Genomic DNA, 57,671 nt, shown 5'->3' with positions numbered 1-57,671 from the left:
CGACGCTGATACTCGGCTTCCGAGATCGTGCCGGCCTTGCGCTGTGCGCCGAGGGCCGTCAGCTTCTTCTGAAGCCCGCCGGCCTCGTCGTCACCCATCTGAACGTTTGCGGCTGTCAGCGGCGCACCGAATCCCGGGTAGCCGTCCTTGTAGTGTGACAGGCCGCTTTCCGTCGCCGCCTCGCCCTTCGTTGCGTTCATGACAACAGGCGTCGGCGCTGCCTGCCTGGCCCGGAAGGCGGCCTTTTCCTCGGGCGTTTCCAGGCATCCGGCAAGCGTCATGGCCGCGGCGGCGCTAATGAGCGCGATGCGGGTCACGTTTGCGATAGTGCGGATGCCGTTTTTCGTCATGTGCCAGAGGTCCCAAATCCTGAGGTGCTTCGACTGTTAAATTCGTCGCCGCCACAAAGCAATAGCACGAGCGTGCATCAGCGGAACTTGTTTTATCGATCTTTCCAGATGTACAACTCGATTTGCAGGATATGCTGCCGCCGGAGGAGACGCGTGACCGACAGCAAGCAGGACAACGGCAACAAGGCAAAAGGCCCGGGCTTCGATGCAAAGGACCTCGATCCCTACCTGTTGAAAGATCCCGAGGCGATGGCGATCAATTTCGCCCGGGCGCTCGAAAATCTCGGCAAGGCGGCTACAGCCTGGCTCGCGCCTCGCGAACGTGGCGAAATCGCGGAAAATGCCGCAGAACCGGTGACCGACATGGTGAAGACGCTCTCCAAGGTCACCGAGTACTGGATCTCCGATCCGCGCCGGACCTTTGAAGCGCAGACGCAGCTGATGAGCAGCTACTTCGGCATCTGGATGCGCTCGATGCAGCGCATGCAGGGCGAGACACCGACGGAAGAGCCGGACCGCAAGGACAAGCGCTTTGCCGATGAGGACTGGCAAAAGAACCCGTTCTTCGAATTCCTGAAGCAGGTTTACCTGATCACCGCCGATTGGGCCGAGAAGATGGTGGCCGACACCGACGGGCTCGACGAACACACGAAGCACAAGGCCGGTTTCTATGTGAAGCAGATCACGGCCGCGCTCTCGCCAACCAATTTCGTCGCCACCAACCCCCAGCTTTACCGCGAAACGATCGCCACCAGCGGCGAAAATCTTGTGCGCGGCATGAAAATGCTTGCCGAGGATATCGCGGCGGGCCAAGGCGACCTCAGGCTTCGCCAAACCGACATGACCAAGTTCGCCGTCGGCCGCGACATGGCGCTGACTGCAGGCAAGGTGATCGCGCAGAACGAGATCTGCCAGATCATCCAGTACGAGCCGACGACCGAGACGGTGCTGAAGCGCCCGCTTCTCATCTGTCCGCCGTGGATCAACAAGTTCTACATCCTCGATCTCAACCCGCAGAAATCATTCATCAAATGGTGCGTCGACCAGGGGCAGACCGTTTTCGTGATTTCCTGGGTCAATCCGGACGCGCGCCATGCGCAAAAGGATTGGGCCGCCTATGCGCGCGAAGGCATCGACTTTGCCCTCGATACCATCGAGAAGGCGACGGGCGAGAAGGAGGCAAACGCTGTTGGCTACTGCGTGGGCGGCACACTGCTCGCCGCAACGCTGGCACTGCACGCCAAGGAGAAGAACAAGCGGATCAAGACCGCCACCCTCTTCACGACGCAGGTGGATTTTACCCATGCCGGCGATCTCAAGGTCTTCGTTGACGAGGAGCAATTGGGACGGCTTGAAGCCCATATGGAGGAGATTGGCTATCTCGACGGGTCGAAGATGGCGACCGCTTTTAACATGCTGCGGGCCTCGGAGCTGATCTGGCCCTATTTCGTCAACAACTACCTGAAGGGCCAGGATCCGATGCCCTTCGACCTGCTCTTCTGGAACGCTGATTCCACGCGCATGGCGGCGGCGAACCACGCTTTCTACCTGCGCAATTGCTACCTCAGGAACGCATTGACTGCGAACGAGATGATCCTCGACGGGCAAAAGCTGTCCCTGAAGGACGTCAAGATTCCGATCTACAATCTCGCAACCCGCGAAGACCACATCGCGCCGGCAAAGTCGGTGTTCCTTGGCAGCCAGTTCTTCGGTGGTAAGGTCGATTTCGTGCTCGCAGGCTCCGGCCATATCGCTGGCGTCGTCAACCCGCCGGACAAGAAGAAGTACCAATACTGGACCGGCGGCGCAGCGAAAGGCGACTACGAGACATGGCTTACCGAAGCCGCCGAAAATGCCGGCTCGTGGTGGCCACACTGGCAGGCATGGATCGAGGCGAAAGACAGCAAGCGCGTGCCCGCCCGCAAGCCGGGCGGTGCTGCGCTCAACGCCATCGAAGAAGCGCCGGGAAGCTATGTCATGGAGCGAGCCTGAGGCTTGCTGGAAACCGCAGCGGCTCTGTTACTCCAGGAAGATCAGGCTGGCCGGTGACGGCGAAAGCGGCTTCGTCGCGACGACGCGAAAACCGGCCGATTTGGCCATCTCGGCAAGCTCCCGCCCGGTATAGGCATCGCCATTCGGCGTCGTAGCCAGCATGACCATGGCAAACGCCGCCGGGAACTCGGGCGACACGCGATCCTCGTTCGGAACGAACTCGACCACCGCCACGCGGCCTTCAGGCACGAGGCTCGCACGCGCTTTCTTCAACAGCGTAACGCAGCCCTCTCGATCGAAGTGATGGAGAAAGTTCGGCAGCAGGATAAGGTCATAGCCACTGCCCCAATCGACTTCGAAGGCGCTGCCGGGGCGGAACGTGAAGCGCTCGGCAACGCCTGCTTTCGTCGCATTCTCTTCCGTCACCGCAAGAACCGGCTTCCAGTCGATAGCGACCACACTGGCCGATGGCGCCACCTTGGCGATCTCTATGCCGAAGGCGCCGGGACCGGCCGCGATATCCAGCACCCTGCTCGGCAGCTTTGGCCACGTCGCCACCTCAGACGCCAAGGCCATTGCGCTTGCACCGGTAAAGGAACCCATTGCCCGGGCAAACTTGACCCAAATGGGATTGTCCGGCGCTACGTTGGCCAAGCCGACGGAGCCGCCGTTGCGAACAAAGGCAGCCGGGTTTTCGAGGAACAAGGACATCATTTGCGGCGAAGCCAGGAAATCGATCGCCGCTCCCATATAGGCCGGGGAGCGCCTGTCGAGAAAGGCCTGGCTCGACGGCGTCAGCGCATAACTCTCGCCGCTCTTCGTCAAAAAACCCGAAACCACCAGAAAGTCGCAGAGAATGCGCACTCCGCGCTCGGCGCAATCCAGGTCCGACGCAAGCATCTTCGCGGTGCGCGCCTGGCCGCCAAACTTCGTGAAAAGATCGAATTCGATTGCGGCCTTCATTGCCGCCGTTTTTCGAAAAGCAAACATCGCATCGACCAGCGACGCTGGCGAGATTTCTTCATGAACCACTTGTGTCGAAGACATCGTTTTCCCTCCCAAGGTAGAGACACGCGACGGCAGGCATTCATAGCAGAATCCGCGTTCTTCGGCACGTCATGACAAAGAAGGAGGCGGGTAAAATCGAGCCTCGGGGCCATGCCGAAAGCTCTGCATTCAAATTCGTACGGTGCAAGCGATCACGTAAAGGAATTGGTTACCATAATTCGCCATTCTGTCAGGCAACCGGACATATTAGCAAAGCCGCAATTTGGCCCTGATGCTCCTATACCGGCCCCGGCGAAGAAAATTATCAATCTGTCAGTACCGCCGGCCTTGTAACGAGTTGTGAAAGACAAGTGTTATGGCGTTTGCGGTCGATGTGTTTGCCAATACCAGGCCCATAGGTACGTCCATTTCTCGCTTCGGTCGCTCTTTCCATTTTCTCTCAGGTGCAACTCTTATCGGTGCGGGGTTTGCCGCTTCGGCGTGGATCGTCGCCACAGTCGCGACCATGCACATGGCTGCGCCAGCTCCGCATCCGAGCACCGGTCGCTTTGCCGACATCGCGCTGGCCCCTGCAGCCATTGCTAGAACCGAGCCCATGCAGCGCCTCGTTCATGTCAAGAAATTCTCGCGCCTACGAATGAGCTCGGAAAGCGAGCTGGCGGAGGCCACGGGTATTCGCGTGGCCGCTCCATCCGCGGCGCTGGCAGCTGCATTCGTCGGGCAATCCGAACCTCTTGCTATTTCTGAAGGCTCTCCGAACAAGCAGCCGGCAATGGTTGCCGCAACGACAGCACCTGCCCTGCCAAGCCGCGAGACCAAGGACGACGCCGTCACGGCGACACCGGTCGCTGTTGCCTCGGCTGATCGCATCATCATTCCGTCGAAAGAAGAAATTGCAGTTGCCGAAGGACCTGCCCTGCTGGCGCTCGCCGCAAGACCTGCTGACCCCATCAAGGGACAGGTTCCACCCGCGGCGGCCAAGCCAGGAGGTCCGGTCGAGGTTGCAAGTCTTGCTTCTGCCGCGCCGACCGAGCAACCTGCGTCGTCCACCCAGCCGTTTGATCTCGTATTGAGCGGCAGCGACACGTCGATCCCCTTGCCGATGGCCCGGCCCGATGGCCTGACCAAGCGGGCGACGCTCAGCGATCGTAGTGCTCCGGCAGAACCCGTGCTGGCCTATGCCCGGCCGGATGCGGGCGCTTCGGATGATGACGAAGACGCAATGCCGACCGTGAAGAAGGGACTATCTGCGCCCGTCGCGCGTAGTGGCGTCGCGGTCTACGACATTTCCGCCAACATAGTCTACCTTCCGAACGGTGAGCGCCTGGAAGCCCATTCCGGTCTCGGCAAGATGCGTGACAACCCGCGCTATGTGAATGCCAAGAACCGCGGACCGACCCCGCCGCATACCTACAATCTGACAATGCGCGAAAGCCTGTTCCACGGCGTCGAGGCTATTCGCCTCAATCCTGTTGGCGGCGCAGGTTATGTCTACAACCGCGTTGGCCTGCTAGCGCATACCTACATGCTCGGCGCTCGCGGCGATTCCAACGGCTGCGTGTCCTTCAGGGATTACAAGCGCTTTCTCGCCGCCTTCAAACGCGGCCAGATCCGTCAACTGGTGGTGGTCACGAGCATGCCGAACAAGCCGACGTCCACCTTCGCTTCGTTGTTCTCGTCGCGCTCCTAATCAATAGTCATCAAGAACGACGTGCTCGATTTGCCCAGCGGCACGCGGAAATGCCATCATCGTTGCGTCGGATACAAGCCACAGATGACACCCGCCGCGTGAAGGCAAGCCCTCGCGCCGTCACCCAGCCGTTCACCTCCTCGTCCCCCCCCCAACTGGATCCAGAGCCAGCGCGCTCAAGTCCTGGGCGAGAAAGACGCCTTTGCGCCGTAGACGCGGGGCTACTGGATGCCGGGTCGAGCCCGGCATGACGGGAGCTAACGGTGAACGACGAAGTGCAAGACAGGCCGGCCCGGGCAACTGCTCTCCTCCCGTCATCCCGGACCTGATCCGGGATTCCGCCACCTCGCATCCGCGCGGTGAATCAAGCGGCTCCTGCGCAATCAGCAATTGCTTTGATGTTGAGGTGCCGCATTCGTAGTAGGTCTCGACAGCTCACCATATGAACGTAATCTGCGACTGTTCCCACAAAAACAACCACATAGCCCCCGTTCCATCCCCACCCCTCGCCCCCATGCCATCATCCCCTCGTCCCGTCATGGATACACCGCAAGGCGTTGCGGCGAGGCGGGACCGGCGCGCCGGGTGCGGAGGAAGGACGTGAGCTTCCGCATCAGGGGCCCGCAGAAAATGGCCTCCCTCCGGGGACGGCGGCGTCCGCGCGAATGCGGCGTCGAGTTGAGCCCCGGACGTGCCTGTGTGGCACACATGGCCCCCAGGGGAAGCAAGAGCTTCCTCGGGCAGGCCGCAGAGGGACCGGAGTTGCGGGCACAAACCGCCGAACGGGGCGCTGGGAAGCGCCATATTGTTTTACTCAGCGAGGCACTTTCCAGCGCCGCGTCCGAGTGACAATGCAGGTCAAGCCACGGGCCAAAAGGATCGCGTGAAGGCGAAGCTGCGCGCGGCTCGCAGAAGAGCTGCCGGTGCCGGTTCAACGCGACCGCAAGGCCATAAATCACATCCACCCCATTGATCGCGATGGACGAACCCTGCATAGCTGCATTATGTACCAGAATGACAATCCTAAAGGCCTGCAATGGTGAATTATATCGAAGCCTCTTCCGCGCCATCGAAAAATACGGGCGCAATCAGGCTCTACGGTCCTGAAGCTTTCGAGGGAATGCGGAAGGCTTGCCAGCTGACGGCGCGCTGCCTCGACGAGCTGGCCGCTGTCGTGAAGCCGGGCCTTCCGACCGACGCCATTGACCGCTTCGTTTTCGAATTCGGCATGGACAACGGTGCGATTCCGGCGACGCTCAATTATCGCGGATACACGAAATCAACCTGCACCTCGATCAACCATGTTGTCTGCCATGGTATTCCTGATGCCAAGCCTCTGCGCGAGGGCGACATCGTCAACATCGATGTAACCTACGTGGTCGATGGCTGGCACGGCGACTCAAGCCGCATGTATCCGGTCGGGACCATCAAACGTGCAGCGGAGCGGTTGCTTGAAGTGACCTACGAATCCCTTCTGCGTGGCATATCGGCCGTTCGGCCCGGTGCTCGCACCGGCGCGATTGGAGAGGCCATTCAGACCTATGCCGAAGCCGAACGCTGTTCCGTTGTGCGCGATTTCTGCGGTCACGGCGTCGGTGCGTTGTTCCACGACTCCCCGAACATTCTGCACTACGGCCGCGCGAACGAAGGGCCGGAACTGCGCGAAGGCATGATCTTCACGATTGAACCGATGATTAACCTGGGTCGGCCGCATGTGAAGGTGCTGGCGGACGGCTGGACTGCCGTTACGCGCGATCGCTCGCTTTCGGCGCAATACGAACACACGGTCGGCGTCACCGCCGACGGCTGCGAGATATTCACGCTTTCGCCTGGCGGCCTCGACCGACCCGGCCTTCCGCCCTTGAACCGATGAGCGCTTGATGACGAAGGGTCCTGTTTCGCAATCCAACGACGCCGAACTGCCCTTCGCCACCAGCGATGCAAGCGACGAACGCTCCTTCTTTGCGGAATAGGCCGCCAAGCCGGCATCGCTCACGAAGCAGGCCAACCTCCCGGCATCGCTCGGCAAGGAAGAGCACTATCACGGACACCGGGAGCGGCTACGCGACCGATTTCGTCAGCATGGCGACACGGCGCTCGCCGATTACGAGTTGCTCGAACTGCTGCTGTTCAGGCTGATCCCGCGGCGCGATACCAAGCCAATCGCAAAGGCGTTGCTCGAGCGCTTCGGTTCACTTGCCGCCGTCTTCGGCGCACCACTGCCTTTGTTGCAGTAGGTGAAGGGCATCGGCGAGGCCGTGGCGCTCGATCTGAAGCTGGTCTCGACAGTCCGCACACAGGACCCTGAAGAGCGAGCTTCGCGGCAAGCAGGTGCTATCATCATGGTCGTCAGTGATTCAATACTGCACGCCGCCATGGCCCATGAGACACGCGAGCAATTCCGCATTCTCTTTCTCGACAAGCGCAACGCGTTAATGGCCGACGAGGTTCAGGGACGCGGGACGGTTGACCATACGCCGGTCTAGCCGCGCGAGGTTGTGCGGCGCGCGCTGGAGCTTTCGGCGACGGCGCTGATCCTCGTCCACAACCATCCCTCGGGCGATCCGACGCCGTCGAGGGCCGATATCGACATGACGAGGATGATTGTCGATACGGCAAAGCCGCTCGGCATCACCGTCCACGATCACATCATCATCGGTAAGGACGGTCACGCGAGTCTTAAGGGTCTACGTCTGATTTAGAGACCAAACCTGCTTCAGGTGTCCGTCAGGTTTGGGTGGCAAGGCAAGCATGCTGCAACCGTTCTGCTTCGAGACCTTTATGACGACGACCTTTGTTTCTCGCCAATTCCCTCGTTCCAGGATGGCAGCGGCATTTCTGCTCACCCTGCTCCTTGCCATCGTTGGCGGCTACGCTTTCTATTTGGAGGCGACGAGCAACTTTCATGCTGTCGTTGCCGGCGAAGTCTACCGTTCGTCGCAGCCATCCCCACAGGAAATTGCCGACTTCTCGAAGCGCTATGGGATAAAGACCATTATCAATCTGCGCGGCGGGATCAACAGCCCGACATGGAGCGCCGAGGTCGAACAAGCCAAGACACTTGGCATCGAGCACATCGATTTCCCGATGTCGGCTTACAAGGAGCTTTCCCCGGAGCGGGCGAAGGAATTGATCCAAGTCATGAAGGACGCTCCGAAGCCGCTGTTGATCCACTGCCTCTCAGGTGCAGATAGAACCGGGCTCGCATCCGCGCTTTATCTGGCGGCGATCAGCAAGACGAACGAGAAAGTGGCTGAAGGGCAGATGTCGATCTTTTACGGCCATATCGCACTGCCGATCAGCCGGGCTTTCGCCATGGATCGCACCTTCGAGAAGTTGGAACCCCTACTTGGCCTCAATGAATCCTGATATCCGCTCATAAAATAATCTGCAACATTGACCTGCTACCGGTGGACGCGCGAGATATTGCGTCGCAAAAATGATTCCAGCTTTTCAATCGGGGCCAGCTTAATGTTCGAGTACGATCTTGTTGTTGTGGGTAGTGGTCCCGCAGGCCGCCGCGGCGCTATTCAGGCCGCCAAGCTTGGCAAGAAAGTTCTGGTCATCGAACAGGGCAAACGCGTTGGCGGCGTTTCGGTGCACACCGGCACCATCCCCTCCAAGACGCTGCGCGAAACGGCGCTCAATCTCTCCGGCTGGCGCGAGCGCGGCTTTTACGGCCGGTCTTATCGCGTGAAGGAAGAAATCAGCGCGGAAGACCTTCGGCGGCGCCTGCTGATCACCCTCGATCACGAAGTCGAGGTGCTGGAGCACCAGTTCGCCCGAAACCGCGTGCAGCATATCAGAGGCAAGGCAAGCTTTGTCGACCCGTCGACGCTCGAAGTCGTCAAGGACGACGGCGAAATCCTCAGGGTCACAGGCGCCAGCATCCTTCTTGCGGTCGGCACGAAGCCGTTCCGCCCCGATGACATCCCATTCGACAACAAGACGGTGCTCGACAGTGACGAGCTGCTCGACATCGAAGAGCTGCCGCGCTCGATGGCCGTGATCGGCGCGGGCGTCATTGGCATCGAGTATGCGACGATCTTCAGCGCACTCGATACCGCGGTGACCGTGGTCGACCCTAAGCCGACGATGCTCGATTTCATCGACCGGGAAATCGTCGAGGACTTCACCTACCAGCTGCGCGATCGCAACATGAAGATCCTGCTTGGCACCAAGGCCGACAAGGTGACGCGCCTGGATAACGGCAAGGTCGAACTGAAACTCGACAATGGTCGCCATCTGGTGACCGACATGGTTCTCTTCGCCGCCGGCCGTATGGGCGCGACCGATACGCTCAACCTGGAAGTGGCGGGACTCGAAGCCGATAGCCGTGGCCGCCTCAAGGTCAATCCGGAGACCTTCCAGACCTCTGTCCCGAACATCTACGCCGCGGGCGACGTTGTCGGCTTTCCGAGCCTCGCATCCACCTCCATGGAACAGGGCCGCATCGCCGCCCGCGTTGCCATCGGTGCGGTCGCGAAGGAGCCGCCGAAATACTTTCCCTACGGCATCTACGCCGTTCCGGAGATCTCTACCTGCGGCTTGACGGAGGAAGAGATGAAGGAGCGCGGTATTCCCTATGAATGCGGCATCGCGCGTTTCCGCGAGACCTCGCGCGGACATATCATGGGTCTCGATACCGGGCTTCTGAAGCTCATTTTCTCGTTGAAGACGCGCCGACTGCTTGGCGTGCACATCGTCGGTGAAGGGGCAACCGAGCTGGTTCACATTGGCCAGGCCGTGCTGAACCTCAAGGGAACGGTGGAATACTTCGTCGAAAACACGTTCAACTATCCGACGCTCGCCGAGGCCTACAAGATCGCCGGTCTTGATGCGTGGAACCGGATGGGCGACATCAAATCGGAGCTGTGATCCCCTAACCAGGCTGCAGGCTTTGACAATTTAGTAAACGAAAACAAAAATCTAAGATCCGGCCAAAATACGGTCGACCTGACTTATTTGTGTCGAATAGCGCCGGTAAAACCTTCGCTTGTATAATCCGCCGCGTCTGGTAGCGTCCATTTTCGGGGATTCCTCTTACCAGCGAGTGACCGTGCAAGATCTGTCCAAGACCGCCAAACGGAGTTTCCAGCTCATCCTGATCAAGCCGTCGCATTATGACGATGATGGCTATGTGATCCGGTGGTGGCGGGCAATGATCCCCTCAAATTCCTTGGCTGCGATCTATGGAATCGCGTCCGATTGCGCTGAGCGCAAGGTCCTCGGCCCCAATGTCGAAATCGACATTACGGTCATCGACGAGACCAACACGCGGGTCAACATCCCGGCTCTGCTCAAACAACTTGGACAACACGCCAATTTCGGGATGGTCGCCCTGGTCGGCGTTCAGTCGAATCAGTATCCACGGGCACTGGATATCGCGCGCCCCTTCCGCGCCGCCGGCATTCCAGTTTCGATGGGCGGCTTTCACGTGTCGGGGTGCCTGGCCATGCTCGACGGCAAGGCGGTCGGCCTGGACGCGTGTCGCGAGATGGGTATCTCGATGTTCGCCGGCGAGGCCGAAGGCCGGCTGGAGCGCGTTCTGCAGGATGCCGCCAGCAGCCAGCTTGAGCCGCTCTACAATTTCATGAACGACTTGCCGAGCATCGAAGGTGCGGCCGTCCCGTTCCTGCCGAAAGCCAATGTGGCGCAGACGCTTGGCCTCAGCACGAGTTTCGACGCCGGCCGCGGTTGTCCGTATCAATGCTCGTTTTGCACCATCATCAATGTGCAGGGGCGTAAATCGCGCTTTCGATCGGCCGATGATGTCGAAAAACTGGTGCGGATGAACTGGGCACAAGGCATCCACAAGTTCTTCATCACCGACGACAACTTCGCGCGTAACAGGGATTGGGAAGCAATCTTCGACCGCTTGATCGAGCTCCGAGAGAAGGACGGCATCCCACTTGGATTGATGATCCAGGTCGACACGCTCTGCCACAAGATCCCGAACTTCATCGAAAAATCCAAACGCGCCGGCGTCACCCGCGTGTTCATCGGGCTTGAGAACGTAAACCCCGACAATCTGACTGCGGCCAAAAAGAACCAGAACAAGATCACCGAATACCGGAAGATGCTGCTCGCCTGGAAGGCACAGGGCATCATGACGCTCGCCGGCTACATTCTCGGCTTCCCTGCAGACACGCCGGAGTCGATCCGGCGCGACATCGCGATCATCCAGCACGAATTGCCCCTTGATGTCATCGAGTTCTTCGTGCTGACCCCGCTGCCGGGCTCGGAGGATCATCAGACCCTGTGGAAGAAAGGCGTCGAGATGGACGCCGATCTCAACATTTACGACGTCGAGCACGTCTGCACTGCGCATCCGAAGATGAGCAAGCAGGAATGGGAAGACATCTATCAGGAGGCCTGGTCGCTCTACTACTCGCCAGAGCATATGAAGACGCTGCTGCGCCGGGCTGTTGCCACGGGCGTACCGCTCGCCAGCCTTGTCAAGATGCTCGTGTCGTTTGCGACGACGGTGCCGCTGGAGAACGTTCATCCGCTGCAGAGCGGACTGCTTCGTCTCAAGCATCCATCCGAACGCCGCCCCGGCCTGCCACGAGAAAGCGCCGTGACGTTCTGGCCACGTTTCATCTGGGAAACCGTTCGCAAGCACCTGTCGCTAGGCGCCACCATTGCCAGCCTCGCAACGAGCGCCTTCTTCATCGCACGCGACAAGAAATCGAAGACGTATATGGATCAGGCACTGACACCGGTCGGTGACCACGAGGATGAAACGCTTGAACTGTTCACCAAGACAGCAGGCGGACGAGCCGCCGTCTCTCATATTCACAAGGTCGCGGAACTGACCCACGCACACAAGGCTCGGCCCGCGGTCTGAACGCAGTAGGACGCCGGCTTACAGAAGACGGGCAAACTAGCCGTTGAGTCGCCGGGATCGTCGCGATGTCAGTGGTAATGTGGCCTGAAGCGTGTCGATAATTCCACGCATTCAACAACCACGTCGTTGTCGAATGTCATCTTGTCCATGACCTCTGTCTCGAACCTCGCCGTGCCGTGACGCATTTTCCCTGCGATGCATAAGTGCGACGTCGCCCTCGGCACGAAGGGCTTTCATCTCCAAGTGTCGATCCATGCAGCACCGTCGCGCGAAGCGCAGTGCTCCCGACAACAGGATCCGTGAGCGGTGCCGACGGCGGCTTCCACGGGCCGAACGGCAGTCGCTGGCTCCGAAAACAAAAAGCCCCGCACGAGGCGGGGCTTTCGTAAATCCGATTGGCCAAAAGATTACTCGGCGCCTTCCTCGGAAGCCTTCTTCTTCGGAGCGGCCTTCTTCTTCGGAGCAGCGGCTTCTTCGCCTTCAGCCGCTTCTGCCTTGGCAGCAGCCTTCTTCTTCGGGGCAGCCTTCTTGGTTTCCTTTTCGGACACTTCGCCTTCTTCGTCGGCGAGCAGTTCTTCCTTAGTCACCTTCTTGTCCGTGACGTCGATCTCGGTCAGCAGATGGTCGATGACCTTTTCTTCGAAGATCGGTGCGCGGATCGAGGCGGCGGCACCCGGCTGGCTGCGGAAGAAGTCAAGGATCTGCTTCTCCTGGCCCGGATACTGACGCAGCTGCTCGTAGATGGCGCGCTGCATTTCGTCTTCGCTCACTTCAACGCCAGCCTTTTCGCCGATTTCGGAGAGAACGAGGCCGAGGCGAACGCGACGCTCAGCGAGCTTCTTGTACTCTTCGCGAGCCTTCTCTTCCGTCGTGTCTTCGTCTTCGAAGGTCTTGCCGGACTGAGCGAGGTCGTTGGCAACCTGGTTCCAGATGCCGTTGTACTCGGCTTCGACGAGCGAGGCAGGCGTCTCGAACTTGTACATTTCGTCAAGCTGGTCGAGGATCTGGCGCTTGACCTTCTGGCGGGTCATCGAGCCGTACTGCGACTCAATCTGGCCGCGGACGATTTCCTTGAGGCGGTCAGCCGATTCAAGGCCGAGCTTCTTTGCCAGTTCGTCGTTGATTTCAACGTCGGCCGGGGCAGCAACGTCCTTGACCGACACGTCGAAAGTGGCTTCTTGGCCGGCCAAGTTCTTGGCCGGGTAGTCAGCCGGGAACGTAACGGTGATGGTCTTCTCGTCACCAGCCTTCGTGCCGACCAACTGGTCTTCGAAGCCTGGGATGAAACGGCCGGAGCCGAGAACGAGTTCGGCGCCCTGGTCGGTGCCGCCGTCGAATGCTACGCCATCGACCTTGCCGACGTAGTCCATCGTGATGCGGTCGCCGTCAGCAGCCTTGCCCTTCTTGGTTTCGTACGAACGGGCGCTTTCAGCAACCTTCAGTACCTGTTCGTTGACTTCTTCGTCGGAGATGTCGACGACTTCGCGCGTGATCTTGATGCCCTTGTTGGACTTCAGTTCGATCGGCGGCAGAACTTCGTAGGAGAGTGTGAACTCGAAGTCCTTCTGAGCGGCGAGGATCTGTTCTGCCTCGTCCTTGTCTTCCGTCATCGCGATTTCCGGCTGCGTCGCGGACTTTTCGCCGCGCTCGGCGAGAATTGCGGTCGGCTGCTCGCGAACGATCTCGTTGACGAGATCGGCCATGATGGACTTGCCGTAGACCTTCTTGAGGTGAGCGGCCGGAACCTTGCCTGGACGGAAGCCGTTGATGCGAACCTTGTCCTTCACGTCGGCAAGACGCTCGTTCAACTTGACTTCCATGTCCTTGGCCGGGACTACGACCTTGATTTCGCGCTTCAGCCCTTCAGCGAGCGTTTCGATAACCTGCATGTCTTCCTACCTTCATTTCGTGGCGGCCGTGCCCAGACGCCGTTCGTTTCGATGAGCACGACGCCGGAAAATTGCCGGGCGTGGCTTGTTCTCAATTCTTCTTCATTCCACCCTTGGCGGAACGGCGCTTTGCTGCCGGGTAATCGAGGGACACCGGTTCCGATCCCCCCGCCTGCAAGCCAGCTTTTGGTGCGGGTAGAGAGACTTGAACTCCCACGCCTTGCGGCACCAGAACCTAAATCTGGCGTGTCTACCAATTTCACCATACCCGCGTTCTCAAAAACCGCATGCATATGCCTGCACATGAGGCCTTCCGGAGCGCGGCGTCTCTATATCACCCGATTTGGTAGAGGCAAAGGAAAAATGAAGGGCAAATGACAGTGTTTTCGCCCGCACTCGTAGGCCTCCACACCCATTCGGTGTCAATTTAATAAAGAGGCTCGTCGTAAGCGGGCTTACCATCGACGAGCAGGCTCCTTATCTGCGCCGTCCCATCCGAACCGACGCGAATAGCAATGGAGACGTCACCGCCCTGCCGAGCCTTCTCCAGGGCCGTCCCTTGCCCTTCGGGAACATAGTAACGCTCGATGCCGTACTCGACGCGGATATGGTCGGCGGAATTGGGGCCGTAACTATAGAAGGGTCTACTGTGCAGAACCACAGTACCCGGCTGCTCCGGAAGGCGTTCGAAAGATGATTCGACAATGCCGGAGAAGCCGCCCTCGCCGGGCTTCAGCCGCACCCAGAGGCTCTTCTTGCCCTGATCCTGCGGCACACCCCCGACAATCGACCCCACCGGGACCGAGGAGATGTCGTAGTTCAGCACAACATAGTCTCCGCGTAAAAAGTCGCGCGGATCTACGGGTGCAGTCTTCAGCAAAGCGTCGGCGCCACTGCGCAGAATCGACGCACGGCTCTCAATGACATAACCGAGAACGGCCGTCTGCAGGGCTGCCACAATGATTGCGGCGACAACATAACGACGCCCGGAGTTCTGCCTCGTGAAAATGCTCATCGGGTTGCCTCCGGGTTTCTCATGGCAAATCGCCGCTCGAGGCGAATGACGATCCACGCAACGGCAGCGACGAAAAGCCCGGAGAACAAGAAGAGGCTCGAGGTGCCGAGAATCGATCCGACCGTCACCGACGCAAGGTAGAGCATCTCGACGGCAAAGGCCGTGTAAGCCAGATAGCGCACCGCACCGTTGTCGCGCCCCTGAAGCGCAATGGCAAGCACCGCGGCCCCCAGCGTCACGAGCGCCAACGTTATGAACTGCCAGCCGTGCTCCAGTTCAACATGCAGGAGAAACAGACCAATCATGGCGACGAGGAAAGTGTAGAAGGCAGGAGCGGAGCCGGCGGTTCTGATGAGCGTCGAACGTCGTGACAGCGGCAAACTGACAAGCACGAACGCAAGCATGCCACCGACGGCATAGCCGAGCGCGAGCCAGAAATTCTCGTTCACGGCATAGAGCCACGCAAGCCAACCGACCAACAGCAGATACGCAAGGTGACGCACGCGGTCTGCTCCGGTGAAGCGCACGAGACCAATGACCACCGCTGCCATGAGCGGTACAATCCAAGGCTCGAGCCCGACCCATCGCGTGTCATAGGTGTTGAGATAGGCGGCGAAGCTACCCCAGGACAGAAAGCCCGCCACCGCGGCAACGACACCGGACCGGAACAGAACCGCCGACACCGCCGCGATGGCAAACCAGAGATACATCACTGTCAATTCGTCGCCCGACAGCTGGTACATCTGCCCGACCAGCGAAATGGCCCCGCCGAAGGACAAGGTGCCTATAACGAGCAGTCCGCTCGCGGCAGCGATCGCGCCGCGCCTCAGCATGGCCGCTGCACCGAGATGCACGGTCCAGATAGCCGCAAGAATGACGGCGAGGCGCACAAGCCGCGGGATGGCCTCCCAGTTCGAAGCGATAACCAGCAGGATAGCCGCCCCAAGCAGGATTGCCGCAAGGATCATCAGCACCTTGCCGAGGCTGAAGCTTGCCGGGCGGGCATCATATTCACTCAGCAGCGCTCCAGCGGTTGCTTCCGGCAAAAGCCCCTTCTCGACCCAAACCGAAAGGTCTCGCTCCAATCGACCGCGGTACATGCCCTACTCCGTGCAAACGCGCGATGATGCGCTTCTCCCCGCCTTATAGCTGCTAGTCGAGCATCAGGGAAATATTCCCATACAAATTCCTAGACGAAGTCGGGGCACACATTAACCGATCAACAACATCAAATCTCTAATATAAAGTCATTCACCGAAAGCCATGCATCCAGCGCATGGTCACCATGTATATATTGCACTGCAAAATCCACGCGGAGCGATTTATATTACTTTTCGGAGAGCAGGGGATGGCGTCCCTGCCCGGACCTTCCGGAAGCCTTCGAAGATGATCTTCGTAACGAAATTCGGAGCAGCGCACTCCTCCTCCCAGCGCCCTCCGATGGACTGACAACACTCCTCCTCCCAGTTGTCAGTCGCCTTAATGCGCCCACCGGATCCTCCCCCGGTGGGCGTTTGGTTTTTGGGACCTGCAGAACTACAAACCTGTTTCTTCAATGCAATCAGGGCATCGACCGCAACTAGCTCGCGCAGAAGCGCGCGCATGAGAGGCTGACAACAGTCTTTCCATGATAGACGCCGATCGACGACCTCGACAGCAGTCAAGCCTCCTTCATGCCGACGCCGCAGTGTACCTGGTCGAACTGACTGCACGAAGCAAACATCAATTGGGCTCGCCTCAGCGCCATTCTGCCTAATGATTGATCATATGTTGGCCAAATCGTGCAATCGACGACGACAGACTTGCATTCCGCGCATAGGTGCTCTGAAATCTTGTCTCTGTTACGACTTCGCAGTGCAACATATATTCGGGTCATCAAATAGAGGTCAGCGCCGATCGGCGGCAGCTGGCAGATCGCAAGCCCTAGGAAAGGGGATTAAAATGAACCTCACACGCTCTTTCAACAACTGGCGCAAGTACCGTCAAACCGTTACCGAACTCGGCCGCATGACCAACCGCGAATTGCACGACCTCGGCATCGACCGCTCTGACATCCATCGCGTTGCTCGCGAGGCTTCTGCCCGCTAATCCAAGCGGTCCGCTATCCTCCCGAGCAGATCGCCTTGCCAAAACGCCCGCTGCCCATGGCAACGGGCGTTTTCTTTTGTCTGGCTACCAGCTTCCGCAATAGTTGCGATTGCATCCGCTCCCTTTTGGTAGCGCTCAGAAAGTAATCACTGCATCGGGAATGAGCATCGCATGCACAATTGCATAGCAGATGCCTTTTCTTTGCACTGCACAATGTGACAGGGAACGCCTATATGAATGTCAACGATGAGACGGCGATGGCGCTGCTCTCGACGATCATTCTGAGGAAGACGAACATGAACCCGATCCGCATTGCAAAGAGCTGGATTAGCTACCGCCGTACGCTCAGCGAACTTGGCAGCCTTTCCAACCAGACCCTCGCCGACATTGGCGTTAGCCGTTACGACATTCGCACCATCGCTTCCCGCTCGTTCCGCTAATAGCGGCGAGCGTGAAGCTTCCAAGACGGCGCCTTTGGCGCCGTTTTTGATTCCAGGCCTTTCGCCGCGAACAGGCGCCGTCAAAGCGATACGATCGCGAACCAAATCCCCGAGAACCGAATAGCGGCAGCAGCGCGAACACGCGACATGGCGAGATCCACTCTGGGCTGTCCTGTTGATACCGGGGTTGCCTCCATTCTTTAGGGTGGACTAATATTAACCATTGTGAAACTATCCGGCCGCTGCCTAAGGAGAGATACGCGATGTGCCGATATAATCTTCGCATGGAAGATGGTTTGTGGACGGTTGTCGATGCAACGACACAGAACCCGGCTGAATTGAACGGCGTTCGGATGGCTCGGATGACGTGGCGCGAAGCATGCGACATGGTCGACATCCTGAACAACCTCGATCGAATAAGCTTCCTGTCAAAACGCTACGAAGCCTCGGCCAGGACAATGGCCTGAGGACGGATGCGGCCGCCGCGGTATGGCCCGAGCGGCTTCGAGGCTGAAACCGCCTCGGCATCGAGACAACTCCGGCCACTAGAGGCCGAGGGCCTTTATCTTCTGAACGGCGAAATCCACGAACGCACGCGTCTTGGCCGAGACGTGCCTGCCCTCGACGTGAACGACGTGGATCGGCAAGGGCTCTTCTTCATACTCACCAAGTACTGTTTTCAGCCGACCGGCAGCAATATGTTCCGCCACCTGGTAGGACAACGTACGCGTCAGGCCCCAGCCGGTCACGACTGCGGAGATGGAGGCATCGACAGTATTGCAATACATCCGCGGGCGCAGCTTGACGGGCATATGGTTCGGCGCAAAGTGCCAGTCCAACGGCGCCGATGACCCTGTATTCACGATGGTTACGTGCCGGGCGAGGTCGGCCGGGGTTGCCGGTTCGCCATGGCGCTCGAAGTAAGCTGGCGCCCCGCAGACGACGCGGCGCACGCTACCAACCTTTATCGCCTGCTGGTCCGAATCCTGAAGATGGCCAATACGGATGGCGACATCGATGCCCTCCTCTACCAGGTTGACCATCCGATCGAAGAAGAGGACGCGTCCGGTGACGGCCGAGTGCATCGTTAGAAACTCGGTCACGATCGGGACGATATGAATCTGACCGAACAGCACCGGTGCCGTGATGGTCAAGACTCCCGATGCCGTTGAATGAGATCCACCGGCAGAGGCTTCCGCCTCGTCGATATCGCTGAGGATTCGTCTGCAGTCATCGGCATACCGACTTCCCGAGGGCGTCAGCTTCACCGAGCGCGTTGAGCGCACGAACAGCCTCGCCCCTGTAGCCTCTTCCAGAAAGGCAACCGCGCGCGTGACAGCCGGAGGGCTCATGTGAAGTTGGCGCGCCGCCTGTGCAAAGCTCGCCGTCTCGGCGACCTTGACCAAAACCCTCATGCATTGAAGCCGATCCATCGTTTTATTCCGCGTTCAGAAATAGTATCTTTCTTATTATCATCATTCATCGCCTCATCTGAAACAATTATCGTCTGATCACCAACACGGAGATCAGCCTGATGAAACTCTATTCGCATCCTCTCTCGGGCCACGCCCATCGCGCCTGTCTCTTCCTCTCTCTTATCGGCGCCAAGGCCGATGTCGTGGACGTCGACCTAGCGGCGCGTGAACACAAGAGCCCCGGTTTCCTGGCGCTCAACCCATTCGGACAGCTGCCGGTGCTTCAGGACGGCGACGTCGTCGTCAGCGATTCCAACGCCATCCTCGTCTATCTTGCCAAGAAGTATGCGCCAGAGGGATGGCTCCCGGAGGAGCCGGCAACTGCGGCGGCGGTTCAACGATGGCTGTCGGTCGCGGCGGGCGAAATCGCCTATGGTCCATGCGCGGCACGTCTTGTGACCTTATTCGGAGCGAAATTCGACACCGAAGAAGTGATCGCGAGAGCTCATCGCATTCTTGGCCTTATCGATACGCATCTGGCCGGTCGCGAATGGCTCGCCACGACGAGACCGACGATCGCCGACGTCGCCCTTTACAGCTACATCGCCCGCGCCCCTGAGGGAAACGTTGACCGATCTGCCTACCGAAGCGTAACGGCCTGGCTCGAGCGGATAGAAGCGCTTCCCGGCTTTCAACCCTTCCAGAAATCACCCGTCGGCATCATCGAGGCGGCTTGACGCGTTTCATCGCGCCGCGCCCAAACCAAAGCCGTCAAGGAGCCGTTATGCCTACCGAGGCACAGAGCACCACATCCTCTCCCTGGCATGCCGGAGAGATAGCACTGCAGGAAAAGGTCGGGGTCGCGAAGCGAATGGACGAAGTGGGCCGCCGCGTGCTGCGAGATTACCTGATCGAGCAGCACTGCCAGTTCTACCCGCAGCTGCCCTTCATCGTCCTGGGAACGGTGGACGCGGGCGGCAACGCATGGGCGACACTCCGTGCCAATCGTCCGGGTTTTCTTGAGAGCCCGGACGTCCATACGCTGAGCGTCCGCCTTGCGCGTGAGCAGCTCGACCCGGCCGACCTGGGAATAGACGACGGCAAGGCCATCGGCATGCTGGGCATCGAACTTCACACGCGCCGCCGCAACCGGCTGAACGGCACCATCCATAGAACCGGGCAGAACGGCTTCGATGTGCGCGTGGGGCAGTCCTATGGTAACTGTCCGCAATATATCCAGCTGCGCGATTTCGAATTTGCACGCGATCCGATACAGCCTTCGGGGTACGACCCGGTCAGCTTTGGCAATCTCGACGGTCGGCCCGCCGAAATGATCGCCAAGGCGGACACGTTCTTCGTTGCCTCGTATGTCGACCGCGACAATGAAGGGCGCCAAATCGACGTTTCGCATCGTGGCGGCAGGCCCGGCTTTGTCCGGATTGGTCAGGACGGCGTTCTGACCATTCCGGACTTTGCCGGCAACCTCTTCTTCAACACGCTCGGCAACATTCTCGCCAACCCGAAGGCGGGGTTGGTCTTCGCGGATTTTGAGAGCGGCGATTTGCTGCAATTATCAGGCGACGCCGAGGTCGTTCTGGAATCGCCTGAGATAGCGGCGTTCCAGGGTGCGGAGCGACTATGGCGCTTTCGCCCGACGCAGATCGTCTACAGGCAGGAAGCGTTGCCGCTTCGTTGGCGGTCGCGTGCCGATGGTCGCTCTCCCAACTCCTTGATGACCGGCAGCTGGGACGAGGCCGCCGCGCGGCTTCGCGCGAAAGCCCTCGCGAGGAGCTGAGCTGTGAGCGAGACAGCGGCTCGGCTGGCGCTGGATATCTGAAGACATCCGCGCCGACATCGAATAGTCGCCAATTCTTTGGTTCCCTGCGCTGGCCCGGCGTGGTAATCAGCCGCGCATGAACAAGACCTCTTCCCATTCCCCCATCCATGTGGTCGGCGGCGGGCTCGCCGGCTCCGAGGCGGCCTGGCAGATCGCCAATGCCGGCGTACCTGTCATCCTGCACGAGATGCGCGGCGTGCGCGGCACCGACGCCCACAAGACCGATGGCCTGGCCGAACTGGTGTGCTCCAACTCCTTCCGCTCAGACGACGCGACCAGCAATGCGGTCGGCGTCATCCATGCCGAGATGCGCATGGCGGGATCGCTGATCATGGCGTGCGCCGACAAGCACCAGGTCCCCGCCGGTGGCGCACTGGCCGTCGACCGCGACGGATTTTCCGACGCCGTTACCAAGGCCATTCAAGAGCATCCCTTGATTACGGTCGTTCGTGAAGAAGTAGCCGGTCTGCCGCCGAAAGAATGGGATCTCGCCATCGTTGCTACCGGCCCGTTGACGGCGCCTTCGCTTGCAGGCGCTATCCAGGCCGAGACGGGTGCGGACGCGCTTGCCTTCTTCGATGCGATCGCGCCGATCGTTCATCGCGACAGCATCGACATGGATATCTGCTGGTACCAGTCGCGCTACGACAAGGTTGGTCCCGGCGGTACCGGCAAGGATTACATCAACTGCCCGATGACCGAAGAGCAGTACAATGCTTTCGTGGACGCACTGATCGCCGGCGATACGGTCGGGTTCAAGGAATGGGAAGGAACGCCCTACTTCGATGGCTGTCTTCCGATCGAGGTGATGGCGGAGCGCGGCCGCGAGACGCTGCGTCACGGCCCCATGAAGCCGATGGGCCTGACCAATGCGCACAACCCGACAGTCAAGGCATACGCCGTCGTTCAGTTGCGGCAGGACAATGCACTCGGTACGCTCTACAACATGGTCGGCTTCCAGACGAAGCTGAAGTATGGCGCCCAGGCAGAGATCTTCCGTATGATCCCGGGGCTCCAGAACGCCGAATTTGCCCGCCTCGGCGGCCTCCACCGCAATACCTACATCAATTCGCCGACGCTGCTTGACCCGTCGCTCTCGCTGAAGTCGCGCCCGGGCCTGCGTTTCGCCGGGCAGATCACCGGCTGTGAAGGCTATGTCGAAAGCGCGAGCGTCGGGCTGATGGCGGGCAGGTTCGCCGCAGCAGAGCGCAAGGGAGAGACTGTATCGCTGCCGCCTGCAACAACGGCGCTCGGCTCGCTGCTCGGCCACATCACGGGCGGTCACATCGTCAACGACGAGGAACCTGGCAAGCGGTCGTTTCAGCCGATGAACATCAATTTCGGCTTGTTCCCCGAGCTCGAGCCCGGATCAATCGTCAAACCCGAAGGCGTGAAGCGTTTCCGCGGCAAGGACAAGACGATCATGAAGCGGCAGCTGATCGCCAAGCGGGCGCTTGCCGATTGTGCCGGCTGGCTCGGGCAAGACGTTGAGCTCGCTGAAAGTGCGTGATCGAGCCGCGAAACTGTCGATCTAGCCACAAGCGTCTTGCCGAGAATCGTATTTCTGCATGGTGAGACCTTCCGCGAAGGGCGTGACGTTTATGGCAGCATTGTTTCAAGGCACGTCCATGCCAGACAGAGATTGGTGGTCTGCGCTGTGGCCTGATCCCAAAGGGCTGCTTCAACAGATTGGCATCCGGCAGGGCATGAGCGTTCTCGACCTTTGCTGCGGTGACGGCTACTTCACCGGCCCCCTCGCAGCACTGGTCGATGGAAATGTGGCGGCCCTTGATCTCGATCCCGCTATGATCGAGCTGGCGAAGGCCGAAGTTGAACGACGAGGCGCGTCCGTTCGTCAGTGGATTTGCGCGGACGCCACCTCGCTAGGCGAGAGCCTTGACGAGCCGGTCAACTTTGTCTTGATCGCCAATACCTTCCACGGCGTTCCTGACCAGATTGGCCTTGCACATTCCGTGAGGGCAGTTCTTCAGCCAAACGGGTTGTTCTGCATCATCAACTGGCATCCAGTGCCTCGAGAGGAAACGGTAGTGTTGGGCAAGCCGCGCGGACCGCGGACTGAAATGCGCATGTCACCCGAGGCCGTCCGTACCGTCGTCGAAACCGCTGGCTTTGCCATGCAGCGGATCGTTGACCTCCCGCCTTACCACTACGCGGCCATATTTCAGGTAGCCTGACAGCACCTCGGCGCCATGCGGGCCTGAATCGGTGGGCACGGCACTGATCCGTATGAGCAAAAGATGCAGCAATCACCCTGCTTTGGCTTGAGCGTTGCGCCACAGCCTCGGCATTCGTGAACCCAAACACAGGCGTCAACCGGCATCGTCTCCACCGACCGGTGGCCACAGAGGGGACAGGTCAGAATTGATCGCTGCTCTTCCATCGTATCGCCTCACACGGGAAACTACCCCTAATGCGCGATCGGTCCGTCGGCTTTCTTCCAGGCATCGATGCCTCCTTGAATATGAAAGGCCAGGGGAAGGCCGGCATCGTGCGCCGCCTGCACGGCCATTGCCGATCGTTCACCAAACGCGCAGTAGAAAAGCAGCCTCTTGCGGGTCGAGCTTGCCAGCTCATGCAGCATCCCACCGGCGCCGATGCTTTCCTCCAGCGACGGATAGGGTACGTGCAGAGAGCCCGGGATTGTGCCGTTTCGCTGCCGCTCGGGATTCTCACGTAGATCGATGAGGGCGACGTCGCCGAGGCCAACAACGCTCAGCGCTTGCTGCGCCGTCAGTGCCCAGCCATGGCGCATCACGTTGTCCTGATTCATGCCGACCTTCATGTTGGCCGGAACGGCGACATCCATCATCTTCGGGTTGGCCAGCTTCAGATTGTTCATCAGATCGGCATATTCATCGGCGGACCTTACCTGCAGGCGCGGATTGAAAGCCTTTTCTTCACCAATGGTTGAGACGGTATCGCCCTTATAGTCGTGTGCCGGGAAAACCAAGGTCGATTCCGGAAGCTTCAGCAGGCGCCCGAAGATCGACTCGTATTGCGCCTTGGGATCACCATTCTGGAAATCGGTCCGGCCCGTGCCGCGAATGAGCAGCGTGTCGCCGGTGAAGACGCGGTCGGGCAAGACGAAACTGTAGGAATCGTCCGTGTGGCCCGGCGTATAAATCACATCCAGGGCAAGTCCCTCGATAGTCAACTTGTCATTGTCCGACAGACGCATCGAAACGACGTCGGCCTTCGTCTGTTCTCCCATCACGGTAATGCAGTGGGTCTTGTCGCGCAGAGCGCCAAGACCCGTGATGTGGTCGGCGTGGAGATGCGTATCCACGGCCTTCACCAGCTTCAGATCAAGCTCGTGGATGAGCTGGAGATAACGATCGACCCTTTCCAGCACCGGATCGATGATCAGCGCCTCACCGCCCGTCCGGCTTGCGAGCAAATATGAATAGGTACTCGACACCGGATCGAACAGCTGCCGGAAGATCATCCCCACCTCCTTCATGGCGGCTTGGCTTGCGATAAACTATCCGTGCGGCTGCGGCACGATCCTGATGTAAGGCTTCGGCGCACGCCAACCTTGCGGGTACTGCTTCTTTGCGTCGTCGTCGGAAACTGAACCAGCGATGATCACATCCTCCCCGTTCTTCCAGTTCACCGGCGTAGCGACCTTATGCTTAGCGGTAAGCTGAAGGGAATCGATGACCCGCAGCACTTCATCGAAGTTGCGACCAGTGGTCATTGGATAGACCATGACCAGCTTGATCTTCTTGTCAGGCCCTATCACGAAAACGTTGCGGACCGTCTGGTTATCGGCGGGGGTACGCTCGGTCGGATCACCGGACACCAAAGCAGGCAGCATGTTGTAGCGCTTTGATACGGCGTAATCGACATCCGCGATCATCGGATAATTTGGACGATAGCCCTGCGTTTCCTCGATATCCTTCATCCAGCTGGTGTGACGTTCAAGCGGATCGACGGAAAGGCCGATGATCTTCACACCGCGCTTGTCGAATTCGGGCTTGATCCGCGCCATGTAACCGAGTTCGGTTGTGCAGACGGGCGTAAAATCCTTGGGGTGCGAAAACAGCACCGCCCAAGAATTACCGATCCACTCGTGAAAACTGATCTTGCCTTCGGTAGTCTGGGCTTCGAAATCCGGAGCGGTATCATTGATTGCAAGCATCACGCACCTCCCGTAGCGTTTGTGAATACAAACTCAAACTTTTACCGGATGAGCATAAATCTTGCGCCTATTTCAAACGGTAGGCAACGGCAAAACGGCCGCGTCCGGCATCACTGGAGGTGCCACCGATCGGAATGAAGGTGACTGCCGTAACGTGAGGATAAGACCCCGTTCACCCTACTGGCCGTTGGCAGTCGTGGAGCCATGGGAGGGCAAAGCCTTGTCGGGGTCGGCCACATAGTTGCCGAGCAGCCAGAGGGAGACCTCTGATGCCTCCCTGGCGGATACGAATTCGAACGTACCGTTCTGATGCGGGGCGTCGAGGAACTCGATGCTGAGGCCGTTGCCCGTTTCAGAACTCAGGACACGTACCCTGCCCGGCTCGATGATGTGGCATGAATAGTGTCTCTGCATGTTGCGCATGAAGCCCGCCTTATTGTCATGCAGGCGCACGAATACAGCCTGGCCGTTGGCGGTTGCCTGCAACTGGCGGATCGCTTCAGTGGGGAAAGCCCGATTGAACTCGATGATCGCGAGGCCAGTGTCGTGAAGGCCATCTTCCTTGTTCTGCGCAGCCATGCGCGTCGAAATGAAGGCGATGAAAACCACGATCGCGAATATAACGCACCAGACGATAATGCTCACATCGCTCTCCGATCAAAGCTGCAACGGCGCTCTTATAGAGCACGAGCCTTGCGCGAGTTTAAACAAGGTCAGATTTTCTTGCGCATCAACGCGAGCAACATACCCACCTGGCGCCGCAACTGCGACCGCTGTAGTTGACGCTCGAACAGGCCCGCGCCTACACGCTGGGCGCTGACGAGAACCGGTTCTGCCAAAGCGACAGGTAGAAAGGCGGGGAACACGGCTTGCGGGATCGCGAGTTTTCTCGCCTTGGCAAGATGATCACGGCCAAGCCCCGCAAAGGCTTCGATCGCGGCAGAGATACGCGGTTTGTCCTCGCCGGCGAGAAACGCATCACGATCGAGCCCGGTAGCGGACAGGATTTCAAGCGGGATGTAGAGCTGCCCGCGGTGGCGGTGCAATGGCATCAGAAGCAAGAGCCCGGCGATGGCCTGCGCAACACCAGCGTGCCCAGCAGCTTCGGCCGTTCTGGCGGCGTCCTCTGGTGCAAGCACCAGGCTGGCCAGCTGAATGAGGGCAGATGCCGTCTCGCCGGCATATCCCTCGAGCGAGACGCGTGTCTCCATCGCATCGTCGTAGAGATCGAAGATGCGAGCATCGATCATGTTGACGAGGGTCTGCGATGGCAGGCGGTGCGCTTCGATTGTCGATAGCAGGGCCGCGGCAATTGGATTTGCCTGGGTGGATCCATGCGCGCTCCCCTGCAAGAGGTCACGCCAGTATTGCATACGAACCTCGCCTGGAAGGGGCTCGTGCACCAGATCGCGAATGCGCGCAAGCTCGGCGTTGAAGGCGTAGAGGGCCGCCAATGCGTCCCTTTTACCTTCCGGCGACAGCAGGCAGGCCAGATAGCGGTCGCGGTCGTTGTCGCGCAGCGTCGCCAGGCAAATGTCCTGGTTCGTCAAAGACTGATCGGCCATTGTCAGACCGCTATCAATGCCGCGGCAACAGCGCGGGATTCCATCAGCATGATATTGAAGGTGCGGACCGCCGCGCCGGTATTCATGGGATCCGAGGAAATACCCGCTGCCTTCAGCGCGGACTTCAAATCCGCCGGGATCGGCCGCATGTCGTTTCCGGTACCGATCAGCAGGACCTCGATCTCGGCCGCCTCATCGAGCACCTTCTGAAAGTTCTCGATCGATAGCGGCTTCGACATATCCATGTCCCAGCCATAGATGCCGGACGGCAGGCAAAGGATCGACCCGCGATGGGACATGTCGGCGAAACGGAAACCACCATTGCCGTAGGTGTCGATGGGCGCGCGTCCGGGAAAATGCGCCTCGCGGATTTCTATGCCTCTTGCCATATTCTCACACTGCCGGATTGCCGGAGTTCGTATCCGGCTCGGCCACTTTCTCATGTTGGTCGCTATCAACCACGTCCGGGCGGAGCTTGAAAGCGATCAGCACGGGCGCGGCTATGTAGATGGAGGAAAAGGTGCCGATGGCAACGCCAAACAGCATCACAAAGGCGAACGGGCGGATCACGTCACCGCCGAAAAGGCAGAGCGCGACAAGCGCAAGCAAGGTCGTCGCAGCCGTCAGTACCGTGCGCGACAGCGTCTGATTGATGGACGCGTCGATCAGGATCGGCATCGGCATCTTGCGATAGCGCTTCAGATTCTCGCGCATCCGGTCGTAGACGACCACCGTATCGTTGAGCGAATAGCCGATGATCGTCAGGATGGCCGCGACGCTCGTGAGATTGAATTCCATCCCAGTCAGCACGAAGAGGCCAAGCGTCAGTATGATATCGTGTAGTGTCGCGATGATAGCCCCGACCGCGAACCGCCATTCGAAGCGCAGCCAGATGTAAAGTAAGATGACAGCCAGTGAGCCAAGTATGCCCAACGTCGCGGCCTTGGTCAGTTCGCCCGACACCGCGGGGCCGACAACCTCGACCCGCGGGATCTCATAGTCGTCGCTCAACTCATCACGCAGCAAGGTCATCGCCGACTGCTCAGCATTTTCGCCGCCGCCCTGCGCCTGGATGCGAACCAATGCCGTCGACGCGTCGGAGAGGCGGCGAGCTTCAATGTTCCCAATGTTCAGATCGTCGAGGCGGGCACGAATATCATCAGGATCGGCATTGCCGTGCTTCGCCTTGACCTCCACCAACGACCCGCCGGCAAAATCAACGCCAAGATTGGCGCCGACCGTTGCGAAGCCGATCATCGCCAGGATCGAAAGCGCTGCCGACGCAGTGAAGGTGTAGCGCCGTATCCCCATGAAGCGGATGTTGGCGTGATCAAAGATGCCTGTGCGGACGTCCCTGGGCAGATGCCGCGGATGCTTGCGGTGAAGCCAGGTGACGACAATCCAGCGCGTCAACGTGAAAGTGGTAAAGACGGTCGTCAGAATTCCCGCCGCCAGCGTCACCGCAAAACCCCGAACGGTGTCACTGCCGAGATAGTAGAGGATGACTGCCGCGATGACGATCGTGACATTGGCATCAAGGATCGTCAGGAATGCACGCGAAAACCCGTTACTGATCGCATCCGCGAAGGAGTGACCGGCTTTCGCCTCCTCCCGGATACGCTCGTAGACGAGCACATTAGCATCGACAGCCATGCCTATGATCAAGACGATGCCTGCGAGGCCGGGCAGCGTCAGCGTTGCGCCGATTGCGCTCAGCACAGCGAGAATCAAGAGGAGGTTCAGGACAAGCGAAATGCCGGCGATGATGCCCAGCTTTCGATAGAAGGCAAACATCAACCCGGTGACAAGGATCGCAGCGACGAAGCCAGCTACCAGACCGGCGCGCTTCGATTCCGCGCCGAGGCTGGGGCTGACGGTGCGCTCCTCCACGGTCGTCAACGTCGCCGGCAGAGCGCCGCTTCGCAACATCAGCGCAAGATCGCGGGCTCCGTCCTCGCTGAAGCTGACCGGCACCCTTCCGGTGCCGTCCAGGATCGGCGCATTGATCAGCGGCGCAGCCATGACCTGATCATCGAAAAGTATGGCCAGGTGCCGTCCGATGTTCTGGCGCGTCTTCTGCGCGAGTTCCTCGGTTCCTTCGGCATCCAGCTTATAGGTGATCGCGACCGAGTCCGTTTGCGCATCGGCAACCGCCTGGACATCAACGAGATTCTTGCCTGTAACGAAATCTGTTCGATCGACGAGGTAGGGAACGGGCGGATCGTCCAGAGAATAGAGCACCTCTGATGTCGCCGGCCAGCGACCGGCAAGGGCCTGCTGCCCCGACATGCTTTCATCGATCATCCGAACCGAAAGCTCAGCAGGCTCGTTCAGAATATTCTTCAGCCGCTCGACGTCGATAGAACCGAGGGCCTCGACGTCGATACGGTCGTCACCATCGGCGCGAACGGAAAAATCGTTGATCCCCAGACCGGCGATGCGGCGCTCGACGACTGCGAGGGACTGAGCTTGCGCGGTTGCAATTCCTTCGTCGATGCTATCGTTTGAAATTCGCAGCGTAAGCTGTGCGTCGTTGCCCTTCTCCAGGGAAACACTTTGGACCGAACTTCCAAACCAGCCGCTCTTCGTGGTCGCGGTCAGTGCGTTCAAGGCCTTGACGGCAGCATCCACCTGGCCGGCGTCGGTTATCTTGACGGTGACGTCCTGGTCGTTCCCGGTCAGACCGGTGTAGCGAATGTTGGCTTCACGCAACTTGCCGCGAACATCCGCGACCGTGCGTTCGAGCCGGTCCTTCACGACATCAACGCGTTCGATCTGGAGAAGCAGATGGGAACCGCCCTGCACATCGGGTCCAGGCACAACGCGACTGTGAGCCAGCCAAAAGGGGAGCTTAGAGCGCTGCCCTTCCGATAACAGATTTGGGGCCGCGATTATCGCGGCCGCCACCACCAACAACCAGATCAGAACGGCCTTCAAGCGGGAAAAACGACGCATTTTCTCTCGACTGTTTCCGACCCGACCAATCCGGTTCGCGGCTAGGTTTGCAATACTACGCGGCGTCCGCCTTGACCGGCTCACCCTTGACGCGAACTTCCGAAATGCCGGTGCGGACGATGCGAACGCGAACGCCGTCAGCAATCTCCACTTCGAGTTCCTTGTCGTCAACAACCTTGGTGACCTTGCCGACGAGGCCGCCACCGGTGACAACCTGATCGCCGCGACGGATCGCCTTCAGCGTCTCTTCGCGCTTCTTGGCCTGCGCGCGCTGCGGACGGATCAGCAGGAAGTACCAGACGACCATCAGCGGCACGAAAAGGATGATCATTTCAAAGCCAGAGCCGAACGGCGACGCCGCAGTGTCGGTAGCAGCCTGGGCAAATGCCGGGGTGATGAACATGCTAAACTCCTCAAAACATTCCGGTGGCGGAACTCCGCCTTTTCTCGGGTGGCCGGACTATAATTATGGTCTTTGCGAATGCAACAGAAACAGCTGGAAACCGTACCGATTCCGCTGCCTCATAACCTTTCCGCTCGCAAAAGGCCATGCTACGCCGCAGGCAAAAGACACGGTACGCTGGCTACAACCAGAATTCAGGAGGAAGGCCCCATGGCCGAAGACGTCAACCACGCCATTCTGACGGAGCTGCGCCGACTGACGGACGCGATCGACCGCTTGGCCGGCCCTGCGCCCGCAGTCAACGACTGGAACGCGGCCGACTGCTTCGTCTGGGCCCCTGCCCGCCAGCATCTCCAGCCGGTTGCGCGGCCGAACCGCGTGGCACTCAAGCTGATCCGCGGCGTCGACCACGTACGCGACATCCTGCACGAGAATACGGTGCGCTTCGCCGAAGGCTATGCGGCAAACAACGTTCTCCTGTGGGGTGCGCGCGGCATGGGAAAGTCATCGCTGGTCAAGGCTGTTCACGAGGATGTGCGGCGCGAGAGCGGAGTATCGTTGAAGCTGGTGGAAGTGCATCGCGAAGATATTGCGAGCCTCCCGACACTGCTCGATCTTCTCAAGGACACCCCGCATCGCGTCATCGTCTTCTGCGACGACCTTTCGTTCGATCACGATGACACGGCATACAAATCGCTCAAGGCAGCCCTTGATGGTGGTGTCGAGGGGCGGCCAGACAACGTGCTCTTCTATGCCACCTCGAACAGGCGCCATCTGCTTCCGCGCCACATGATGGAGAACGAGCAGTCGACGGCGATCAATCCCTCCGAAGCGGTCGAAGAGAAGGTTTCACTATCCGATCGGTTTGGCCTTTGGCTCGGCTTCCACAAATGCAGCCAGGACGACTATCTGACGATGATCGACGGCTACGCTGACCATTTCAAGCTGCCGATCGATCGCGAAAAGATGCATGCGGAGGCGCTGGAATGGGCTACGACGCGCGGCGCGCGTTCCGGCCGCGTCGCCTGGCAGTACATCCAGGATCTCGCCGGCCGTATGCGCATCGCACTCGACCGCGCATAATGACAAAAGCCCGGCTTCGAAGCCGGGCTTTTGAGCATCCTCGGACGCAATACCTATTCGAGGAAAGTAATCGGGTTGACCGGAGTCGCATCCTTGCGGACTTCGAAGTGGACCTGCGGCTGCTTGACGCTGCCGCTCATGCCGGAGACGGCAACCGTCTGGCCGCGCTGGATCTTCTGGCCGCGGGTAACGCTCAGGGTGTCGGCGTTGCCGTAGACGGTGACCGTGCCGTCATCATGGCGGACGAGAACCGTATTGCCGAGTTCCTTCAGCCCGTTGCCGGCATAGATGACGACGCCGTTTTCGGCGGCCTTGATCGGCGTGCCCTGCGGCACGGAGATATCGATGCCATCATTGCGGCTACCGTTGACGTTGGCGCCATAGGCCGCAATCACTGCACCGCGAACCGGCCAGCGATACTTGCCGATGCCGGTTGCCTCGGGCGCCGCGGACGCCACTTCCTTCTTGGCAGCCTCATCCACTGTCTCCGTGGCGACGGGAGCCTTGTAGGTTGCCGGTTGCGCAGCGGCACTCGTCGTTGCAGAGGCTGGCTGTGCGACCGGCTTCGGTTCTGCCTTCGCTGGAATGGAGGCGGTTTTCATTCCATCCTGCGAAACGCCAGGGAGATTGAGTTCCTGACCGATGCGGATCGAACCAGCCGACAGGTTGTTGGCGGCCTTAAGATCGTCGATGCTGGTGCCCGTCGCCTTGGCAATCTTGGCAAGCGAGTCGCCAGGCTTGACGACATAGGTGCCGCCAGCGCCCTTCGGCCCCTTGCCTGCGCCGGCGGCAAGCTTGCTGGACGGATCGGCATTTGCGACCGACTTGTCGCGGGCGGAATTCGCACCCGGAACGACGGCAACGTTCTGCTCCTGCTGCTTGCCCGGTTGCGGCAGATGCCCACCCTTTGAGAGGTCGGCTGTCTGTGCGGCTGCCTTGGCGGCATTGCCTCCGTTGAAGGTCGGGATCAGAATGATCTGACCAGGCTTGGCGGCAGCTGCAGTTTTGAAGCCGTTGACCCGAAGGATTTCCTTCTCCGGCACACCGTAGCGATTAGCCAGTGTCGCAGTGCTTTCACCCGGGCGAAGCGTGACGGACGGCGCGTTGGTTGCCGACCAGCCGGAGGCCTTCGGGGTCGTGCCGGTAACGATCGAGTCGGTTGCCGTCTTCGGAGGAACGAGAATGGGCGCCGACTTCTTCGGGGCAGCGGCTGCAGGGAATGGCTGAGCGAGAGCGACCTGCCTTTCGTGGGATGGCGCCACTGGCGTTCCTGCGGAGGGAGCAGCGAGATCGGAACGCTGAACGGAGACAGGTGCCGAGGCCATGCGGGCACTGGAGGCGCCGTAAGCGGGCTGCGCCGGATAAGGTTGATTCATCGCCTGATTGCTCGGCGAGTAGCCGCCCTGCGCCAGATCCGCCTGCGGAACCGGATCGGCCTGCAGACCGCCCATGCTTCTGCGCGGAATGGAATTGGTCGTCATCTGATCCTGACCGGACGACGAGAAAAGACCACCGAAACGTGTCACATCGGAACTGCAACCCGCTACGGTACTCGCCAGCAAAGCCGCTATCAGGACATTACCGGCAGACTTGCCTACTCTTGGCGAAAGACTGAAACGCATGACTCGACCCACTGATGAACGCAACCATTTGTGGGTTTATTAAAGCGCGTTAGTATTACCACGCGGTTAAGGTACCGAAATCCGCGAGATTTTTTTGAGAGATTGCTAACCATAGCAACGCCAACGGGCGGATCGCCTCAAAGTTGCGAGGCCAGGCGCGGCACGATCGGGAGATAAGGCGTGTCGAACAGTTCTTCGCGCTCGAAGCGGCTGCCCGTTTTCGTCAGCCGCACCAGGCGACACTCATCCTCGGAGATCATCAAGGGGGCGATCATCGAACCGCCGGAAACAAGTTGATCGGTGTAGAACCGCGGCATGGAGTTGAACGCGGCGGTGACCAGAATGCGGTCGAACGTCCCCTCGCCTTGCAGACCGGCGCTGCCGTCGGCCTGTCGAATGATGACGTTTCGAAGCCCGAGCGAGTCGACACGGCGCTGCGCATTCGTCGTCAGCGTCTTGTAGCGGTCTATCGTCAGCACGCGTTCGGCCATGCGGGCCATGACGGCGGACATGAAACCACTACCAGTGCCGACCTCGAGTACACGCTGCCCCGGCTTGATCTTCAGATGGTGGAGGATCCTCACTGCGAGATCGACACCCTCGAGGAAGGAGCCGCATTCGATCGGGATCGTGCGGCTCGAATAGGCCTGCTCGGCAAACTGAGGCGGCACGAACAGCGACCGCGGCGTCTGCTCGACCGCAGTCAGCAGGTCCAGATCGGATACGCCCTCGGCTCGCAGCCTCAAGACGAGCGCCGCAAAACCTTCCTTCTCCACCAGCCGTGCCGTCAAAGCAATTTACTCCGTACTCGAAAGCGCCCGCGCCACGCGGTCCTGTACGGAATAATCAGTCAGATCCAGTTTCAAAGGAGTTACCGAAACCTTGCGATGCTTCAGAGCGTGAATATCTGTACCGGCGACGAAGGCACCCGCACGCTCTCCAAACCTGAGCCAATAGTAGGGAAAGCCGCGTCCGTCAGAACGCGCATCGACCTGCAGGTTGAAAGCAAGCTTGCCTTGCGCCGTGACTTCCACGCCCTCGACCTCTTCAGGCCGACAATTCGGAAAGTTCAGGTTCAGGAACGTGCCCTCTGGCAGGTCGAGCGATATCAGCTTGTCGAGAAGTGCCGGCGCGTGCGCCTCGCAGACCTCCCACGGGACGGCCCTTGCGCCGTCATGGTGCAGATAGGCCTGGCTCAAAGCAAAGGAGCGGACGCCCTGCATTGTGCCTTCGATGGCGCCGGCGATAGTGCCGGAATAGGTGACATCATCGGCAACGTTCGATCCCGAATTAACGCCTGAGAGCACGAGATCCGGCTTGGCGTCCATGACCTGCCTGATGCCCATGATGACGCAATCGGTCGGCGTTCCGCGCAGCGCGAAATGCTTGTCGGAAATCTTGCGCAGCCGCAATGGCTCGGAAAGGCTCAACGAATGTGCAAGGCCGCTCTGGTCCGTCTCCGGCGCGACAATCCAGACATCATCGGAGAGCGTCCGCGCAATCCGTTCCAGCGCCGCGAGGCCTTCTGCATGAATGCCGTCGTCGTTGGTGAGCAGAATGCGCATCGGCTCAGGCCGCCCGTTCGATCTTCTTCAAACCACCCATATATGGCAGCAGGACGTCAGGGATAGTCACAGAACCGTCCTCGTTCAGGTAGTTCTCCAGAACCGCGATCAGGCAGCGGCCAACGGCGGTGCCCGAACCGTTCAGCGTGTGGACGAACTTCGTCGCCTTGTCTTCTTTGCCGCGATAGCGCGCATTCATGCGACGCGCCTGGAAATCGCCGCAAACCGAGCAGGACGAGATCTCACGATAAGTGTTCTGGCCCGGCAGCCAAACCTCAAGGTCGTAGGTCTTGCGCGCGCCAAAGCCCATGTCGCCGGTGCAGAGCGTCATCGTACGGAAATGCAGGCCGAGGCGCTTCAACACCTCCTCAGCGCAGGCTGTCATGCGCTGATGCTCGGCAAGCGAGCTCTCGGCATCGGTGATCGAGACGAGTTCACACTTCCAGAACTGATGCTGGCGCAGCATGCCACGCGTGTCGCGACCGGCAGACCCCGCCTCCGAACGGAAAGACGGCGTCAGCGCGGTGAAGCGGAGCGGCAGCTTCTCCTGATCGAGGATTTCGCCCGAGACAAGATTGGTCAGTGTCACTTCCGCGGTCGGGATCAACCAACGACCGTCCGTCGTCTTGAACAAATCCTCCGCAAACTTCGGCAACTGCCCGGTACCGAACATAGCATCATCGCGAACCATCAGCGGCGAGCTGACTTCGGTATAGCCGTGCTCGCTCGTATGCAGGTCGATCATGAACTGACCGAGTGCCCGCTCGAGCCGAGCCAGCGGACCGGTCAGCACTGTAAAGCGCGATCCGGAGAGCTTGGCGGCCCGCTCGAAATCCATGTAGCCAAGCGCTTCACCGATCTCGAAATGTTCCTTGGGCGTGTGGTTCCAGCGAGGCTTTTCGCCGACGACGCGGGCAACGGCATTGTCGTGCTCGTCCTTGCCGACCGGCACGTCGTCATGCGGGACGTTCGGAATGCGCGACAGCGCGTCATTCAGTTCGTCCGTCGCCTGGCGTTCGTCCCCTTCGACGGTCGGAAGCAACACCTTCAGGTCGGCCACTTCCGCCTTCAGTTTTTCTGCAAGCTCGCTGTTCTTCTGCGCCATCGCCGCACCAATTTCCTTGGATGCGGTATTGCGGCGGGACAACAGGTCCTGGACCTTTTGAACGGCCGAGCGGCGCTTTTCATCGAGCGCAACCAGACTTTCGGACAAAGGCTCGGCACCACGCTTGGCAAGTGCCGCATCGAGCGCTTCGGGATTCTCACGGATCCATTTTATATCGAGCATCGTCGTTCCAGGTCGTTGTAAGAAAGATAACCCGGCCAAAGCCCTGCTAGGCCTCGACCGGATACTTGGAAGCGTTCATTGAGGGAGAGTGGTCAGACGTTGTCCGTCTTGGCAACGTCCGTGGTTCCTTCAGCCTCTTCGACCGCCTCGCGGGCACGCTGGCGCTCCACGAGTCGCGCCGCGTAGATGGAAATCTCGTAGAGAAGGATGGTCGGCAGTGCAAGGCCGATCTGGGACATCGGATCGGGTGGCGTCAGCACCGCTGCAACGATAAAGGCAAGCACAATCGCGAACTTGCGCTTCTCAGCCAACCAATCCGACGTCAGCAATCCGACGCGCGCCAGCAGCGTCGTGATAACAGGAAGCTGGAAGACCAGTCCGAACGAGAAGACCAGTGTCATGATCAGGCTGAGATACTCGGAGACCTTCGGAAGCAGGGAGATCGCGACATCGCCCTCGCCAGGGGCCTGCTGCATGGTCAGAAAGAACCACATGACCATCGGCGTGAAGAAGAAATAGACAAGCGAAGCGCCCATCAAGAACAGGATAGGCGACGCGATCAGAAACGGCAGGAAGGCGGCGCGCTCGTTTTTGTAGAGGCCAGGCGCGACGAACTTGTAAATCTGTGCGGCGATAATCGGAAAGGCGATCACCAGGCCGCCGAACATAGCAACCTTCACCTGCGTGAAGAAGAATTCCTGCGGCGCGGTGTAAATGAGCTGCGCTTTGGACACGTCCAGCTTCGCCCAGACCACCGCCCATTTGTATGGATAAACCAGGACGTTGAAGAGGTGCTTGGCGAATATGAAGCAGACAATGAACGCGACGAAAAACGCACCGATCGACCAGATCAGCCGCGTACGCAGCTCCATGAGGTGTTCGATCAGTGGCTGCGGCTTGTCTTCGATTTCACCGCTCATGCGTCGTCCTTCTTCTTCTTTGCTGCTGTCTTCTTCGGAGCGGTTGTGGCGGCAACTGCCGCAGGCTTCTTGGTGACAGCTGTCTTCGTCGAAGCCCGCTTAGGCTTCTCGACAGCGGCAGCGACCGGTGCAGGAGCGGTCTCAGCCTTGGCGCGCGGCTTGCGGACTGCCTTAGGCTTCTCCTGAACTGCCGCAGTTTCCACATTTGCTACAGCAGCAGGCACCGGCGTGACGACAGGCGGCGTCTCTGGCAGGCTCATCGACGGCTCAGGCACCGATACAGCAGCCGGCGGAACCTCGGTCTTGTTGTCGACCGTCGTCGCCTTCTGCAGGTCAGCCTTGATTTCATTACCCATCTGGCGAAGCGGGTTCATTGCTTCGCGCAAACTGTTGACGGGGTTCAGCTTCTGCGCATCCGTCAGCGTCTGGCGGACTTCGTCCAGGTCTGCCTCGCGCAAGGCCTCGTCGAACTGAGCACGAAACTCACCGGCAACCTTGCGGGCGCGTTGAGTCATCTTGCCGAACGCACGAAGCATCGGCGGCAAGTCCTTGGGACCAACCACCACGATCAATACGACCGCGATGACAAGCAGCTCGGTCCAGCCAATATCGAACATTCAAGGCTCCTGAACGGGAAACGTGGGGGCTACGTTGCCCGGAAGTGGATTACTTCGTTTCGTCGGCCTTGTGATCGACGGTCTTGGCAGTCGTGGACTCAGGCGCGTCTTCGTCGTTCATGCCCTTCTTGAAGCTCTTGATGCCCTTGGCGACATCACCCATCAGCTCCGGAATCTTGCCACGACCGAACAACAACAGCACGATGACCAGAACGATCAGCCAGTGCCACATGCTAAAAGAACCCATTACGCTAACTCCCTGTTGCGATGTTTCCAGATGTAAGAGCTTCCTACACCAATTCCAACATCAAAGTTCCCCTTGGATTGTCGCTTAATGTCACGGTATCGCCCTCTGTGACAAGAGATTACACATTCGAAAAACCGTGATCGGCATTGTTTTCGCGACACGTAGCGGAACCACGACAAATCCGATCAGTCTTCGGACCCGCCACCCGGCGCAAGCAGGCCGAGTTCCTCGAGATCGAGTTGCGTTATGGGATCTTCGTCCTCGGTCAACTCGTCGTTCATCATAGGCGATGGTACATTGAAATTGGCCGGTATGCGACCGGAGAGCAGCCCCGCTCCCTTCAATTCTTCCAGCCCCGGCAAGTCGCGCAGTTCTTCCAAGCCGAAATGGTCGAGGAAATCCCGGGTGGTGCCGAGCGTGACCGGGCGGCCCGGCGTCCGCCTGCGACCGCGGAACCGAACCCAACCTGCCTCCATCAGCACATCGAGCGTGCCGCGAGACGTTTGTACGCCTCGGATGTCCTCGATCTCGGCGCGCGTCACCGGCTGGTGATAGGCGATGATCGCCAAGACTTCTAGGGCTGCGCGCGACAGCTTCTTCGCTTCGTTCTCGTCCCGCCTGATGACGAAAGAGAGGTCGGCTGCCGTTCTAAACGCCCAGGCATCATCTACCTGGACGAGATTGACGCCGCGATGGGCGTATTGCTCCTTCAGGCGCAACATGATGGCGCGGACGTTGAAGGTGCGAGGCAAGCGGTCCGCAATGAAGCTTTCGGACACGGGCTGGGCAGACGCAAAAACCAGCGCCTCGGCAATGCGCTCCGCCTCGCTCTCCGCACGAACCTCCTCGTCTGAATCTTCCGTCATGGCGCTATCAATGCGTTCGTCTTCCAGATCGGTCACGCCGGTCGCTCCTGTTCGACGACCTGCAGCGTCGCATGCTTCGGGCCTCGCCGCATGTAGAGCGGCTGGAAGGCTCCATCCTGGCGGATTTCAAGTTTACCTTCGCGGACAAGTTCGAGGGAGGCTGCAAAGGTACTGGCAATCGCCGTGACCCTGTCTTCCGGCGACGCCATGTAACGCAAGAGATAAGATTCGAGGGCTGTCCAGTCGCCGATCTCGCCGGTGATGCGAGTCAGAAGCTCGCGGGCGTCCGTCAGCGACCAGACATTGCGTCGAGCGATCGTCACCTGCGTCACTGCCTGACGCTGCCTGAGCGACGCATAGGCCGTCAGCAAATCGTAGAGGCTCGCATCATATGCCGACTGATGTCTATCGGGGATGTGCTCCGGCGCGCCGCGAGCGAAGATATCCCGCCCAAGACGGTTGCGGTTGACGAGACCGCTCGCGGCCTCGCGCATCGCCTCGAGGCGCTTCAGGCGGAAAGCGAGCGTCGCCGCCATCTCCTCGCCGGAAGGTCCGTCATCCTTGGCCTGTTGCGGGATCAGCAGGCGTGATTTCAAATAGGCAAGCCAAGCGGCCATCACCAGATAGTCGGCAGCAAGCTCTATCCGTATCCGCCGTGCGCTTTCGATGAACTGCAGATATTGCTCAGCCAGCGCAAGAACGGAGATGCGGGACAGATCGACCTTCTGATTGCGGGCGAGATAGAGCAAGAGGTCGAGGGGACCTTCGAAGCCGGCGACGTCGATCAACAGCGCGGGATCGGAGCTCGCGCGCTCGGCGCCGTTCTCCTGCCACAGCTTGTCCATCGGCGTTGCCGCCGTCTGTAGCCGTTCCGTACCCTTGGTCGTCGTCACCCTGCCTTGCTCCTATGGTGATCAGACTGTTGCAAACATCGCATCGAATTCGGCGCGGAGCGAAGCTTCCTCGGCCCTGTCAGCCGTTGGGAAGCCCTTCAGCACCGCTTCTGCGCGCGACAGCGACTGGCCCTGCAGGACCGGTACGTTTTCCGCAACCTGTTCCATTTCGTCCATGTGGCCATTGCAATGCAGCACGATATCACATCCACCGGCGATGATGTTGGCGGCGCGCTCACCGATCGTACCGGCCAGCGCGTTCATCGACGTGTCATCGGAAAGCAACAGCCCTTTGAAGCCGATATATTCGCGAATAATGCCGTCGATGACTTTACGAGAGGTAGTTGCCGGACGCGCAGAGTCGATGGCCGCAAAGACAACATGACACGTCATCGCCATCAATTCGTCCTTCATGGCAATGAAGGGCGGGAAATCGTGCGCCTCGAGTTCCGCGCGCGAAACCGTCACAACCGGCAGTTCATGATGGGAATCGGCAAAGCCGCGACCGTGGCCCGGCATGTGCTTCATCACAGGCAGAAGGCCGCCGGCTTTCAAACCTTCGGCCGCCGCACGCCCCATGGCAGTCACCGTTGCAGGATCGTCGCCGTAGGCACGGTTGCCGATCACGTTGCTGCTGCCTTCCACCGGAACGTCCAACACCGGAAGGCAGTCCACGTTGATGCCAAGGCTCGATAAATCGAAGGCATGCAGCCGCGACATCAGCCACGCGGCGCGAAGGCCCTTTTCTCTGTCCTGCCGATAGATATTGCCAAGCTGTTGCCCCGAGGGATAATGCTGGAAGATCGGCGGACGGATGCGCTGGACGCGTCCGCCTTCCTGGTCGATCAGGACAGGGGCGTGCCAACCAACAGCATCTCGCATCTCCGCGACGAGGTCGCCGATCTGCCGCGGCTCGGAAATATTGCGCCCAAACAGAATGAAACCCCAGGGACGCTCGGCGCTGAAAAACGCCCTTTCTTCGGGAGTGAGAGAAAGGCCGCTACAGCCAAGGATCATCGCTTTTGATTCGGTCATACCCGAATCATAGAGGTGTCGGGCGGAAATACGAGCCGCGTCAACCGGCATTCACAAAAAAAGCGGCGGACCGGAGGCCGCCGCTTTCCTTGAATGCTTGCAGAAGCTTACTTCGAGATAAGGCAGCTGCCGCCTGCGGCGCGGTATTTTTCGCAGACCGCCGCGGCTTCGTCCTTGGAGCCTGCCGGGATGCGAACACGGTAGAAGGTGCCCTTGCCCGCAATATCCGCCTTGCGGATCTCGTAGCTGCGACCGGCAAGCACGCTTGCAAACTTCTTCGAAAGGCTCGCGTAGGACTTCTTCGCCTCGTCCTCCGAAGGAAGCGATGCGATCTGGACTCCATAGCCTCCAGCTGCAGCCGTCGGTTGGGCCTGGGTCGCTGCCGGCGAAACAGCGGCAACCTCCTTCGGCTTTTGCGCCGCAGGCGCAGCGGGCGCCCCAGCAGGTGCCTGAACCGCATTTGTCGCTGCCGGGCGTGTTGCCGGAGCCGGCGCAGCGTCGCTAACCGTCGAGCTCTTCACAGCGCGGACTGGCGGATCGACGTTCGCGGGAGTGGCGGCGGCCGCCTTGGCCAGTGCGTTCTCGGAGGGTGCCTGCGCCGGCGTCGGCTTGGCTTCTTCAACCGGTGTTGAACGGATGTCGGCCGAGGCGACCTGGCCCGATGCAGGGAAATTCGCAGCAGTGCCGCCGGCCGGCTTTGATCCAGCCGTGACCTTCTGCGTCTGAACCGGCGTTGCCTTGGGCAGCGTCGGGGCCGCTTCCGGAGCGGGCTCGTCGCGGGCAACCAGAGTGCCGTCCGGCCGGACGATCATGGTGCGGACCTTGCGAGCGGAAACCGAAGGCGCCTGATTGGCATTATCTGCTTCGTCAGTTGCGGCCGTATCCTGGCTGGGCAACAGACGCGGATCCTGGGTGTCGCCGACAGGTGTTGCCATTGGCGGCGCGATATCGCTGTCGTTGTCTTCAGGCAGCGTTTCCGGGGTCAACGTGCGCTGCACGACGTCCACCGGCTGCTCGTCGCTGGATACCAGCGCCTTCTGCTTTGGCGCTTCGGCAGCGGCACCGCCGACGCTATCATAAACGGCCTTGTCCTGGTTTGGCACGGTCTTGCCGCCGGGATTGTCCGGCACAACCTTAACGGGATCCTTGTCCGCTGTGATCACACGCGGCTCGCCGGAGGTGATACCGAGGCCTCCATCACGGGCGAGCAACGTGTAACCTGCATATGCGACGCCGCCGAAGACGACGATCGCGGCAGCAGCAGCCAGCATACGCTTCATCGAGCGGGCGCGGCTCATATCCTCAGCTTCACTTGCCGACTGAATCTGCACCTGGGAAATGTTCTCGCGGCGCTGGACCGGTTCGTTGACGCTCCGGCGGAAATCTTCTTCCAAGGCGCGCTCAAACTCGTCCAGGCTTTGCAACGGAACCTGCTTGGCGCCTGCCGCCGCTGGCGCAGCGGCCGGCGCGACAGAGATCGGCGCACGGGTCCGCCATGCCTCGACGGCCGGCTTCGCAGGCGTTTCTGCCGGCTTGGCGGGTGCGAGAAGGTTGGCGATTTCAGCGTCGACGTCGAAATCGAAGTCGGAGGTCGCGACGACCGGTTCCGGTTGTTCGACGGGCGGCAGCACCGGCACGTGCATTTCTTCGACGGCTTCCGGATGATATTCCGCATCCGAGATCATCGATGGATCGAAAGGAAGATCATCTCCGGCATCGGCCGAGAACGCAGGAGCCACGGGCGCCTTCGTGACGAACGCTGCCTCCGCCGAAGCCTGACTGATCGGCGCGGCAGCAACGATGGGAGCTGGCGCCGGCTGGAAAGCGGGCACCGGGGCGACCGGCTGCGGTTTAGCTTCCTGGATATGCTGCGCCGGAACTCTCTGCGCCTCGACCGCCTGCGGTTGCGCCTTTACCGGTTCAGCAAAATCAAAATCGGCAAGTTCCAGTTCGATGCCTTCGAGATCAAGCTCAAAGTCATGGCCGGCGAAAGGATCGTCACCTTCCGGTTCGGCTTTGGCCGCAGGAGCGGGCACAAGCTGCTCGACTGACGTCGGCAATGGTGCCACTACGGGCGCGGCTGGGCGAGCCGGCTCCGGCGAGGTCGGCATCTCCGCGACATCCGCCGCAGGCGCGGTCTGGCGCTCGGGAACGGGGTAATGAGACACATCGGCAAGGAGTTCATCGATATCGAAGGTAATATCGTCGATCTCCACCGGCGCGGCTTCGGTTAGCGCGGCGTCAGCTTGAACAGCGCCATCATCCTTCGCGGCAGCAGCCAGGTCGAAGGCGCTATGATCGATTAGAGATTCTACGACCGGCGCTTCCTGGCGCATCTCAGACGCATCGGGTTCTTCGTGGCGATCGATTTCAGCGGGGAAACCCGCGGCAACAGGCACGTCGAAAGCAGCAACGCTCTCCGACGCAACAACGATCGGTTCATGCGCGGGAGCAGCGACGGGAGTGACCGACGCAGATGAAGCCTCATCGCGGCGTGCCGGGTGGAAGTTCGCGATCGGCAACCGAATGCTGGCGGCAGACCACTGCGGAGCCTTGACAGGCGTAACGGGCGCTGCCGGAGCAGGCGCCGCGCCGATCGACATCTCGAGCTCTTCAATCAGATCACGAGCGCCACCGGCGACCGGTTCGCCCTCACGAGCGACCGATGCCCAAGCGGCAGAGGTCAGGTTGGAAGCCCGGTCAAAAGGCTGACGAACGAGCGGTTCGCCGGCAAGCTCAGGCTGAACGACGAATTCGGGTTCAGCCATGGCAACCGGCGGAACATCCGCTTCGACGGGAGCCTCATAGGCAACCGGCTGCTCCAAGACGGGCTCAGACAGACGATCGAAGGAAGCCGCGGACTGAGGTTCGTCGTAGCGCTCGAACTCGCGCAACAATTCATCTTCGAGATTGAACGCCGGCTCCTGTCGGGGGGCGTCTTCGACAGTATTTGCTGCTACCCGCGGCTCAAAGCCAACGATGCGAGCAAGTTCCGCCAAAGGATCGTCGTCGGCAAAGAGGTCCGTATTCTTACGCGTGTCATACGCCCGCTGTTTGTCTGCCATACTCATCCCACTCGCAACTGCTAAGGTTTATGCCAGAGCATTGTGGGTAAATGGTGACGCTACCGCATCTCATCCGGCGCAGCGGTACCCGCAATGGCAAGTCCCGACTTCAAAACCGACGCAACGGCGTACACCAGCCCTAATCTGGCTATACTCGATTCTCGGTTCTTATCGTTAATAAATCGTAAGTCTACTTGATCCTTACCTTTATTCCAGTGCGCATGGAAAGAACTTGCCAGATCGTAGAGATAAAATACGACGCGGTGAGGCTCCTGCGACTGTGCCGCAGACTCGACCAAGCGTGGAAACTCTGCGGCCTTTGCAACCAGCTGCAATTCCGCGGGATCCGAGATGCCTGCCACCGCTTTCGCGAGGTCGGCGGGGGTGACATAGAGGTCCGGAAACGCCTCCTTCGCCTGCCGGAAAACAGACATGCAGCGCGCATGCGCATACTGCACGTAGAACACCGGATTATCCTTCGACTGCTCCGTTACTTTGGCGAAATCGAAGTCCAGCGGCTCGGAGCTTTTCCGGTACAGCATCATGAAGCGAACCGAATCGCGACCGACCTCCTCGACAACGTCGCGCAACGTCACGAAGTCGCCCGAGCGCTTCGACATCTTCACCGGCTCGCCATTGCGGAACAGCTTCACGAGCTGGCAAAGAAGGACGGTCAGCTTTGCCTTACCTTCGGAAACGCCCCTGGCCACCGCTTCCAGGCGCTTGACGTAGCCGCCGTGGTCGGCGCCGAGAACATAGATCATCTCGTTGAAACCACGGTCGAATTTGTTCTTGAAGTAGGCAACGTCGGCGGCGAAATAGGTGTAGGAGCCATCCGACTTGATTAGCGGCCGGTCCATATCATCGCCGACTTCCGTCGAGCGGAACAGCGTCTGCTCACGGTCTTCCCAGTCCTCGGGCAACTGGCCTTTAGGCGGCGGCAGCGTGCCCTTGTAGACGTGCCCCTTGAATGTCAGATCGTTGATTGCGGTGCGGATCGCCGCAGCGCCGTGCGCATGCAGCGTGCGCTCCGAGAAGAACACGTCGTGATGCACGTTCAACGCGTCCAGATCCTCACGGATCATCGCCATCATTGCGTCGATCGTGCGATCCTTGACGATCGGCATCCACTGATCGTCGGACATGTTGTGCAGCTTGACGCCGTAGTCACGAGCCAGTGACTCACCAACAGGCACCAGGTAATCCCCAGGATATAGGCCGGGCGGAATCTCGCCGATGTTCTCGCCGAGAGCTTCGCGATAGCGCAGGAAGACAGACCTCGCCAATACGTCGATCTGCGAGCCCGCGTCATTGATGTAGTATTCCTTGACGACCTCGAAGCCGGCAAAGGAAAGCAGGTTGGCCAGCGCGTCGCCGACGACGGCGCCGCGGCAATGGCCGACATGCATCGGACCAGTCGGGTTTGCCGACACATATTCGACGTTGACGCGTTTGCCAGCGCCAATGGCCGAGCGGCCGTAGTCCGTGCCAGCCTCGATCATCGAGGCAAGCAGGCGCTGCCAGTAGCCGACGGAGAGCCTGATGTTGATAAAGCCGGGGCCAGCCACCGAGACGTCCGCGACATCGGCGTCTTCTTTCAACTTCTCAGCGATGACCTCCGCCAGAGCGCGCGGATTGGTGCCGAGCGGCTTTGCCAGCACCATGGCGGCGTTGGTCGCGACATCCCCGTGGCTCGGGTCGCGCGGCGGCTCGATCGCGATGCGGCCGAAATCCACCTCGGATCGCTTCTCCTTGACCAGATCGATCTGTTCAAGGGCAGTTTTAATCCTGGTGTCGAAATCGGTAAAAAGGTTCATCACAATCTTCCATGCATAGGCTTTGCCACAAGGCATTTGTCCGGTCCTGGCCGGGCGATCGCTGCCTATCGCAAATCCGGAGTGTGGTCAAACAATCGCCTGTGGGCGCTGATCGCGTAGGTGTCGGTCATCCCCGCCAGATAGTCGCCGACATGGCGCGCCCTCGCCGCTTCGGCAAGACCCGCGATACGATCCACCCAATAGTGGCTCTGCATCTCCTTCGGATTGGCCATATAGGCACCGAAGAGATCGGTCACGATCTGCGCGGCGCCGGCGCGGATGCGCATGATCTCGGGGTGCCTGTAGATGCGCTTGAAAAGCATCGCCTTGATCTGCCGGTCGGTTTCGGACATCGCTTCGGAAAATGTCGCGACCACGCGATTGGCCTGGCGAATATCCGTTGCGCTTTGCGGCCTGATCTCCGCAAGACCTTGTTGAGCGACGGAAATGACGTCCTCGACCATCCGTGTGATCTGACGGCGCATGATCTCGTGGGTAAAGCGGCTGGCTTCGAGGTTTGGATAGCGTTCCCGTACTTCTGCCATCAGACCCGCCAGAAACGGGATCTCCTCCAGCATATCGAAGGTCAGATAGCCGGAGCGAAGCCCGTCGTCGATGTCATGCGTGTTGTAGGCAATATCGTCAGCGATTGCCGCGACCTGCGCTTCAAGGCTTGCATAGGTATCCAATTCCAGGTCGTGGATCTCGCAATAATCCAGGATCGGCTGCGGAACCGGCCCACGCGTGCCGGCGCCGTCCTTGGTCAGAAGCGGGCCATTATGCTTGACGAGCCCTTCCAGGCTTTCCCATGTCAGATTGATGCCATCGAAATCGGCATAGCGCCGTTCCAGCTTGGTGACGATACGCAGCGACTGGGCGTTGTGATCGAATCCGCCGTAGGGCAACAGAACCTCGTGCAGCGCATCCTCGCCTGTATGGCCAAAAGGCGTGTGGCCGAAATCATGGACGAGCGCCACACCCTCTGCGAGGTCTTCGTCCAGCCTGAGTGCTCTGGCAAGGGCGCGGGCAACTTGCGCAACCTCGATGGTGTGTGTCAGGCGGGTGCGGTAGTGATCGCCATCCTGGGCGATGAACACCTGCGTCTTGTGCTTCAGCCGGCGAAATGCCGTCGTGTGAACAATGCGGTCACGGTCACGCTGAAAATCCGAACGGGTGGGGCTGAGGTCCTCGGGATAGAGCCTCCCGCGCGTCGACCAGGGATCGGCCGCATACGCCGCTCTGTCACTATTGCCGTACCCCAAAGCCTGCCTGTCAATCGTCATTCGTCACCGTTACCCGATATGCAGCCGCCCATTGACGCGGCCTTGCGCTCTTCATACCTATAGAGAACATAAACGGCAAAGCGATGCTTTCGCAGTCATTTTGTCGGAACCTGCGCTTTCGTGCTATAGAGCGTAAGTAGCTTTGAAATCAGCCGCTTGAAACCAGCGGCTAACAGGTATTCTCTCCGGATCTTGACCCCGGCAGGAGCAAACATGACGGATGTAAGTGTAACCCTTTCCGATGCCGCGGCAAAACGAATCGCGGCAATTGTCGGTACCGAACCGGGCAAGAGCGCGCTGCGCGTTTCCGTGGAAGGCGGCGGTTGCTCGGGCTTTTCCTACAAGTTCGACCTTGCAGATGGTGCGCAGGACGACGATACCGTCGTTCAAAAGAACGACGCCAAAGTCCTGATCGACAGCCTCTCGCTGGTTTACATGGCCGGATCCGAGATCGACTTCGTCGACAACCTCCTCGGCCAATCCTTCCAGATCAAGAACCCGAACGCAGTCGCAAGCTGCGGCTGCGGCACAAGCTTCTCGATCTGATCTCTGTCCCGGGTATCCACATCGAACCGGCCGAAGAACCCCTTACGGCCGGTTTATAGTCTTGTCCGCGCCCGATGGAGCGCGATACAAGAGGCCGACGAAGCGGAACAGGACACTCCATGAAGATCGCGACCTGGAACATCAATGGCGTCAAGGCGCGCATCGACAATCTCATGCAGTGGCTGAAAGACTCCGATCCCGATATCGTCTGCCTGCAGGAGATAAAGACGATCGACGAGGGCTTCCCGAGGCTCGAAATCGAAGCCATGGGCTATCACGTCGAGACGCACGGCCAAAAAGGCTTCAACGGCGTCGCGATCCTTTCCAAGACCAAGCCCGATGAAGTAAGCCGCGGGCTGCCCGGCGATCCGCTCGACGAGCAGGCTCGCTTCCTGGAAGCCGTCTTTTCGCTGCCGGGCAACCGCGTCGCGCGCGTCTGCTGCCTCTACCTGCCGAATGGCAATCCTGTTGAAACCGAGAAATACACCTACAAGCTCGCCTGGATGGAGCGGCTGCGTTCATTCGCAGCCGAGCGGCTGGCCTACGAGGAAATCCTGATCCTGGCCGGCGACTATAACGTCATTCCGGAGCCTCATGACTGCTTCGATCCGAAGGTCTGGGAGAACGACGCGCTGTTCCTGCCGCAAACACGCCAGGCATTCCGTCGACTTGAAGGCCTTGGACTGACGGAAGCCGTGCGCGCCACGACGGACGTCGTCCAACTCTACTCATTCTGGGATTATCAGGCCGGTGCCTGGCAGAAGAACAACGGCATTCGTATCGACCACCTGCTGCTTTCGCCGGAGGCTGCCGACCGCATGACGTCCTCGGCGATTGAGAAGCATGTCCGCGCCTGGGAGAAGCCATCGGACCACGTACCTGTCGTGGCCTACTTCGATTTCGCGGCCTGAGCCTGGCGCGCCGCGATCGTTCAGATCACTTGCGCAGGCTCGCCGTTCGCACGGCATTACTCGGCGCCGTTGACGCCGATTTTATGAGAAAGCGCGACAGCCGAGCGGCGGTCGCTTTCGGTCGCGACGGAGAAGGCCTGTTCCTGCAGTGACTCCATCCAGCCACAGTCCTTCGGCTTGCAGCGGTCGAGAGCGGCTGTCATCAGCGCAAGGCCGTTGGCTGCCTGCCCTTCCTGGAAAAGGATATTGCCGAAGACCGCCATAGCGCCAGGATGGCCGCTCTTGCGGGCCTGGTTGAGCCACTTCTTCGCCTGCTGTGCACTGGTGCTGCCGCCTTCGCCCGCCAGCATCATCTGCGCCAGCTGGAACTGGGCCTCGGGTACGCCGAATGTGGATGCAACCTGGAAGTAGAGCTGACGCGCCTGGCTGAGATCAGTCTTAACAGGGCTGCCGGGAATGCCGTGCTTGTAATAGTTGGCAAGCGACAGAAGCGCGTTGACGAAGAAGCCGGTATCTTCGGAGCCGGGCTCGACGCCCTGCTGCGCAATCTCGCTGTAGATCTTGAAGGCTTCGAAGTCATCCTGCGCGACGCCATCGCCGTCGGCATACATGTTGGCGAGCGCCCAGCGTGAACCCGTATGCCCCTTCTCGGCCGCATATTTATAGGCTTCGACCGCTTCTTCCTTCTGACCGTTTTTGTAGGCCTTGAACCCAAACTTGAAGAGGTCGAAGGGACCGGACTCCTTCGAAACGCCTGACTTGATGTCGAATGCGCTTGCTGGCGATGCAATTGCCGCGCAACAGGCAATGGAAAGCCCCATGAGCAGCAGTCTGAAGGGTCTGGACTCGGACGTCAGCATTTCACTCGGTTTCTTTCGCTTCCCATCCGAGCGGACTTTCGATCCGCGGATGCATTCCTCCCGGCGAGCGATCCCGCGGTGGGCTCAAAGGCCCCTTTGCCCGCGTCGCATCCAGCCTTCGCCCTCCATCGAGAGCCTCAACTCCAAGTGCATCGCCCCTGTCCGCCCGCTGTCCGGCGCGGCCCGCCCGCGATGCCATCCGCCTCACTCCCGCGGCCCGGCTATTCGCCTTTCCGCCGTCAAGAAAAAGGTAATCACCAATTGTGACCAAACCTGTGTCGATGTTACTGGAAGCCGATTCCAATGACGCCGATCGATCTGAACACGAGAAGAAAGAGAAGCTTGGAAGCGCAACGTCAGAGCGAACTTCTGAGGCGGAATCGCCTTGCGGGAAAAGGAAACTGGCGCGGACAACGGCATTTTTACCGTAAGCTTCACCGATCCTGTTTGTACCCGTTACGAACTCGCTCATCGTACTCTTTTACGCGCACCTATGCCTGTCATTCCCTCGCCCGCCTATAGCGCTGCGCCTAGTTTGTGGCGGGAAATGGACAATTTGGCCCCGAGATCATCTTACTCAAATGCTGGTAAAAAACTGTTGCTGAATCGTCACAAAATGAGACGCGGAAACCTCATGCTTAACGAGGTGTACATAAAGAAAAGCCCGGCTGTTTTGCCGGGCTGATCTGAGGCTCGTCTTTGAAACTTAGAATTTCACCTTGATGCTGGTCGAAACGGCAGCCACAAGATCATTGCCGAAGTCGTAAGAGACGTCATTTCCATAGGTGACACCATCTTGTACGAGCACACCGGACGAACCGCTTGTGAGTACGCCGAGCGCGCCTGCAACACGCCATTCAATGTTGTCGGTCGGGTTATAGGCAGCGCCGACACCAACCGTCCAGCTGTCCGTCTGAGAGCCGTAGCCGTGGCTCGTGCCGCGATCCCATGTCAAGCTGACAGCACCGGTCCACTGCTCATTGAACTTGTGACCGATGCCACCTGTAACGGTCCAGCCGTCCTGATAGAGCAGGTCAAGCGACGTCAACTGATTTGAATGATTGCAGCTGCCCGTGACAGTGGTCGGGCACAACGCAATCGACTGAAGTACGCTCCAGTTGGTCCATTTCACGGAGCCGAAAGCCAGCCAATCTGGGGCGATACCACTCTGAACCTTGAGTTCCAACGAATCCGGGGCCTCGGTAGAGCCTACGACGTTGGTAACCTTACCGCCATACGTCGGAACGACAGGGACCTGAGTAAGATCAACGGTACCAGACAAGTCGTCATATTTGACCCGGCTATTGTAGACCAAGCTGGCACGCACCCCGTATTCTGGGATTTCATAAGCTATACCCGTTCGCCAGCCCCAGCCATTGTCCGCGAGATCCAGCCGACCGACGCCTGTCCCGGTGCCCATTGCGATAGGCAACGTGCTTACCAAACGCTCCTTGAAGCCTTCCACCTCTTGATAGAAGGCGCCGCCAATCAAGCGAAGCTGGCCGGGACCGACATCAAACTTGTAAGAGCACGTAGTGGCGTAGTTGTGCGTCTCAATTTTTGTTTCGATGTTGTTGTTGGCGCCTGCCCAGTTGATACCCGGGTTGGTGTGTGCCCCAAAGGGCTCGGAATAGTCGAGCAAGCAATCGACATCTTCGTAGCCTGCCTTCAAGCCCAGATATGGGACGGCATAGTTTTCAGTATCGTCCGCATGATTGGGACGTCCATTTAGATTGCCATCGCCACCGAGCAACGGCGACCGTGTATTGGTGTCCTTCACATTCTTGAGTTCACGCTGCGGCATGACGTAGATCACGGCCGCCTGCGCTGAAAAACGCGACTGATCAAACAGCAGATCGATATTGTAGCCACCGCGATCAAGGCCGCCCGCGAAGGACGGCTGCGCCAGCGTTGAAAATAGGGCAAGCGATAGAACGCCGGCAGAAGTCATACGAGATGCCAAGGTGTCTCCCCCACTCGGGCAATTGCAACGGCCGGACTGTGCAGGCGATGCCGATAAATGGCAACTTTGTGGCGGTGCGTGATTGGAAACTGAGCTAACGGATGTTTTACGCAAAATATTGACGGGCACGTCAATATTTCCAAAATGTGGAATAAAATTCTACTATCGGTAAAATTACCCACCCCTTTGAGGGTGACCATTCCACATTAGCGCAGTCGTGTAACACGGAAACAACACTCATATTTTTCGCCAACGGCGGCCGGAAACCGTGTGGAATCAAGGCAAGGCGCTGTGGATATGGGTGAATCCGAGAGGGAATTCGACGCGTCGCGTTGGACCTCAACAGAAAGGCGCCCGATTCGACATCGGACGCCCTTAAAATTTCATACTACCAGGCGTTGGCTTCAGCCGGCCTCGGATACACGCGCCAGTGCAACCCGCAGGCTGGCGGTCTGGCCCTGCAATTCGTCCAGGCGATCACGCTCGGCAGCGACTACCTCAGGATTGGCATTGGCGACGAACTTCTCGTTCGAGAGCTTGCCATTGATGCGCGCGATCTCGCCATCGGCCTTGGCAATTGCCTTCTCAAGGCGCGCCTTCTCGGCCGAAAGATCGATTAGCGTGCCGAGCGGCAGGCAGACAGTCGCTTCGGCAACGACGATCTGCGCAGCGCCCTTCGGCGCTTCGCTTGCCAGCGAGATAGCGTCGACACGGGCAAGACGCTTGATCGCGGCGTCATGCCGGACAAGCCGCTCGCGCGTCAGGCTATTGGCGCCGACGACAACCAGCGGCGCGACGGCTGACGGCGGGACGTTCATTTCAGCGCGAACGGAGCGGATGCCGGAAACCAGATCGATCAGCCAATTAATTTCATCGGCCGCGGCATCATCGGCATAGGACGGCGCCGGCCATTCGGCGTGGCAGACCAGCGTGTCGCGCTCGAGGCCCTCGCCTGCGGTGTGCGCCCAGAGTTCTTCCGTCATGAACGGCATGAAGGGATGCAGGAGCTTGTAGATCTCCTCCAGGATATAGGCGGCGCAAGCCTGCGCTTCCTTCTTGGCGCCCTCGTCCGTGCCATTGAAGACCGGCTTCAGCAGCTCGAGATACCAGTCGCAGACCTGGTTCCAGACGAAGCGGTAGAGCGCGCCCGCCGCATCGTTGAAACGGTAGGATTCCAAGGCTTCCGTTACGTCACGTTCCGTACGGGCAAGCTCCGTCAGAATCCAACGGTTGATCGTCAGTTCGGCGGCTTCGGGCACGAAGTGCGGATCGCTCTTGGCGCCGTTCATCTCGGCAAAGCGCGTCGCGTTCCAGAGCTTGGTGCCGAAGTTGCGGTAGCCGGCGATACGCGCGGGATCGAGCTTCACGTCGCGGCCCTGCGCTGCCATGATCGCCAGTGTGAAGCGCAGTGCGTCAGCACCATACTCATCGATCAGTTCAAGCGGATCGATGACGTTCCCCTTGGACTTCGACATCTTCTGGCCGTTCTTGTCGCGCACCAGCGCATGAACATAGACCGTGTTGAAGGGCTCGACCGGAACGCCATCCTCATCCTTCATGAAGTGCAGGCCCATCATCATCATGCGGGCAACCCAGAAGAAAATGATGTCGAAGCCGGTGACCAGAACGTTCGTCGGGTAGTAACGCTCCAGTTCAGGCGTCTTGTCGGGCCAGCCGAGCGTCGAGAAAGGCCAGAGCGCGGACGAGAACCATGTGTCGAGGACGTCTTCGTCACGCGTCAGGATCTCACCCGGCTTGAAATTCTCGAGCAGGTCCTCGACGTAGGCCTTCATTGGGCCTTCGTGCGAGAGATAGTGCTGGATCGCTGCCTGCAGGGCTTCCTCTTCCGTCTTTTCGACAAAGACCTGACCATCGGGACCATACCAGGCCGGGATCTGATGGCCCCACCAGAGCTGGCGGGAAACGCACCACGGCTGAATGTTTTCCATCCACTCGTAATAAGTCTTGTCCCAGCTGCGTGGAACGAGCTTGGTGCGGCCCTCGCGAACCGACGCGATCGCCGGTGCTGCGAGCGTCTTGGCGTCGACGTACCATTGCTCCGTCAGGCGCGGCTCGATCGGAACACCACCACGGTCGCCGTGTGGAACCATGTGCTTGTGCGGCTCGACCTTGTCGAGCAGGCCACCCTCTTCGAAGATGCGGACGATGATCCTGCGGGCCTCGAAGCGATCCTTGCCTTCGAGTTCGTCCCAGGCGCCATGCAGGGCTGCGGCGTCCGGAATGCCTTCCAGGAAATCCTCGTTGTCCTTGAGCGTGATCCGCGCATCGGCGGTGAGCACGTTGACAACACGAAGACCGGCACGCTTGCCGACATCGAAGTCGTTGAAATCATGCGCTGGCGTCATCTTGACAGCGCCGGTTCCGGCCGTCGGATCCGGATAATCGTCGGCAACGATCGGAATGCGGCGGCCGACGATCGGCAGGATGACGTGCTTGCCGACGAGCGGCTTGTAGCGTTCATCCTTCGGGTTGACCGCAACGCCGGTGTCGCCGAGCATCGTTTCCGGGCGGGTGGTGGCGACGACGATATAGTCGCGCGTTTCCCATTCAGTCGCTTTGCCCTCGTCGTCGAAGGCAACGGGATGCTGATAAGTGACGCCGGGCTCTAGCGGATAGCGGAAATACCAGAGATTTCCGTTGACCTCGTGCTGCTCGACCTCGATGTCGGAGATCGCCGTCAGGAGCTTCGGATCCCAGTTGACCAGACGCTTATCGCGATAGATCAGGCCTTCCTTGTAAAGGCTTACGAAGACTTCGAGAACCGCAGCGGAGAGACCTTCGTCCATCGTGAAGCGCTCTCGCGACCAGTCGCAGGAGGCACCGAGGCGTTTCAGCTGGTTGAAGATAAGGCCGCCCGATTCCGCCTTCCATTCCCAGACCTTCTCGATGAAGGCTTCGCGACCCATGTCGCGGCGGCCCGGCAGCTGCTGTTCCATCAGCTTGCGCTCGACAACCATCTGGGTGGCGATACCGGCATGGTCCATGCCTGGCTGCCAGAGAACGTCCTTGCCGCGCATGCGCTCGAAGCGGACCATGACGTCCTGCAGCGTGTTGTTCAGCGCGTGGCCCATATGCAGCGAGCCGGTCACGTTCGGCGGCGGGATGACGATGGTGAAGGTCTCAGCGCCCGGCTTGGCATTTGCGCCCGCCCGGAAGGCGTCCGCCTCATCCCATTTTGCAGCGATTTTCGGTTCAACGGCAGCGGAATCGTAGGTCTTGTCGAGCATTTGGGGACCAAAATCTGGAGGTTCTTAGATGCGGGTTGTAAATAGGATGGCTTCGGGCAAGTCAATAAAAAAGCCGCTCCGGGACCGGAGCGGCTTTTTGAGAAAAGGCGTTTCCGATCAGCGGCGCGGGCCGCGCGCCACGCGCTCGATCTCTTCGCGCACGAGACGCTCAACCAGGGTCGGCAGATTGTCATCCAGCCAGTCGCGCAGCATCGGGCGCAGCATATCTTCCGCGATCTCATCGAGCGAGCGACGCTGTGCGCCATCGACAACGGCAGCAAGCTCCTCAAAGGAACGGCTGACTTGAAGGCCCGCGTCATGCGAGAGCAATGCCGGCTGCTGCTCATCCTCAATGCGGCGCCGCGGTGTGTCTTCAACCATCGGCTCGGCAATGGCAGGTACGGAAACTTCTGTCGCCTGGACAACAGCGGGTCGCGGCTCCACGGCGATGGCCTGAGGCATTTCGAACGGCACTTCCACCGGCGGGCGCACAGCGACGACTTTCGGCGCAGGAGCTGAAATGGGGGCCGTAGCGGCTTCGGCAGGTTGCGAAGCCCTTGGAGCCGAAACCAGCACCTCGCCAACAGTCTCCGGCGCCTCGGTCCTCAGTTCCGCGGCCTGCCGAAATGCCGGCGGCACTTCGCGCTGCAACTGGGCAGCGTTCCGCTCCGACGCTGCTCGGACGCGCGCAGCGACATCCGCCAGAGACATGGCGCGCGGCTGCGCCTCCGGCAGAGGAGCCGAGCCTGCCGAATTGGCGGCAACGAAACGCGGATCGGGCTGAGGGACTGTTTCAGGGAATTCCACGCCAGCGTAAGTCTCGTCCACCGTCAAATGGATGTCCGAATCGCGATCATCCTCATCGCCGCCATAAACTGCCGGGAGCGAAGCGGAGAGCGCCCTGCCTGCACCCGGGTCATTGCTTTCGATGATCTGGCGGATCGACGCTAGAATTTCTTCCATTGACGGTTCACGCGCTACACTTGGCTGAGCCATATCTATCCCCGTTATTCCGAAAAACGACCGGATTGCGTGGAATGGGCATCCGAATCACCCATACCTTAGGATAGCCGATGATTGAAAAAAATCATCGCGAATCAAATGAATGCTGCCATGCACAGCTTTCTGCACGCTGGCTGGCAACCCCGAAATTCGATGGATGGAAAAGAAAAACGGGCGCTAAAGGCGCCCGTTGAAAGTCAGTGATCGCAGCTATAGATCAGAACACGAATTCGCGCGCCTTGGCAAAACCGGGAAGCGGCTTAACAGAGGCGTTGAAGTAGACGTTTTCGGAAATCGTGCCGCGCTCGCTCACAAAAACCTTTGCACGCGCCGAACCGCCGTAACCCTGTACCGTGACCAGACGGCCGCCGTCACGAAGCTGCGACAGCAAGGAAGAAGGAACCTCCTCGACAGAACCGCTGACAAAAATGAGATCATAAGGAGCGCCTGACGGGCTGCCAGCATTGAGCGGGCCAGTGACAACAGATACGTTTGTGTAGCCGGCAAGGTTGGTCTTGGCTTCCGCCGCAAGCGTTTCGTCCTCTTCAACCGCGATCACCGTACTGGCAAGCTGCGAAAAAAGAGCCGATACGTAGCCGCTACCGGCACCGATCTCGAGTACGACATCATCCTTCGTGACCGCCGCAAGCTGGAGCAGCTTTGCAAGCGGCGACGGCTGCATCAGATAACGCGCCGGCTTGCCGGACGCTGCCGGACAGATTTCGACGTCACGATCGATATAGGCAAGCGCCTTCGCCTTCTCTGGAACGAAAGCCTCGCGCGGCACCGTGAGGAAGGCCGTCAGCACTGAATGCGAGGTGACGTCCGTCGTGCGGAGCTGGTTGTCGACCATGTTTGCGCGTGCTGATTCGAAATTCATCATGTCCTCTCGCTCGGTAGAAGCGGCTTTGTCTGGACGTCTCTTAATCTCAGCACACTGGCCTTTCAAGGCTTCGCGAATGCCTGCGGCAAGAATTCGGGGTGCGAGCATTCCCGATGCGGGCCCGCAGCCACCCTTCGTGGAACAAACGAGCGCGCTGTGATATTATTGCAACCGGAGGAACAGAGGAGGAGTAGGCCATGCTGAACATCATCGAATATCTCTCATTGTTCGACTTCTTCATCATCGCAACGCTGATCGGCATCTTCTGCTGCGGCCTTTTCGATCGTGAAACGAGCTAACTAACTGCCTTCAGGCCATTGTCAGTTTTTGTCCCGATAGTGTCGTTTCCTTGGGATTCGGCGGATGTGACATGGCAATCAAACCACTCGTGCTGGGCGGCTTCTTCATCGGCGCGCTGCTGGCGATCATACTCCTTATCCCCTTTGTGAGAGTCAGCGCCCCGAGTGTCGCGACAACTGGCGTATCACCAATGCCGTCACTGCAAAGGGTCAACTGAACTGCAAGCCGCGGCGTGGGTGACGAGTGGACCGTTGAGAAGTTCTTTTTAGGCAAGAACAAACGACGAAACCTACCTTTAAGCACCAATGTTGGCCGTCGAATGGGATCTATATCGTGTCGCGGTCGATCCCGGAGCCTCCCCAGCCCCTCCCCGATCGACAACCCGGCCGGGGCCAAAACAGCCGCGGCCGGGGCCGCTCGGTTTGCCGGTGAAGGCTACTGCAGTTCGGTTTCCTCTTCTATGTCGACGAGAATGCCGTGGCGCAACGCCTCTTCCTGCGCCTCTTTCAGTGCCTCCTCGATCAGCATGACAAGCATCTCGGCGTGGAGTTCACGCTCGGCCATCTCGCGCGCCACACTTAAAGCAAAGATCAGTTGCGGTATTTTGGTCGCCGACATCATAGGCGCTCCTCAGAATTGAGGGTGAAGCTTAGCGCCCTATCAAAAACCCGGCAATCGCCGATTTGGTCATGGAAAGCATGCACCAAATCTAACACCTTGCGGATTTTCACTATGCCGGTGGAGAAAAATGTCGTCGGAGCTTAAATTTGGAAGGAAGGCGTCCAGAAGCGTTCGACCCCGACCGCCAAGATACTCGGCAGGACCACGTAATCATGATCCGGGAGGGGGCGACCAACCTGGCCGCCCCCTCAGCATTGCTGGGACAGAAAACTTACCCCCGCCCTGTCTGCCGTGGGCAGCGAAATGGAGCTGATCAAGGAGTGGGTCCGATACCTTCAACGCCTTATCTTGTCCCCCGGCAGACCAGCAAAAAGAACATAGCTCCGTTGTAAGAGCTGTCACAGATGGACCTAGGTCCTAGTCCGATTGGAGTAAGTGGGTTGGCGAGCTCGCTGCAAATAAATTCCCGAGGATCGAAACGGCAGGAGACTTACTGCCGGCTGGCGATTGAACAGCAACCTGCAAACCCGAATAAGACGCCCGCGCCCGACTCGACTTGGCTACAGTCACTGCAGCCGAGTCACAAAATCCGACTGCAAATCAATATCTTACGGATAGAAAATCAAGATGGAGGCCTCGCCCGGAATTGAACCGGGGTACAAGGATTTGCAGTCCTCTGCGTCACCACTCCGCCACGAGGCCTCACTGCGCTTCATCACCGAAGCGTTGGCGGGCATTTAGAATGAATAGAAATTGAGTGCAAGGGGGTTATTAAAAAACCGGCAGGATTTCCAATCGATATGCCCGCCGGTTTCTATGATCAACCATTAGTATGGTGAGTGGCACTGCCGCCGCGGGCCATAATACGGCTGATAGGTGTTGTCATATGCGCGATAGGAGCGGTAACGGCTGTAACACCAATCGACGTGGGAATTGCCGACCGGGTAGGCCCGTGGCTGAGCAATCAGTCCGCCGATGATCGCGCCCGCCGCCAAGCCACCGATCAGTGCGCCGGCATCATTGTCGTAATGGCGATAGTAATCATCATGATAGTAGCGCCCACTATAATGGCCATGCCGGTAACCACCGCAACGATAGAAGCTGCAGCGGTCGTAGTTGCGGCTGTTTCTGGCGCCGGAATCTCCAAACTCGCCGCGGCTTTGAGGTGAATGCTCGTCACCCGAATTTTCAGCGAAAGACGGTCCGATGCCGGACAGGCTCGTCGCGATTGCCAATACCAGTACCGCAAGCTTCTTCATTCCAGCACCTTCTCATTTCCTGCATGTCTCGCGTCAGAAAACGCTTAGAACTTTAACGCTCAGGCAAGTCTCAAGTTCCCTGACGCCCATTGCAAATGCACGGCGGAAAAGAATCTTG

52 protein-coding genes, 2 tRNA genes and 1 pseudogene (1 of these 55 only partly in view) are annotated in these 57,671 nt (G+C 59.5%); 19 read left to right on the top strand and 36 right to left on the bottom strand.

The window, feature by feature from the left end; all coding sequences use genetic code 11:
• On the bottom strand, positions 1–350 hold the 5' portion of the coding sequence (locus tag ATY79_RS04660) for a hypothetical protein (protein ID WP_088694870.1). Its footprint begins 67 nt before the window's first position; the window shows 350 of its 417 coding nt (coding positions 1–350); it begins with the start codon at positions 348–350; the stop codon falls past the left edge of the window.
• Between the two features lie 108 nt (positions 351–458).
• Between ATY79_RS04660 and phaC the strand changes: the two genes are divergently transcribed.
• Complete coding sequence (gene phaC, locus ATY79_RS04655) at positions 459–2,342, top strand: class I poly(R)-hydroxyalkanoic acid synthase (RefSeq protein WP_189637256.1); 1,884 nt, start codon at positions 459–461, stop codon at positions 2,340–2,342.
• Positions 2,343–2,369: 27 nt separating this feature from the next.
• On the opposite strand, the gene ATY79_RS04650 is transcribed toward phaC, so the two are convergent.
• A complete protein-coding gene (locus tag ATY79_RS04650; protein WP_088694868.1) occupies positions 2,370–3,389 on the bottom strand; it encodes a methyltransferase in 1,020 nt (339 codons plus the stop codon).
• Positions 3,390–3,705: 316 nt separating this feature from the next.
• Between ATY79_RS04650 and ATY79_RS04645 the strand changes: the two genes are divergently transcribed.
• The 6 genes and pseudogenes from ATY79_RS04645 (at position 3,706) to ATY79_RS04620 (ending at position 11,890) form a co-directional block, all read left to right on the top strand.
• On the top strand, positions 3,706–5,040 hold the full coding sequence (locus ATY79_RS04645) for a DUF2778 domain-containing protein (protein ID WP_088694867.1): 1,335 nt from the start codon (positions 3,706–3,708) through the stop codon (positions 5,038–5,040).
• Between the two features lie 1,036 nt (positions 5,041–6,076).
• Positions 6,077–6,913, top strand: coding sequence for a type I methionyl aminopeptidase (gene map / locus ATY79_RS04640; RefSeq protein WP_088694865.1), 837 nt, complete (start codon positions 6,077–6,079; stop codon positions 6,911–6,913).
• A 163-nt stretch (positions 6,914–7,076) separates the two neighbouring features.
• Positions 7,077–7,742: pseudogene (radC, locus tag ATY79_RS04635) on the top strand (DNA repair protein RadC); the annotation flags it as partial.
• A gap of 49 nt (positions 7,743–7,791) precedes the next feature.
• Complete coding sequence (locus ATY79_RS04630; protein ID WP_088694864.1) at positions 7,792–8,409, top strand: dual specificity protein phosphatase family protein; 618 nt, start codon at positions 7,792–7,794, stop codon at positions 8,407–8,409.
• Between the two features lie 102 nt (positions 8,410–8,511).
• Positions 8,512–9,918: a Si-specific NAD(P)(+) transhydrogenase gene (gene sthA, locus ATY79_RS04625; protein WP_088694863.1), complete on the top strand. Its 1,407-nt coding sequence runs from the start codon at positions 8,512–8,514 to the stop codon at positions 9,916–9,918.
• Between the two features lie 181 nt (positions 9,919–10,099).
• Positions 10,100–11,890 (top strand): radical SAM protein, encoded by a 1,791-nt coding sequence (locus tag ATY79_RS04620; RefSeq protein ID WP_189637255.1) that lies wholly within the window; start codon positions 10,100–10,102, stop codon positions 11,888–11,890.
• A 407-nt stretch (positions 11,891–12,297) separates the two neighbouring features.
• Here ATY79_RS04620 and tig read toward each other — a convergent pair whose 3' ends face one another.
• From tig to ATY79_RS04600, 4 genes are all read right to left on the bottom strand, one after another.
• Entirely contained in the window at positions 12,298–13,779 is a 1,482-nt protein-coding gene (tig, locus tag ATY79_RS04615; RefSeq protein ID WP_088694862.1) for a trigger factor, read from the bottom strand.
• Positions 13,780–13,966: 187 nt separating this feature from the next.
• A tRNA-Leu gene (locus tag ATY79_RS04610) sits at positions 13,967–14,051 on the bottom strand.
• A 155-nt stretch (positions 14,052–14,206) separates the two neighbouring features.
• A complete protein-coding gene (locus ATY79_RS04605; RefSeq protein WP_088694861.1) occupies positions 14,207–14,794 on the bottom strand; it encodes a GDYXXLXY domain-containing protein in 588 nt (195 codons plus the stop codon).
• Complete coding sequence (locus ATY79_RS04600; protein WP_088694860.1) at positions 14,791–15,894, bottom strand: DUF2157 domain-containing protein; 1,104 nt, start codon at positions 15,892–15,894, stop codon at positions 14,791–14,793. The genes ATY79_RS04605 and ATY79_RS04600 overlap by 4 nt, the downstream gene beginning before the upstream one ends.
• Positions 15,895–16,735: 841 nt before the next feature.
• On the opposite strand from ATY79_RS04600, the gene ATY79_RS04590 reads away from it, so the two are divergent.
• The 3 genes from ATY79_RS04590 (at position 16,736) to ATY79_RS04580 (ending at position 17,789) form a co-directional block, all read left to right on the top strand.
• Positions 16,736–16,882, top strand: coding sequence for a DUF1127 domain-containing protein (locus tag ATY79_RS04590; protein WP_088694858.1), 147 nt, complete (start codon positions 16,736–16,738; stop codon positions 16,880–16,882).
• Positions 16,883–17,178: 296 nt separating this feature from the next.
• Positions 17,179–17,322 carry a DUF1127 domain-containing protein gene (locus tag ATY79_RS04585; RefSeq protein ID WP_016553778.1) on the top strand — a complete coding sequence of 48 codons (144 nt, stop codon included), beginning with the start codon at positions 17,179–17,181 and terminating at the stop codon, positions 17,320–17,322.
• 263 nt (positions 17,323–17,585) lie between these two features.
• On the top strand, positions 17,586–17,789 hold the full coding sequence (locus ATY79_RS04580; protein WP_088694857.1) for a hypothetical protein: 204 nt from the start codon (positions 17,586–17,588) through the stop codon (positions 17,787–17,789).
• Between the two features lie 78 nt (positions 17,790–17,867).
• Here ATY79_RS04580 and ATY79_RS04575 read toward each other — a convergent pair whose 3' ends face one another.
• Entirely contained in the window at positions 17,868–18,755 is an 888-nt protein-coding gene (locus ATY79_RS04575; RefSeq protein WP_088694856.1) for a LysR family transcriptional regulator, read from the bottom strand.
• Positions 18,756–18,856: 101 nt separating this feature from the next.
• On the opposite strand from ATY79_RS04575, the gene ATY79_RS04570 reads away from it, so the two are divergent.
• The 4 genes from ATY79_RS04570 to ATY79_RS04555 all read left to right on the top strand — a co-directional run bounded on the left by ATY79_RS04570 (position 18,857) and on the right by ATY79_RS04555 (position 22,769).
• On the top strand, positions 18,857–19,474 hold the full coding sequence (locus ATY79_RS04570) for a glutathione S-transferase (RefSeq protein WP_088694855.1): 618 nt from the start codon (positions 18,857–18,859) through the stop codon (positions 19,472–19,474).
• 47 nt (positions 19,475–19,521) lie between these two features.
• Positions 19,522–20,532: a pyridoxamine 5'-phosphate oxidase family protein gene (locus tag ATY79_RS04565; RefSeq protein ID WP_088703141.1), complete on the top strand. Its 1,011-nt coding sequence runs from the start codon at positions 19,522–19,524 to the stop codon at positions 20,530–20,532.
• Between the two features lie 118 nt (positions 20,533–20,650).
• Complete coding sequence (trmFO, locus tag ATY79_RS04560) at positions 20,651–22,084, top strand: methylenetetrahydrofolate--tRNA-(uracil(54)-C(5))-methyltransferase (FADH(2)-oxidizing) TrmFO (RefSeq protein WP_088694853.1); 1,434 nt, start codon at positions 20,651–20,653, stop codon at positions 22,082–22,084.
• A gap of 118 nt (positions 22,085–22,202) precedes the next feature.
• Positions 22,203–22,769, top strand: coding sequence for a class I SAM-dependent methyltransferase (locus ATY79_RS04555; protein WP_245306924.1), 567 nt, complete (start codon positions 22,203–22,205; stop codon positions 22,767–22,769).
• Here ATY79_RS04555 and ATY79_RS31265 read toward each other — a convergent pair.
• The 8 genes from ATY79_RS31265 to yajC form a co-directional block, all read right to left on the bottom strand.
• On the bottom strand, positions 22,757–22,975 hold the full coding sequence (locus tag ATY79_RS31265) for a GDCCVxC domain-containing (seleno)protein (protein ID WP_088694852.1): 219 nt from the start codon (positions 22,973–22,975) through the stop codon (positions 22,757–22,759). The two genes, ATY79_RS04555 and ATY79_RS31265, sit on opposite strands and share 13 nt — an antisense overlap.
• Before the next feature lie 27 nt (positions 22,976–23,002).
• Positions 23,003–24,040 (bottom strand): MBL fold metallo-hydrolase, encoded by a 1,038-nt coding sequence (locus tag ATY79_RS04545; protein ID WP_088694851.1) that lies wholly within the window; start codon positions 24,038–24,040, stop codon positions 23,003–23,005.
• A gap of 36 nt (positions 24,041–24,076) precedes the next feature.
• Positions 24,077–24,736, bottom strand: coding sequence for a peroxiredoxin (locus ATY79_RS04540; RefSeq protein ID WP_088694850.1), 660 nt, complete (start codon positions 24,734–24,736; stop codon positions 24,077–24,079).
• Positions 24,737–24,913: 177 nt separating this feature from the next.
• Positions 24,914–25,381, bottom strand: coding sequence for a hypothetical protein (locus ATY79_RS04535; protein ID WP_088694849.1), 468 nt, complete (start codon positions 25,379–25,381; stop codon positions 24,914–24,916).
• A gap of 68 nt (positions 25,382–25,449) precedes the next feature.
• Positions 25,450–26,301 (bottom strand): phytoene/squalene synthase family protein, encoded by an 852-nt coding sequence (locus ATY79_RS04530; protein ID WP_088694848.1) that lies wholly within the window; start codon positions 26,299–26,301, stop codon positions 25,450–25,452.
• Positions 26,302–26,303: 2 nt separating this feature from the next.
• Complete coding sequence (locus tag ATY79_RS04525; protein WP_088694847.1) at positions 26,304–26,690, bottom strand: Mth938-like domain-containing protein; 387 nt, start codon at positions 26,688–26,690, stop codon at positions 26,304–26,306.
• Between the two features lie 4 nt (positions 26,691–26,694).
• Positions 26,695–29,256 (bottom strand): protein translocase subunit SecDF, encoded by a 2,562-nt coding sequence (gene secDF, locus ATY79_RS04520; protein ID WP_088694846.1) that lies wholly within the window; start codon positions 29,254–29,256, stop codon positions 26,695–26,697.
• A 55-nt stretch (positions 29,257–29,311) separates the two neighbouring features.
• Positions 29,312–29,659, bottom strand: coding sequence for a preprotein translocase subunit YajC (yajC, locus tag ATY79_RS04515; RefSeq protein WP_018859378.1), 348 nt, complete (start codon positions 29,657–29,659; stop codon positions 29,312–29,314).
• Positions 29,660–29,869: 210 nt separating this feature from the next.
• Here yajC and ATY79_RS04510 point away from each other — a divergent pair, with 210 nt between their 5' ends.
• Positions 29,870–30,742 carry an ATP-binding protein gene (locus ATY79_RS04510; RefSeq protein WP_088694845.1) on the top strand — a complete coding sequence of 291 codons (873 nt, stop codon included), beginning with the start codon at positions 29,870–29,872 and terminating at the stop codon, positions 30,740–30,742.
• Between the two features lie 53 nt (positions 30,743–30,795).
• On the opposite strand, the gene ATY79_RS04505 is transcribed toward ATY79_RS04510, so the two are convergent.
• The 13 genes from ATY79_RS04505 to ATY79_RS04445 all read right to left on the bottom strand — a co-directional run bounded on the left by ATY79_RS04505 (position 30,796) and on the right by ATY79_RS04445 (position 45,960).
• Positions 30,796–32,364 carry a M23 family metallopeptidase gene (locus ATY79_RS04505; RefSeq protein WP_088694844.1) on the bottom strand — a complete coding sequence of 523 codons (1,569 nt, stop codon included), beginning with the start codon at positions 32,362–32,364 and terminating at the stop codon, positions 30,796–30,798.
• Between the two features lie 137 nt (positions 32,365–32,501).
• A complete protein-coding gene (locus tag ATY79_RS04500) occupies positions 32,502–33,155 on the bottom strand; it encodes a protein-L-isoaspartate(D-aspartate) O-methyltransferase (RefSeq protein ID WP_088694843.1) in 654 nt (217 codons plus the stop codon).
• Between the two features lie 6 nt (positions 33,156–33,161).
• On the bottom strand, positions 33,162–33,929 hold the full coding sequence (gene surE / locus ATY79_RS04495) for a 5'/3'-nucleotidase SurE (RefSeq protein ID WP_088694842.1): 768 nt from the start codon (positions 33,927–33,929) through the stop codon (positions 33,162–33,164).
• Between the two features lie 4 nt (positions 33,930–33,933).
• Positions 33,934–35,217, bottom strand: coding sequence for a serine--tRNA ligase (serS, locus tag ATY79_RS04490; protein WP_088694841.1), 1,284 nt, complete (start codon positions 35,215–35,217; stop codon positions 33,934–33,936).
• Between the two features lie 92 nt (positions 35,218–35,309).
• Entirely contained in the window at positions 35,310–36,137 is an 828-nt protein-coding gene (gene tatC / locus ATY79_RS04485; protein WP_088694840.1) for a twin-arginine translocase subunit TatC, read from the bottom strand.
• A complete protein-coding gene (gene tatB / locus ATY79_RS04480; protein ID WP_088694839.1) occupies positions 36,134–36,754 on the bottom strand; it encodes a Sec-independent protein translocase protein TatB in 621 nt (206 codons plus the stop codon). Before tatB ends, tatC begins: the two co-directional genes overlap by 4 nt.
• A 49-nt stretch (positions 36,755–36,803) precedes the next feature.
• Complete coding sequence (locus ATY79_RS04475; protein WP_007532194.1) at positions 36,804–37,001, bottom strand: twin-arginine translocase TatA/TatE family subunit; 198 nt, start codon at positions 36,999–37,001, stop codon at positions 36,804–36,806.
• 185 nt (positions 37,002–37,186) lie between these two features.
• The gene (scpB, locus tag ATY79_RS04470; RefSeq protein WP_088694963.1) at positions 37,187–37,867 is read right to left on the bottom strand and encodes an SMC-Scp complex subunit ScpB; all 681 of its coding nucleotides are present in this window, start codon (positions 37,865–37,867) and stop codon (positions 37,187–37,189) included.
• Positions 37,868–37,899: 32 nt separating this feature from the next.
• Positions 37,900–38,760: a ScpA family protein gene (locus ATY79_RS04465; protein ID WP_088703140.1), complete on the bottom strand. Its 861-nt coding sequence runs from the start codon at positions 38,758–38,760 to the stop codon at positions 37,900–37,902.
• Between the two features lie 21 nt (positions 38,761–38,781).
• On the bottom strand, positions 38,782–39,795 hold the full coding sequence (gene nagZ, locus ATY79_RS04460) for a beta-N-acetylhexosaminidase (RefSeq protein ID WP_088694962.1): 1,014 nt from the start codon (positions 39,793–39,795) through the stop codon (positions 38,782–38,784).
• A 107-nt stretch (positions 39,796–39,902) separates the two neighbouring features.
• Positions 39,903–42,860 (bottom strand): SPOR domain-containing protein, encoded by a 2,958-nt coding sequence (locus ATY79_RS04455; protein WP_088694961.1) that lies wholly within the window; start codon positions 42,858–42,860, stop codon positions 39,903–39,905.
• Between the two features lie 59 nt (positions 42,861–42,919).
• Complete coding sequence (gene argS / locus ATY79_RS04450; protein ID WP_088694837.1) at positions 42,920–44,677, bottom strand: arginine--tRNA ligase; 1,758 nt, start codon at positions 44,675–44,677, stop codon at positions 42,920–42,922.
• 65 nt (positions 44,678–44,742) lie between these two features.
• Positions 44,743–45,960: a deoxyguanosinetriphosphate triphosphohydrolase gene (locus ATY79_RS04445; protein WP_088694836.1), complete on the bottom strand. Its 1,218-nt coding sequence runs from the start codon at positions 45,958–45,960 to the stop codon at positions 44,743–44,745.
• Between the two features lie 213 nt (positions 45,961–46,173).
• Between ATY79_RS04445 and erpA the strand changes: the two genes are divergently transcribed.
• Complete coding sequence (erpA, locus tag ATY79_RS04440; RefSeq protein WP_088694835.1) at positions 46,174–46,506, top strand: iron-sulfur cluster insertion protein ErpA; 333 nt, start codon at positions 46,174–46,176, stop codon at positions 46,504–46,506.
• Between the two features lie 119 nt (positions 46,507–46,625).
• Positions 46,626–47,417 (top strand): exodeoxyribonuclease III, encoded by a 792-nt coding sequence (xth, locus tag ATY79_RS04435; RefSeq protein ID WP_088694834.1) that lies wholly within the window; start codon positions 46,626–46,628, stop codon positions 47,415–47,417.
• A gap of 56 nt (positions 47,418–47,473) precedes the next feature.
• Here the strand turns inward: xth and exoR are convergent, their stop codons facing one another.
• From exoR to ATY79_RS04410, 4 genes are all read right to left on the bottom strand, one after another.
• A complete protein-coding gene (exoR, locus tag ATY79_RS04430; RefSeq protein ID WP_088694833.1) occupies positions 47,474–48,277 on the bottom strand; it encodes an exopolysaccharide production regulator ExoR in 804 nt (267 codons plus the stop codon).
• A gap of 706 nt (positions 48,278–48,983) precedes the next feature.
• Entirely contained in the window at positions 48,984–50,240 is a 1,257-nt protein-coding gene (locus ATY79_RS04420; RefSeq protein WP_088694832.1) for an OmpP1/FadL family transporter, read from the bottom strand.
• A gap of 404 nt (positions 50,241–50,644) precedes the next feature.
• Positions 50,645–53,488 (bottom strand): valine--tRNA ligase, encoded by a 2,844-nt coding sequence (locus ATY79_RS04415; protein ID WP_088694831.1) that lies wholly within the window; start codon positions 53,486–53,488, stop codon positions 50,645–50,647.
• 117 nt (positions 53,489–53,605) lie between these two features.
• The gene (locus tag ATY79_RS04410) at positions 53,606–54,484 is read right to left on the bottom strand and encodes a DUF2497 domain-containing protein (protein WP_088694830.1); all 879 of its coding nucleotides are present in this window, start codon (positions 54,482–54,484) and stop codon (positions 53,606–53,608) included.
• A 77-nt stretch (positions 54,485–54,561) separates the two neighbouring features.
• Between ATY79_RS04410 and ATY79_RS31845 the strand changes: the two genes are divergently transcribed.
• Positions 54,562–54,684: a hypothetical protein gene (locus tag ATY79_RS31845; RefSeq protein WP_280950863.1), complete on the top strand. Its 123-nt coding sequence runs from the start codon at positions 54,562–54,564 to the stop codon at positions 54,682–54,684.
• A 23-nt stretch (positions 54,685–54,707) separates the two neighbouring features.
• Here the strand turns inward: ATY79_RS31845 and ATY79_RS04405 are convergent, their stop codons facing one another.
• Entirely contained in the window at positions 54,708–55,373 is a 666-nt protein-coding gene (locus tag ATY79_RS04405; protein ID WP_189637957.1) for a protein-L-isoaspartate O-methyltransferase, read from the bottom strand.
• 370 nt (positions 55,374–55,743) lie between these two features.
• On the opposite strand from ATY79_RS04405, the gene ATY79_RS30730 reads away from it, so the two are divergent.
• Positions 55,744–55,890, top strand: a complete 147-nt coding sequence (locus ATY79_RS30730; RefSeq protein ID WP_189637253.1) for a hypothetical protein — start codon at positions 55,744–55,746, stop codon at positions 55,888–55,890.
• Positions 55,891–56,108: 218 nt separating this feature from the next.
• On the opposite strand, the gene ATY79_RS04400 is transcribed toward ATY79_RS30730, so the two are convergent.
• The 3 genes from ATY79_RS04400 to ATY79_RS04390 form a co-directional block, all read right to left on the bottom strand.
• Positions 56,109–56,291 carry a hypothetical protein gene (locus ATY79_RS04400; protein ID WP_088694959.1) on the bottom strand — a complete coding sequence of 61 codons (183 nt, stop codon included), beginning with the start codon at positions 56,289–56,291 and terminating at the stop codon, positions 56,109–56,111.
• Between the two features lie 631 nt (positions 56,292–56,922).
• Positions 56,923–56,996, bottom strand: a tRNA-Cys gene (locus ATY79_RS04395).
• A gap of 125 nt (positions 56,997–57,121) precedes the next feature.
• Positions 57,122–57,553 carry a BA14K family protein gene (locus ATY79_RS04390; RefSeq protein ID WP_088694829.1) on the bottom strand — a complete coding sequence of 144 codons (432 nt, stop codon included), beginning with the start codon at positions 57,551–57,553 and terminating at the stop codon, positions 57,122–57,124.
• Positions 57,554–57,671 lie beyond the last annotated feature (118 nt).

The organism is Rhizobium sp. R693 (genome assembly GCF_002211315.1).
Classification (GTDB): domain Bacteria; phylum Pseudomonadota; class Alphaproteobacteria; order Rhizobiales; family Rhizobiaceae; genus Rhizobium.
The sequence above is the reverse complement of the archived record's forward strand: the minus strand, read 5'-3'. Positions and strand labels throughout refer to the sequence as shown.

Coding starts and splice junctions, on each gene's coding strand:
- phaC (WP_189637256.1), top strand. CDS start 459: ATGTACAACTCGATTTGCAGGATATGCTGCCGCCGGAGGAGACGCGTG.
- ATY79_RS04650 (WP_088694868.1), bottom strand. CDS start 3,389: ATGTCTTCGACACAAGTGGTTCATGAAGAAATCTCGCCAGCGTCGCTG.
- ATY79_RS04645 (WP_088694867.1), top strand. CDS start 3,706: ATGGCGTTTGCGGTCGATGTGTTTGCCAATACCAGGCCCATAGGTACG.
- map (WP_088694865.1), top strand. CDS start 6,077: ATGGTGAATTATATCGAAGCCTCTTCCGCGCCATCGAAAAATACGGGC.
- ATY79_RS04630 (WP_088694864.1), top strand. CDS start 7,792: ATGCTGCAACCGTTCTGCTTCGAGACCTTTATGACGACGACCTTTGTT.
- sthA (WP_088694863.1), top strand. CDS start 8,512: ATGTTCGAGTACGATCTTGTTGTTGTGGGTAGTGGTCCCGCAGGCCGC.
- tig (WP_088694862.1), bottom strand. CDS start 13,779: ATGCAGGTTATCGAAACGCTCGCTGAAGGGCTGAAGCGCGAAATCAAG.
- ATY79_RS04605 (WP_088694861.1), bottom strand. CDS start 14,794: ATGAGCATTTTCACGAGGCAGAACTCCGGGCGTCGTTATGTTGTCGCC.
- ATY79_RS04600 (WP_088694860.1), bottom strand. CDS start 15,894: ATGTACCGCGGTCGATTGGAGCGAGACCTTTCGGTTTGGGTCGAGAAG.
- ATY79_RS04590 (WP_088694858.1), top strand. CDS start 16,736: ATGAACCTCACACGCTCTTTCAACAACTGGCGCAAGTACCGTCAAACC.
- ATY79_RS04585 (WP_016553778.1), top strand. CDS start 17,179: ATGAACCCGATCCGCATTGCAAAGAGCTGGATTAGCTACCGCCGTACG.
- ATY79_RS04580 (WP_088694857.1), top strand. CDS start 17,586: ATGTGCCGATATAATCTTCGCATGGAAGATGGTTTGTGGACGGTTGTC.
- ATY79_RS04575 (WP_088694856.1), bottom strand. CDS start 18,755: ATGGATCGGCTTCAATGCATGAGGGTTTTGGTCAAGGTCGCCGAGACG.
- ATY79_RS04570 (WP_088694855.1), top strand. CDS start 18,857: ATGAAACTCTATTCGCATCCTCTCTCGGGCCACGCCCATCGCGCCTGT.
- ATY79_RS04565 (WP_088703141.1), top strand. CDS start 19,522: ATGCCTACCGAGGCACAGAGCACCACATCCTCTCCCTGGCATGCCGGA.
- trmFO (WP_088694853.1), top strand. CDS start 20,651: ATGAACAAGACCTCTTCCCATTCCCCCATCCATGTGGTCGGCGGCGGG.
- ATY79_RS04555 (WP_245306924.1), top strand. CDS start 22,203: ATGCCAGACAGAGATTGGTGGTCTGCGCTGTGGCCTGATCCCAAAGGG.
- ATY79_RS31265 (WP_088694852.1), bottom strand. CDS start 22,975: ATGGAAGAGCAGCGATCAATTCTGACCTGTCCCCTCTGTGGCCACCGG.
- ATY79_RS04545 (WP_088694851.1), bottom strand. CDS start 24,040: ATGATCTTCCGGCAGCTGTTCGATCCGGTGTCGAGTACCTATTCATAT.
- ATY79_RS04540 (WP_088694850.1), bottom strand. CDS start 24,736: ATGCTTGCAATCAATGATACCGCTCCGGATTTCGAAGCCCAGACTACC.
- ATY79_RS04530 (WP_088694848.1), bottom strand. CDS start 26,301: ATGGCCGATCAGTCTTTGACGAACCAGGACATTTGCCTGGCGACGCTG.
- ATY79_RS04525 (WP_088694847.1), bottom strand. CDS start 26,690: ATGGCAAGAGGCATAGAAATCCGCGAGGCGCATTTTCCCGGACGCGCG.
- secDF (WP_088694846.1), bottom strand. CDS start 29,256: ATGCGTCGTTTTTCCCGCTTGAAGGCCGTTCTGATCTGGTTGTTGGTG.
- yajC (WP_018859378.1), bottom strand. CDS start 29,659: ATGTTCATCACCCCGGCATTTGCCCAGGCTGCTACCGACACTGCGGCG.
- ATY79_RS04510 (WP_088694845.1), top strand. CDS start 29,870: ATGGCCGAAGACGTCAACCACGCCATTCTGACGGAGCTGCGCCGACTG.
- ATY79_RS04505 (WP_088694844.1), bottom strand. CDS start 32,364: ATGCGTTTCAGTCTTTCGCCAAGAGTAGGCAAGTCTGCCGGTAATGTC.
- surE (WP_088694842.1), bottom strand. CDS start 33,929: ATGCGCATTCTGCTCACCAACGACGACGGCATTCATGCAGAAGGCCTC.
- serS (WP_088694841.1), bottom strand. CDS start 35,217: ATGCTCGATATAAAATGGATCCGTGAGAATCCCGAAGCGCTCGATGCG.
- tatC (WP_088694840.1), bottom strand. CDS start 36,137: ATGAGCGGTGAAATCGAAGACAAGCCGCAGCCACTGATCGAACACCTC.
- tatB (WP_088694839.1), bottom strand. CDS start 36,754: ATGTTCGATATTGGCTGGACCGAGCTGCTTGTCATCGCGGTCGTATTG.
- ATY79_RS04475 (WP_007532194.1), bottom strand. CDS start 37,001: ATGGGTTCTTTTAGCATGTGGCACTGGCTGATCGTTCTGGTCATCGTG.
- scpB (WP_088694963.1), bottom strand. CDS start 37,867: ATGACGGAAGATTCAGACGAGGAGGTTCGTGCGGAGAGCGAGGCGGAG.
- nagZ (WP_088694962.1), bottom strand. CDS start 39,795: ATGACCGAATCAAAAGCGATGATCCTTGGCTGTAGCGGCCTTTCTCTC.
- ATY79_RS04455 (WP_088694961.1), bottom strand. CDS start 42,860: ATGGCAGACAAACAGCGGGCGTATGACACGCGTAAGAATACGGACCTC.
- argS (WP_088694837.1), bottom strand. CDS start 44,677: ATGAACCTTTTTACCGATTTCGACACCAGGATTAAAACTGCCCTTGAA.
- ATY79_RS04445 (WP_088694836.1), bottom strand. CDS start 45,960: ATGACGATTGACAGGCAGGCTTTGGGGTACGGCAATAGTGACAGAGCG.
- erpA (WP_088694835.1), top strand. CDS start 46,174: ATGACGGATGTAAGTGTAACCCTTTCCGATGCCGCGGCAAAACGAATC.
- xth (WP_088694834.1), top strand. CDS start 46,626: ATGAAGATCGCGACCTGGAACATCAATGGCGTCAAGGCGCGCATCGAC.
- exoR (WP_088694833.1), bottom strand. CDS start 48,277: ATGCTGACGTCCGAGTCCAGACCCTTCAGACTGCTGCTCATGGGGCTT.
- ATY79_RS04415 (WP_088694831.1), bottom strand. CDS start 53,488: ATGCTCGACAAGACCTACGATTCCGCTGCCGTTGAACCGAAAATCGCT.
- ATY79_RS04410 (WP_088694830.1), bottom strand. CDS start 54,484: ATGGCTCAGCCAAGTGTAGCGCGTGAACCGTCAATGGAAGAAATTCTA.
- ATY79_RS31845 (WP_280950863.1), top strand. CDS start 54,562: ATGATTGAAAAAAATCATCGCGAATCAAATGAATGCTGCCATGCACAG.
- ATY79_RS04405 (WP_189637957.1), bottom strand. CDS start 55,373: ATGATGAATTTCGAATCAGCACGCGCAAACATGGTCGACAACCAGCTC.
- ATY79_RS30730 (WP_189637253.1), top strand. CDS start 55,744: ATGGCAATCAAACCACTCGTGCTGGGCGGCTTCTTCATCGGCGCGCTG.
- ATY79_RS04400 (WP_088694959.1), bottom strand. CDS start 56,291: ATGTCGGCGACCAAAATACCGCAACTGATCTTTGCTTTAAGTGTGGCG.
- ATY79_RS04390 (WP_088694829.1), bottom strand. CDS start 57,553: ATGAAGAAGCTTGCGGTACTGGTATTGGCAATCGCGACGAGCCTGTCC.